This is a genomic window from Enterobacter cloacae complex sp. P24RS (assembly GCF_014982165.1).
Classification (GTDB): Bacteria; Pseudomonadota; Gammaproteobacteria; order Enterobacterales; family Enterobacteriaceae; genus Enterobacter; species Enterobacter quasihormaechei.
The window spans coordinates 1-40,564 of the sequence record NZ_JADCKU010000025.1 but is presented as its reverse complement, the minus strand read 5'-3'; the positions used below and the strand labels follow the sequence as shown (position 1 = coordinate 40,564).

46 protein-coding genes, 3 tRNA genes and 1 pseudogene are annotated in these 40,564 nt (G+C 55.2%); 29 read left to right on the top strand and 21 right to left on the bottom strand.

Annotated features, from left to right (window positions below):
• Positions 1-101: 101 nt before the first annotated feature.
• On the bottom strand, positions 102-740 hold the full coding sequence (locus tag INF58_RS20010) for an RpiB/LacA/LacB family sugar-phosphate isomerase (RefSeq protein ID WP_003859680.1): 639 nt from the start codon (positions 738-740) through the stop codon (positions 102-104).
• 245 nt (positions 741-985) lie between these two features.
• Between INF58_RS20010 and yecR the strand changes: the two genes are divergently transcribed.
• A complete protein-coding gene (gene yecR, locus INF58_RS20005; protein ID WP_193528365.1) occupies positions 986-1,324 on the top strand; it encodes a YecR family lipoprotein in 339 nt (112 codons plus the stop codon).
• A gap of 200 nt (positions 1,325-1,524) precedes the next feature.
• Positions 1,525-2,022 (top strand): non-heme ferritin, encoded by a 498-nt coding sequence (gene ftnA, locus INF58_RS20000; RefSeq protein WP_044596268.1) that lies wholly within the window; start codon positions 1,525-1,527, stop codon positions 2,020-2,022.
• 37 nt (positions 2,023-2,059) lie between these two features.
• On the opposite strand, the gene INF58_RS19995 is transcribed toward ftnA, so the two are convergent.
• On the bottom strand, positions 2,060-2,296 hold the full coding sequence (locus INF58_RS19995) for a YecH family metal-binding protein (RefSeq protein WP_193528364.1): 237 nt from the start codon (positions 2,294-2,296) through the stop codon (positions 2,060-2,062).
• Positions 2,297-2,487: 191 nt separating this feature from the next.
• Between INF58_RS19995 and tyrP the strand changes: the two genes are divergently transcribed.
• Positions 2,488-3,699 (top strand): tyrosine transporter TyrP, encoded by a 1,212-nt coding sequence (tyrP, locus tag INF58_RS19990; protein ID WP_193528363.1) that lies wholly within the window; start codon positions 2,488-2,490, stop codon positions 3,697-3,699.
• A gap of 29 nt (positions 3,700-3,728) precedes the next feature.
• On the opposite strand, the gene INF58_RS19985 is transcribed toward tyrP, so the two are convergent.
• Positions 3,729-4,397, bottom strand: coding sequence for a YecA family protein (locus tag INF58_RS19985; RefSeq protein WP_063868433.1), 669 nt, complete (start codon positions 4,395-4,397; stop codon positions 3,729-3,731).
• Positions 4,398-4,808: 411 nt separating this feature from the next.
• Here INF58_RS19985 and INF58_RS19980 point away from each other — a divergent pair, with 411 nt between their 5' ends.
• From INF58_RS19980 to INF58_RS19955, 6 genes are all read left to right on the top strand, one after another.
• Positions 4,809-5,930 (top strand): branched-chain amino acid ABC transporter substrate-binding protein, encoded by a 1,122-nt coding sequence (locus tag INF58_RS19980; protein WP_063868432.1) that lies wholly within the window; start codon positions 4,809-4,811, stop codon positions 5,928-5,930.
• Between the two features lie 68 nt (positions 5,931-5,998).
• A complete protein-coding gene (locus INF58_RS19975) occupies positions 5,999-6,913 on the top strand; it encodes a branched-chain amino acid ABC transporter permease LivH (RefSeq protein WP_193528362.1) in 915 nt (304 codons plus the stop codon).
• An 11-nt stretch (positions 6,914-6,924) separates the two neighbouring features.
• Positions 6,925-8,199 carry a high-affinity branched-chain amino acid ABC transporter permease LivM gene (livM, locus tag INF58_RS19970; protein ID WP_193528361.1) on the top strand — a complete coding sequence of 425 codons (1,275 nt, stop codon included), beginning with the start codon at positions 6,925-6,927 and terminating at the stop codon, positions 8,197-8,199.
• Entirely contained in the window at positions 8,196-9,071 is an 876-nt protein-coding gene (locus INF58_RS19965; protein WP_063868429.1) for an ATP-binding cassette domain-containing protein, read from the top strand. Before livM ends, INF58_RS19965 begins: the two co-directional genes overlap by 4 nt.
• Positions 9,068-9,784 (top strand): ABC transporter ATP-binding protein, encoded by a 717-nt coding sequence (locus INF58_RS19960; RefSeq protein ID WP_063450159.1) that lies wholly within the window; start codon positions 9,068-9,070, stop codon positions 9,782-9,784. The genes INF58_RS19965 and INF58_RS19960 overlap by 4 nt, the downstream gene beginning before the upstream one ends.
• Before the next feature lie 161 nt (positions 9,785-9,945).
• Positions 9,946-10,416, top strand: a complete 471-nt coding sequence (locus INF58_RS19955) for a hypothetical protein (protein WP_112793134.1) — start codon at positions 9,946-9,948, stop codon at positions 10,414-10,416.
• A gap of 5 nt (positions 10,417-10,421) precedes the next feature.
• Here the strand turns inward: INF58_RS19955 and INF58_RS19950 are convergent, their stop codons facing one another.
• From INF58_RS19950 to uvrY, 7 genes are all read right to left on the bottom strand, one after another.
• Complete coding sequence (locus tag INF58_RS19950; protein WP_112793135.1) at positions 10,422-11,348, bottom strand: LysR substrate-binding domain-containing protein; 927 nt, start codon at positions 11,346-11,348, stop codon at positions 10,422-10,424.
• Positions 11,349-11,597: 249 nt separating this feature from the next.
• Positions 11,598-11,684, bottom strand: a tRNA-Leu gene (locus INF58_RS19945).
• Between the two features lie 11 nt (positions 11,685-11,695).
• A tRNA-Cys gene (locus INF58_RS19940) sits at positions 11,696-11,769 on the bottom strand.
• A gap of 51 nt (positions 11,770-11,820) precedes the next feature.
• Positions 11,821-11,896: transfer RNA gene (locus tag INF58_RS19935), tRNA-Gly, on the bottom strand.
• Between the two features lie 152 nt (positions 11,897-12,048).
• Complete coding sequence (pgsA, locus tag INF58_RS19930; protein WP_003859652.1) at positions 12,049-12,597, bottom strand: CDP-diacylglycerol--glycerol-3-phosphate 3-phosphatidyltransferase; 549 nt, start codon at positions 12,595-12,597, stop codon at positions 12,049-12,051.
• Between the two features lie 56 nt (positions 12,598-12,653).
• Positions 12,654-14,486, bottom strand: a complete 1,833-nt coding sequence (uvrC, locus tag INF58_RS19925; RefSeq protein ID WP_107533295.1) for an excinuclease ABC subunit UvrC — start codon at positions 14,484-14,486, stop codon at positions 12,654-12,656.
• Positions 14,483-15,139, bottom strand: coding sequence for a UvrY/SirA/GacA family response regulator transcription factor (gene uvrY / locus INF58_RS19920; protein WP_102751015.1), 657 nt, complete (start codon positions 15,137-15,139; stop codon positions 14,483-14,485). The genes uvrC and uvrY overlap by 4 nt, the downstream gene beginning before the upstream one ends.
• A 464-nt stretch (positions 15,140-15,603) precedes the next feature.
• Here uvrY and INF58_RS19915 point away from each other — a divergent pair, with 464 nt between their 5' ends.
• Complete coding sequence (locus INF58_RS19915) at positions 15,604-15,828, top strand: DUF2594 family protein (protein WP_003859644.1); 225 nt, start codon at positions 15,604-15,606, stop codon at positions 15,826-15,828.
• A gap of 64 nt (positions 15,829-15,892) precedes the next feature.
• Here INF58_RS19915 and sdiA read toward each other — a convergent pair whose 3' ends face one another.
• From sdiA to INF58_RS19875, 8 genes are all read right to left on the bottom strand, one after another.
• Positions 15,893-16,615 (bottom strand): transcriptional regulator SdiA, encoded by a 723-nt coding sequence (sdiA, locus tag INF58_RS19910; protein ID WP_131636866.1) that lies wholly within the window; start codon positions 16,613-16,615, stop codon positions 15,893-15,895.
• Between the two features lie 223 nt (positions 16,616-16,838).
• Positions 16,839-17,591, bottom strand: a complete 753-nt coding sequence (gene tcyN / locus INF58_RS19905) for an L-cystine ABC transporter ATP-binding protein TcyN (RefSeq protein WP_112793139.1) — start codon at positions 17,589-17,591, stop codon at positions 16,839-16,841.
• Positions 17,588-18,256 (bottom strand): cystine ABC transporter permease, encoded by a 669-nt coding sequence (tcyL, locus tag INF58_RS19900; RefSeq protein WP_107533297.1) that lies wholly within the window; start codon positions 18,254-18,256, stop codon positions 17,588-17,590. The genes tcyN and tcyL overlap by 4 nt, the downstream gene beginning before the upstream one ends.
• 21 nt (positions 18,257-18,277) lie before the next feature.
• Positions 18,278-19,264 carry a D-cysteine desulfhydrase gene (gene dcyD, locus INF58_RS19895; RefSeq protein ID WP_193528360.1) on the bottom strand — a complete coding sequence of 329 codons (987 nt, stop codon included), beginning with the start codon at positions 19,262-19,264 and terminating at the stop codon, positions 18,278-18,280.
• 103 nt (positions 19,265-19,367) lie between these two features.
• Entirely contained in the window at positions 19,368-20,168 is an 801-nt protein-coding gene (gene tcyJ / locus INF58_RS19890) for a cystine ABC transporter substrate-binding protein (protein WP_063450167.1), read from the bottom strand.
• An 86-nt stretch (positions 20,169-20,254) separates the two neighbouring features.
• The gene (gene fliZ / locus INF58_RS19885; RefSeq protein ID WP_063450168.1) at positions 20,255-20,806 is read right to left on the bottom strand and encodes a flagella biosynthesis regulatory protein FliZ; all 552 of its coding nucleotides are present in this window, start codon (positions 20,804-20,806) and stop codon (positions 20,255-20,257) included.
• Positions 20,807-20,860: 54 nt separating this feature from the next.
• Positions 20,861-21,580 carry an RNA polymerase sigma factor FliA gene (locus INF58_RS19880; RefSeq protein ID WP_003859623.1) on the bottom strand — a complete coding sequence of 240 codons (720 nt, stop codon included), beginning with the start codon at positions 21,578-21,580 and terminating at the stop codon, positions 20,861-20,863.
• Positions 21,581-21,743: 163 nt separating this feature from the next.
• Entirely contained in the window at positions 21,744-23,009 is a 1,266-nt protein-coding gene (locus tag INF58_RS19875; RefSeq protein ID WP_045308590.1) for a FliC/FljB family flagellin, read from the bottom strand.
• Between the two features lie 269 nt (positions 23,010-23,278).
• Here INF58_RS19875 and fliD point away from each other — a divergent pair, with 269 nt between their 5' ends.
• The 4 genes from fliD to amyA all read left to right on the top strand — a co-directional run bounded on the left by fliD (position 23,279) and on the right by amyA (position 27,089).
• The gene (gene fliD / locus INF58_RS19870; protein WP_112793143.1) at positions 23,279-24,691 is read left to right on the top strand and encodes a flagellar filament capping protein FliD; all 1,413 of its coding nucleotides are present in this window, start codon (positions 23,279-23,281) and stop codon (positions 24,689-24,691) included.
• Positions 24,692-24,721: 30 nt separating this feature from the next.
• A complete protein-coding gene (fliS, locus tag INF58_RS19865; RefSeq protein WP_063868419.1) occupies positions 24,722-25,132 on the top strand; it encodes a flagellar export chaperone FliS in 411 nt (136 codons plus the stop codon).
• Positions 25,132-25,503: a flagella biosynthesis regulatory protein FliT gene (gene fliT, locus INF58_RS19860; protein WP_006811148.1), complete on the top strand. Its 372-nt coding sequence runs from the start codon at positions 25,132-25,134 to the stop codon at positions 25,501-25,503. Before fliS ends, fliT begins: the two co-directional genes overlap by 1 nt.
• Positions 25,504-25,601: 98 nt before the next feature.
• Positions 25,602-27,089 (top strand): alpha-amylase, encoded by a 1,488-nt coding sequence (gene amyA, locus INF58_RS19855; RefSeq protein ID WP_063868417.1) that lies wholly within the window; start codon positions 25,602-25,604, stop codon positions 27,087-27,089.
• A 108-nt stretch (positions 27,090-27,197) separates the two neighbouring features.
• Here amyA and yedD read toward each other — a convergent pair whose 3' ends face one another.
• Positions 27,198-27,611 (bottom strand): lipoprotein YedD, encoded by a 414-nt coding sequence (gene yedD / locus INF58_RS19850; RefSeq protein ID WP_107533302.1) that lies wholly within the window; start codon positions 27,609-27,611, stop codon positions 27,198-27,200.
• Positions 27,612-27,686: 75 nt separating this feature from the next.
• Positions 27,687-28,001 (bottom strand): flagellar hook-basal body complex protein FliE, encoded by a 315-nt coding sequence (fliE, locus tag INF58_RS19845; protein WP_064910407.1) that lies wholly within the window; start codon positions 27,999-28,001, stop codon positions 27,687-27,689.
• A 228-nt stretch (positions 28,002-28,229) separates the two neighbouring features.
• On the opposite strand from fliE, the gene fliF reads away from it, so the two are divergent.
• The 14 genes and pseudogenes from fliF to rcsA all read left to right on the top strand — a co-directional run bounded on the left by fliF (position 28,230) and on the right by rcsA (position 39,752).
• Positions 28,230-29,912 carry a flagellar basal-body MS-ring/collar protein FliF gene (gene fliF, locus INF58_RS19840; protein ID WP_063868414.1) on the top strand — a complete coding sequence of 561 codons (1,683 nt, stop codon included), beginning with the start codon at positions 28,230-28,232 and terminating at the stop codon, positions 29,910-29,912.
• A complete protein-coding gene (fliG, locus tag INF58_RS19835) occupies positions 29,905-30,903 on the top strand; it encodes a flagellar motor switch protein FliG (RefSeq protein ID WP_003859608.1) in 999 nt (332 codons plus the stop codon). The genes fliF and fliG overlap by 8 nt, the downstream gene beginning before the upstream one ends.
• A complete protein-coding gene (fliH, locus tag INF58_RS19830; RefSeq protein ID WP_193528359.1) occupies positions 30,896-31,603 on the top strand; it encodes a flagellar assembly protein FliH in 708 nt (235 codons plus the stop codon). Before fliG ends, fliH begins: the two co-directional genes overlap by 8 nt.
• Entirely contained in the window at positions 31,603-32,973 is a 1,371-nt protein-coding gene (gene fliI, locus INF58_RS19825) for a flagellar protein export ATPase FliI (protein WP_063450177.1), read from the top strand. Before fliH ends, fliI begins: the two co-directional genes overlap by 1 nt.
• Positions 32,974-32,994: 21 nt before the next feature.
• Complete coding sequence (gene fliJ / locus INF58_RS19820) at positions 32,995-33,438, top strand: flagellar export protein FliJ (RefSeq protein WP_006811155.1); 444 nt, start codon at positions 32,995-32,997, stop codon at positions 33,436-33,438.
• A complete protein-coding gene (gene fliK, locus INF58_RS19815) occupies positions 33,435-34,649 on the top strand; it encodes a flagellar hook length control protein FliK (protein ID WP_193528358.1) in 1,215 nt (404 codons plus the stop codon). The genes fliJ and fliK overlap by 4 nt, the downstream gene beginning before the upstream one ends.
• A gap of 106 nt (positions 34,650-34,755) precedes the next feature.
• Positions 34,756-35,226, top strand: coding sequence for a flagellar basal body-associated protein FliL (gene fliL, locus INF58_RS19810; protein ID WP_032103821.1), 471 nt, complete (start codon positions 34,756-34,758; stop codon positions 35,224-35,226).
• Positions 35,227-35,230: 4 nt separating this feature from the next.
• Entirely contained in the window at positions 35,231-36,235 is a 1,005-nt protein-coding gene (fliM, locus tag INF58_RS19805) for a flagellar motor switch protein FliM (protein ID WP_063450179.1), read from the top strand.
• A complete protein-coding gene (gene fliN, locus INF58_RS19800) occupies positions 36,232-36,645 on the top strand; it encodes a flagellar motor switch protein FliN (RefSeq protein WP_003859592.1) in 414 nt (137 codons plus the stop codon). The genes fliM and fliN overlap by 4 nt, the downstream gene beginning before the upstream one ends.
• A gap of 2 nt (positions 36,646-36,647) precedes the next feature.
• Positions 36,648-37,022: a flagellar biosynthetic protein FliO gene (fliO, locus tag INF58_RS19795; protein WP_193528357.1), complete on the top strand. Its 375-nt coding sequence runs from the start codon at positions 36,648-36,650 to the stop codon at positions 37,020-37,022.
• On the top strand, positions 37,022-37,759 hold the full coding sequence (gene fliP, locus INF58_RS19790; protein ID WP_003859589.1) for a flagellar type III secretion system pore protein FliP: 738 nt from the start codon (positions 37,022-37,024) through the stop codon (positions 37,757-37,759). The genes fliO and fliP overlap by 1 nt, the downstream gene beginning before the upstream one ends.
• 10 nt (positions 37,760-37,769) lie before the next feature.
• Positions 37,770-38,039 carry a flagellar biosynthesis protein FliQ gene (fliQ, locus tag INF58_RS19785; RefSeq protein WP_003859587.1) on the top strand — a complete coding sequence of 90 codons (270 nt, stop codon included), beginning with the start codon at positions 37,770-37,772 and terminating at the stop codon, positions 38,037-38,039.
• Positions 38,040-38,045: 6 nt separating this feature from the next.
• Positions 38,046-38,841 (top strand): annotated as a pseudogene (fliR, locus tag INF58_RS19780) (flagellar biosynthetic protein FliR).
• Between the two features lie 287 nt (positions 38,842-39,128).
• A complete protein-coding gene (gene rcsA, locus INF58_RS19775; protein ID WP_006811161.1) occupies positions 39,129-39,752 on the top strand; it encodes a transcriptional regulator RcsA in 624 nt (207 codons plus the stop codon).
• Between the two features lie 99 nt (positions 39,753-39,851).
• Here the strand turns inward: rcsA and dsrB are convergent, their stop codons facing one another.
• Complete coding sequence (gene dsrB / locus INF58_RS19770) at positions 39,852-40,040, bottom strand: protein DsrB (RefSeq protein WP_003859583.1); 189 nt, start codon at positions 40,038-40,040, stop codon at positions 39,852-39,854.
• 128 nt (positions 40,041-40,168) lie between these two features.
• On the opposite strand from dsrB, the gene yodD reads away from it, so the two are divergent.
• Positions 40,169-40,396 (top strand): YodD family peroxide/acid resistance protein, encoded by a 228-nt coding sequence (yodD, locus tag INF58_RS19765; RefSeq protein ID WP_193528356.1) that lies wholly within the window; start codon positions 40,169-40,171, stop codon positions 40,394-40,396.
• The last annotated feature ends 168 nt before the right edge of the window (positions 40,397-40,564 follow it).

Sequence of the window (40,564 nt, the reverse complement as noted above, 5' to 3'; positions counted from 1 at the left end):
CAGAGTGTGCTCCGGATAGACTAAAAGTGTTACCTATGTTCCCGGTCTGATCTGTCACCTATGTATCCGGTCATACAAGCGCGCCGCCCGGCAAAACGGAATTAGCCAACAATACCGCGCACAAAGGCTTCGATCTCTTTGTCCTGGCAGTTTTCGAAGAAGCACTGCTGGAAGCGCTGGCCCGAGACGGCGGTTTTAACCAGCTCAGGATCGATTGCACGCAGGGTATCCAGATAGTTTTCTTTCACCACGGCGGCTTTCACCTGATTGAGGATCCCCGCGTTCCGCACCTGCGGCTCTTTACGCTCTGGCGGGTAGCCTTCGCCATTGCGTCCGGTAAAGGCTTTCTCAAAGATAAAGCGGACGTTCAGTTCTGCCCCCCAGCCAAAGCCCTTCGCAAATGGCAGAGAAAGCGCGTTACCGTTGTTGATTTGTGCAAACAGGAAAGCATCCGCAGGATCGATGCAGTAGCCGCAAATGACGCCCGGATGAATGTTCAAGGACATCAATGCGCCCTGCCCGGTACCGCAGCCGGTAACAACAAAATCGACGGCTTTCGCGTTCAGCAGAATGCTCGCCATGATGCCCAGGTGAATATAGGTGAGATGATGATCGTTCTCATCACTCATACCGACGTTATAGACCGGGAAACCTTTTTCATCAGCAACGGCTTTCAGCTCATTAAGGATGATGGGATTTTTAGCGGCCTGGCTGTTTTCCATCATCAGTGCAATTTTCATCTCGTCTCTCCTGAATGCATGGCGGGCGATCCCGCTGTGGATACCTTTTCCACTTAACCTTACTATCAAACAAACGCACTTTCAAATTAAGTGAAAGCTTGTTTTAAAAAACAAAGGGGCGCTCACAATTTCGCAGGCGGGGCCGGCTCGTTGCACGGTGAAGGGTCAGATCCTCCGGCTATTCCAGCCATTGCGCCCCTTCGCGTTGGTTACAATGGCATATTTCCCGACACGCAGAGTGAACCATGAAAAGTGTAATCATCGCCGGAACGATCCTGCTGGTCGCCGGGTGCAGCATCAACCGTGAGGCAGAAATAAGCAGTACCGATGCCCCTAACGGGATTGTGCGCCTCGACTATGGCCAGGCCATACTGCAAAACGCCTGGTCTGACGACTATGTCAATAACGGTACGGCAACAAAAGCCTGTCAAAACATGGGCTATGCCACCGCGTCAGCCTACGGCCAGCCCATTAAAACCTGTACGCTTATCAGCGGCTCGCTGTGTCTGAATGAAAGCGTGACCATTCAGTATAAATGTCAGGGTTATGCCGTAACCGCCGGCAGCCAGAATCCGTGGTATTAACCCGTACTGCCAGTCACGCTGGCAGTTTATTTAATAAGAACAAAAACAATTCTCATTAATAAAAATAAATAGCGGCAATGCGTTTTATTCCCATTCGTATTTTTAATAAAGAGATATTTATTTTACTTTTTGCAAATAATTAAATAACAAATTATAGTGTCGCTCATCGTGAACCAGAAATAATAAACCGGAGCTGCACCATGCTAAAAACTGAAATGATCGACAAGCTCAATGCGCAAATGAATCTTGAGCTTTTTTCTTCCCTGCTTTATCAGCAGATGAGCGCCTGGTGCAGCTATCACAGCTTTGAAGGGGCCGCCGCCTTCCTGCGTCGTCATGCTCAGGAAGAGATGACGCACATGCAGCGTCTGTTTGATTATCTGACGGATACCGGCAGCCTGCCGCGCATTGATAACGTGACGTCGCCTTTCGCCGAGTACGGCTCTCTGGATGAATTGTTCCGCGCCACGTACGAGCATGAACAGCTGATCACCCAGAAAATAAATGAACTGGCTCATGCCGCCATGACCAGCCAGGATTATCCAACCTTTAATTTCCTTCAGTGGTATGTGGCTGAACAGCACGAAGAAGAGAAGCTGTTTAAATCCGTGCTCGATAAATTATCGCTGGCGGGGAAATCCGGGGAAGGCCTGTACTTCATCGATAAAGAGCTGTCGACTCTCGATACTCAGAATTAATATCAAAACGGTGCTGACTTTTCAGCACCGTTTTATTTTAATGACGGCAAATTTTACTTTCGTGCGTAGAAAAGCCGTCTTCTGCCGGAATGAATTTTCCGCGCGCCGCCAGAAACGCCACCAGCTCTGCGGCGGACATCTCCGAAGCCGAACAGGTATGGAATTGCGCCGCTTCGCCAAAGCGGGCATGAATTGCCTCAACCAGACTCTGCTCCGTATAGCGCTCACCTGACTCAATCATCATATTAAGCACGTCGTGACCGTGAATTGACATGGTTACCTCTCGCAAATAAAAAGCAGACTAACCGCTCCCTCCACGACACGCTTTGCGCTGGCGCAGGTTCCCCTTTTCTTTTTGTAAATTAATCATTACACCCTATGTAACGGTGATTTGACGAGATGGGGCTTTTCCCTTACTCTGCGCCGCAGAATGAGTCGCGATATGGAAGGGTTGTAGAGGAAAGCGTGAAAAACAGAACTCTGGGAAGTATTTTTATCGTCGCCGGAACGACAATTGGCGCAGGAATGTTGGCTATGCCGCTGGCGGCTGCCGGCGTCGGATTTGGCGTGACGGTACTGTTACTGGGCGGGTTGTGGGTCCTGATGTGTTACACCGCGCTCCTGTTGCTGGAGGTTTATCAGCACGTCCCTGCCGATACTGGCTTAGGCTCCCTGGCGGCACGCTATCTTGGACGCTACGGGCAGTGGATCACCGGTTTTAGCATGATGTTTCTGATGTACGCGCTGACTGCCGCTTACATCAGCGGCGCCGGGGAACTGATAGCGTCAAGTATCAATGACGGCTTCGGGGCGTCGGTTTCACCGGAAGCAGGCGCCATTGTCTTTGCGCTGATCGGTGGCGGCGTGGTTTGCGCGGGCACGTCGCTGGTCGATCTGTTTAACCGCTTTTTATTCAGCGCCAAAATTCTCTTCCTTGTTGTGATGCTGCTGCTGCTGGCCCCGCACGTTCATAAGATCAACCTGCTGACGATGCCGCTGGAAAAAGGCCTGGCGCTTTCGGCCATCCCGGTGATTTTTACCTCGTTCGGTTTTCACGGCAGCGTGCCGAGCATCGTGAGCTATATGAACGGCGACACCCGCAAGCTGCGCCGCGTCTTTGTCATCGGCAGCGCCATTCCGCTGATTGCCTATCTGTTCTGGCAGCTGGTGACGCTGGGCAGCATCGATTCCACCACTTTTATTGGCCTGATGGCCGAGCATTCTGGTCTGAATGGTTTCCTGGTTGCCCTGCGTAACGTGGTGGCCTCTTCACACGTAGAGCTGGCAGTACATCTGTTTGCGGACCTGGCGCTGGCAACCTCGTTCCTCGGCGTGGCGCTTGGCCTGTTTGACTATATGGCGGATCTGCTCCAGCGCCGCAATACCGTTGCCGGACGCTTACAGACGGGGGCGATGACCTTCCTGCCGCCGCTGGCCTTCGCGCTCTTTTACCCGCGCGGGTTTGTGATGGCGCTGGGGTATGCCGGCGTGGCGTTATCGGTTCTGGCCCTGCTGTTGCCTTCCCTGCTGGCGTGGAAGAGCCGCCAGCAGCATCCGCAGCAGGGGTATCGCGTGGCGGGCGGTACGCCAATGCTGTGCGCGGTGTTTGGTTGTGGGGTGGTGATTATTCTGGTGCAGGTGCTGATTGCAGCGGGAATGCTGCCGGAAGTGGGGTAAAAAAAGGGGGCTATAAATAGCCCCTTTTTTCAGTGCAGGCAGCAGCTTTTAAACTTCTTCCCGCTGCCGCACGGGCACGGGTCGTTACGCCCCACTTTCGCCCCGTTGATTATCGGCTTTTTCGCTTCCGGCTGCTGCGGGTTAGCGACCCAGTAGTTATACAAACGCAGCGCCGCAGGCTGAATGCTCTCGATGCTGGCCATATACTCCTCTTCGGTCAGTGCATCCAGCTTCTCGCTGTTCTCTTCCGTGCCGTGCAGGGCAATCACCGCCAGATCCGCTTCCAGCGCTTCCGGCAGGGATGACCAGTCTGTCAGCGCCACGCCGCGCATGTAGCCATAGCACCACTCTTCCACCACGGTGTAGCTCTGACCGTCAACGTCGTTATAGCCAAACAGCGGTTCAAACTGATCCGGGTATTCGCTCAGACGCTCGGCAATATCGTTCATGTGCTTAAAGCAAAGATCGATAAACCGGTTCATCTCACGATCGTTTTTCCAGCGCGGAATATACTTCTCACCACCCCAGACCGCCACCAGCCAGGTGTCGGGCTCCACCACAACGGGACCGGAAAGTACTGCGGTAAGCATGCCGTCCAGTTCGGACACGTCAATCACGGATGCATCGTCGTGACCGTAAGACATTAACGTCTCTTCCAGCCACGCCATCTCGCTTTCATTTAATGGGCCTTCAGCCATTGCGGATACTCCTGATAAAAAAAACGATCCTGACATATATCGCCGCCCGTGCCTATCTGAAGTTGAGGTCTTTGCTGCTGCAAAAACGTGCAAATCGTGACCATTGCACAACTTATGGGCTTTGTTGTTAAGGAGATGTGATCTCCGCTGAAAATTCATCTTATCCCGCAAAGGGGCGTAAAACGGCACTCTATACTCAACATGTTGTGCCCCGGTCAAGGGATTAACCATTCTGGCAACCTTTTTGCTTAATGTTCTGCGCGCTTCACGGTGCGTGGGATCCTCGCCGTATTAAGCAGAAGATTGCTTCTAAAGTGCATTTTGTTCTCGCTCTTGTTTTTGGATTAACAATGCCATCAGGCGTTCGGGTTTATACCTGGTGCAAAAACCTCTTTGCTAAGGAACATAATAATGTCGCTGAAATTTACCAAAACTCCCCTCTCCCTGGTGCTGGCCGGCTGTCTGGTAACGGCCTTTTCCGCGCAGGCCGATATCGTCATCGGCGTGGCCGGGCCGTTCACCGGCCCGAACGCAACCTACGGCGATCAGTACTGGCATGGCGCTACGCAGGCGGCGGAAGATATCAACGCCGCAGGCGGGATCAACGGTGAGAAAATCAAACTGGTTCAGGGCGATGACGCCTGCGAACCCAAACAGGCCGTTGCCGTCGCCAACCGCTTAGTCGATCAGGATAAGGTGAAAGCGGTCGTCGGCCACTTCTGCTCCTCGTCGACCATGCCCGCCTCCGAGGTGTATAGCGATGCCGGGATCCTCTCCATCACTCCCGGCTCAACGAACCCGCTGATTACCGAGCGCGGCATGAGCGATGTGTTCCGCATGTGCGGTCGTGACGACCAGCAGGGCCAGGTCGCCAGCGATTTTATTCTTGATAAGCTGAAGGCCAAACGGGTGGTCATCATCCACGATAAGGACACTTACGGTCAGGGGCTGGCGGACGCCACTAAGGCGGCACTGGCAAAACGCGGCGTTAAGGATGTGATGTACGAAGGATTATCGCGCGGGGAAAAAGACTTTAACGCGCTGGTGACCAAAATTGGCGCACAAAAACCGGACGTGGTGTTCTTCGGGGGCTGCCATCCGGAAGCGGGCCCGCTGGTTCGCCAGATGCGTGAGCAGGGCGTGCAGGCGAAGTTCTTCTCGGGGGACTGCATCGTCAATGAAGAGATGGTCACCGCTGCCGGCGGAGCGCAATACACCAACGGTATTTACATGACGTTCGGTAAAGATCCGCGCATGATCCCCGACGGAAAAGCCGTTATTGATAAATTCCGCGCCGGTAAATTTGAACCAGAAGGCTATACCCTCTACGCCTACGCTTCCGTGCAGGCTATCGCGGCGGCTTTCAAGGCCACAAAAGGCACGGATTCAGCGAAAGCCAGCGAGTGGCTGAAGGCCAACCCTGTCGACACGGTCATGGGTCAAAAAGCCTGGGACAGCAAAGGTGACCTCAAGGTGTCTGACTACGTGGTCTACCAGTGGGACGACAAAGGCAAATATAAAGAAGTGCCATAACGGGACGGAATCTGCTCTGCGCCGGCAGGTCTGCCTGTCGGCGTAACCCTTTATTCAGGTGCGCGACAATGAGTACATTCTTCCTACAGCAGTTAATTAATGGCTTAACGCTGGGTTCGGTCTACGGCCTTATCGCCATCGGCTATACCATGGTGTACGGCATCATCGGTATGATTAATTTCGCCCACGGCGAAGTGTATATGATTTCCGCCTATCTCTCGGCCATTGGCCTGGCCCTGCTGGCGTTTTTTGGACTTCAGTCCTTTCCGCTGCTGATCCTGGGGACGCTGGTTTTCACCATCGTGGTCACCGGGGTTTACGGCTGGACGATCGAGCGCATCGCCTATAAGCCGCTACGCAATTCGACGCGTCTGGCGCCGCTGATTTCGGCTATCGGGATGTCGCTGATACTGCAAAACTACGCCCAGCTCAGTCAGGGTCCGCGTCAGCAGGGCGTGCCCACCCTGCTGGATGGCGTGCTGCGTTTCCACCTGGGCGAAGGGTTTGTCCAGATAACCTATACCAAAGTCTTTATTCTCATCGCCTCGTTCGCGGGCATGCTGGTGCTGACCTGGATCATCAACCGTACTCGCCTGGGGCGGATGTGTCGTGCGGTGCAGCAGGATCGCAAAATGGCCTCTATTCTGGGGATCGATACCGACAGAATTATTTCGCTGGTGTTTGTTATCGGCGCAGCCATGGCCGGGCTGGCGGGCGTGCTGATCACCATGAATTACGGCACCTTTGATTTCTACGTCGGGTTCGTTATCGGCATTAAGGCCTTTACGGCGGCGGTGCTGGGCGGCATCGGCTCTCTGCCCGGGGCGATGCTCGGCGGGCTGATTCTGGGCGTCGCAGAAGCGCAATTCTCCGGGATGGTGAACTCAGATTATAAAGACGTGTTCTCGTTTGGTTTGCTGGTCTTAATTCTGATCTTCCGTCCCCAGGGGCTGTTAGGCCGCCCTGTCGTGGCTAAAGTGTAAGGAACAACGCGATGACCTCTGACGGCTTTTCCCTGAAGCGCTGCATTCTGGACGCAATTTTTTCCGGTATGATCGCCCTGATTATTTTCGGCCCGATTGCGGGCGTCATACTGGATGGTTACAGCTTTAACTTTGACGGCCAGCGTCTGGCGTGGATTGTTGGCACCGTGATGCTGGGACGCTTTTTGCTGAGCGCCTTCACGGGCACGGCGGCCGGAAAGCGTTTACAGGCGCGGTTTGAATCCGACAATGCCGGGGTGTATGTCCGGCCACCGGAATATAAAAGCCGCCTGCGCTGGATCCTTCCGCTGATTATCGCGCTGGCGATCTGCTTCCCGTTTGTTGCCACCAAATACGTGCTGACGGTCGCTATTCTCGGGCTGATCTACGTTCTGCTCGGCCTTGGGCTGAACATTGTCGTCGGGCTCGCGGGTTTGCTGGATCTGGGTTACGTCGCCTTTTACGCCATTGGCGCCTATGGCCTGGCGCTCGGGTATCAGTATCTGGGCCTCGGGTTCTGGAGCATGCTGCCGCTGGCGGCGCTGATGGCCGCAGGCGCGGGTGCCCTGCTCGGCTTTCCGGTGCTGCGCATGCACGGGGATTATCTCGCCATCGTCACGCTCGGGTTTGGCGAGATCATCCGCCTGGTGCTGAACAACTGGCTCGCCTTCACCGGCGGGCCAAACGGCGTTTCGGCCCCTGCTCCGACCTTTTTTGGCCTGGAGTTTGGCCGACGCGCCAAAGAAGGCGGCGTACCCTTCCACGAGTTTTTCGGCCTGACCTATAACCCCAACATGAAGTTTATCTTCATCTATGCGGTGCTTTTTCTGGTGGTCATGCTGGTCCTGTACATTAAACACCGGCTGACCCGAATGCCCATTGGCCGGGCGTGGGAAGCGCTCCGTGAGGATGAGATTGCCTGCCGTTCCATGGGGCTTAACCACGTTCTGGTCAAACTTTCTGCCTTCACCCTGGGCGCATCAACGGCAGGTATTGCCGGGGTGTTTTTTGCCACCTATCAGGGATTTGTTAACCCCACCTCTTTCACCTTTTTTGAATCGGCCCTGATCCTCGCGATCGTGGTTCTGGGCGGGATGGGTTCTACCGTGGGCGTTGTGCTGGCCGCCTTTGTGCTGACCGTCACGCCTGAGCTGCTGCGCAGCTTTGCGGAATACCGCGTGTTGCTCTTTGGCATGCTGATGGTGGTGATGATGATCTGGCGTCCTCGCGGTCTGATCCGCATTAACCGCAGCGGATTTGCCGTACGGAAAGGAGTGGCGCCATGAACGCAACGATTTTGCGCGTAGAACATCTGATGATGCATTTCGGCGGGATCAAGGCCCTGAATGACGTCAATCTTGAGGTGCAGCGCGGGTCAATTACCGCCCTGATTGGCCCTAACGGCGCGGGGAAAACGACCGTCTTTAACTGCCTGACCGGCTTCTACCGGGCCTCCGGCGGCAACATTCTGTTCAATGCCCGGCATAAAACCACCAACGTCATTCAGGTGCTCGGGCAGAAATTCCAGCCCGGCGACTGGCTCAACCCGGCGCAGCTTGGTCAACGCCTGTTCTATAAGATGTTTGGCGGCACGCATCTGGTGAACCGCGCGGGTCTTGCGCGCACGTTTCAGAACATCCGCCTGTTCCGCGAGATGTCAGTGGTGGAAAACCTGCTGGTGGCACAGCATATGCGCGTCAACCGTAACCTGCTGGCGGGGGTACTCAACACACCTGCGTATCGTCGGGCAGAGAACGATGCGCTGGACCGGGCGTTTTACTGGCTGGAGGTGGTGGATCTGGTGGATTGCGCCAACCGTCTGGCCGGTGAAATGTCCTATGGCCAGCAGCGACGCCTCGAAATCGCCCGCGCCATGTGTACCGGCCCGGAGATGATTTGTCTTGATGAACCCGCTGCCGGCCTGAACCCGGTGGAGACGCACAAGCTGAGCGATATCATTCGGTTCCTGCGCGACCACCACGACATCACGGTATTGCTGATTGAGCATGATATGGGGATGGTGATGGACATTTCGGACGACATTATTGTGCTCGATCACGGCGACGTTATTGCCAGAGGTAAACCCGCCGAGATCCAGCACAACGAAAAGGTGATTGCCGCGTACCTGGGCACCGACGAAAGCGAGGTAAATCTGTGAGCGAACCGATGCTTCAGTTTCATGATGTGGACGTGTTCTACGGGGCGATCCAGGCGTTGAAGCAGGTTTCGCTGGAGGTGAATAAAGGGGAAACCGTGGCCCTGATTGGCGCTAACGGCGCGGGGAAATCCACATTACTGATGTCTGTTTTTGGCCAGCCCCGGATCCGCAATGGGCAGATCCTCTTCTGCGGGGAGGATATCAGCCAAAAATCCACCCACTACGTGGCCACCGGCGGCATCGCGCAGGCACCTGAGGGGCGGCGCATTTTCCCGGATATGTCTGTAGAAGAGAACCTGCTGATGGGGACAATCCCCATCGGCAATCACCATGCGGCGGCAGATCTGCAAAGCATGTTTGACCTGTTTCCCCGCCTCAGGGAGCGACGCAACCAGCGGGCGATGACGCTCTCCGGCGGTGAGCAGCAGATGCTGGCTATCGCCCGGGCGTTGATGAGCCGCCCCAAACTTCTGCTGCTGGATGAACCCAGTCTCGGCCTTGCGCCCATCGTGGTTAAACAGATCTTCCAGACGCTGCGCGAGCTGGCCCGTAACGGGATGACGATTTTTCTGGTAGAGCAGAACGCGCACCATGCCCTGAAGTTGTCCGATCGCGGCTATGTGATGGTTAACGGGCAGATTCGGTTAAGCGGCAGCGGCGAGGCGCTGCTGAGGGATCCGGAGGTGAGGAAGGCGTATCTGGGTGGCGTGTGAAGCCAGGGCTATAGTGAGAAAAACTCACAATGATTTCCATTATTAATCGTTTTTCTGATGCGACCGCATTCAAATATCATCCTCACGACCCGCCTTCGCGCGGGCCGATAAAACGTTCAGCGGCAAACTGAATAATAATGATAAGAGGATCCGGGGCAAACATGACACTTGATGCGTTATATCAGTTAATGAAAACTGTATTACCACCTGACACCGATTCAGCCAATGATTTACAGGATTTTATGGCCATGCTTATGGCGACGAAACATCACTCAGAGGCTCTGTCACCGTTTTCGCAGCGCGTGTACATGCTGTCCGTAGCCCATCGCGACCCTAAGCAAGCGGCTGCGCTGATTTCAGCCTGTCATCCTGAAGCAGGAAAGCCCCTTCCGCTGCTCGACTTCTCCGGCTGGCCGCACGTGCGTTACGCCACGTCGGGTGAATTTCAGACGCCCGAGTCCGAGGCATATTTTCACAAGATTACGTCTGCGGCCACGATATTACGCGACGCAATCATCGAGGCCGAGCAGCAAAAAAATACCCCTGCTTTTTATATTCTGGATAAGGTGCTCAGCCTGAACAGCGCTTTGCCAGAACGCTATAAAAAGATGGCAAACATCTCTTACTCATAAGGGTATTAATAAACCCGGCTTTCATCGTATTCCAGAAAAAGAATATCCAGAGCCGGAACGACCGGGGTATGGCTTTGCAGCCAGGCCAGAAGGTGCTGGATGCTCTCTCTTTTGAGCGAATTTTTTGGCCAGACGAGGTAGTAGCCATCTCCCGTCGCGATAGCTTCCCTGAACGGCAGGCCCAGCAGGCCGCTTTTCAGGGCATCAAGCGTGAGATGCAGGTCGGCGATGGCGATGCCATGCCCGTTCATCGCGGCGATACTTCCCTGTTCAAGGGTGTCAAACACCATGCCGCTGCTCATATCGAGCCCCGGGAACAAGCCCGTCCTTCGCAGCCAGCGCCGCCAGTCCCGTCTGTCCGGTGAAGGATGGATCAGATCGCATTGCGAAAGCTGCTGCCGGGCCGGTTCGAGAAGCGATGGGGTGCAAACCGGAATAAGCCATTCATGAAAAAGCAGCTGGCTTTCCGTTGTCTCACCAAAACGGCCATTGCCGAGAAGAATGGCGCAGTCGTATGGCTCAAGATTGAAATCAACGGTGTCAATGTCCATCCAGACGCTGGCAATCTCCACCTGTGGTTTTGCATGGTTGTTGCGAAAAGATCGCAGCACGTCGAGAAGCCATCTCATGGTCAGGGTGCTGGGTGCTTTTAACCGCAGCAGATGGTTTTCACTGCGAAATGCCCGGCAGGCCCATTCAATGCTCGTGAAGCTTTCGTTCAGCTGTCCGGCAAGCACCCGCCCGGCTTCAGTGACCTCCACGCGAGGACCTTGCCTTTTGAAAAGCTCGCAGTCGAACCATTGTTCAAGGGTACGGACATGTCTGCTGACCGCGCCCGGCGTAATATTCAGCGTTTCAGCGGCTTTACTAAAGGAGTTCAGCCGCGCAGCAACCTCAAACGCACGCAGTGCATACAATGGCGGTAAAGACATAGCGTCCCTTACATAACGTGATGAGATGGAGAATCGGGGTCGCAAACGTGCACATGTTCAAACCGCATATCGCGCCCGCTACACGATAGCATAATGCGTATCTGTTTAATTCCGTTACGAAAGGAACGCTGTGTATTAACTGAAGATCAGGGATGAAAGAGAATGGTTAGCGGAAGGCCAGGCACAAAAAAACCACCTTTCGGTGGTTTCACGACACTGCTTATTGCTTTGATTATTCTTTGTTTCCCATGGTAGCCGGAGTGGGACTTGAACCCACACAGCGCGAACGCCGAGGGATTTTAAATCCCTTGTGTCTACCGATTCCACCATCCGGCCAGGGAAGAAAGTGGAGGCGCGTTCCGGAGTCGAACCGGACTAGACGGATTTGCAATCCGCTACATAACCGCTTTGCTAACGCGCCTTAAATCTTTTGTCTTTCGACACGCACCCGCAAACTGCCGATGCTTTAATCTGGAGCGGGAAACGAGACTCGAACTCGCGACCCCGACCTTGGCAAGGTCGTGCTCTACCAACTGAGCTATTCCCGCATGTTATCAAGTTAACTGCTAACCACTTGATTTCATTATCGTCCGGCTAACTGTGCCGCCGTTCGATGCGTTGCATTCTACTGATATGACGTTTTGAGTCAACGTTATTTTTTGCATCTCAGGATCGTTTGCTGAAAATTAAGCCGAAACGATCACTGTTCAAGCAAATCACCGCGCGCAGCGTTCAAATATTGCAGCATTGACCACAGCGTCAGCACTGCCGCAACCCACAGCAGGCCAATGCCGGCCCACTCGACCCAGGCATTCGGACGCCACAGCATCCACACCAGCGCCGCCATTTGTGCGGTGGTTTTGACTTTACCGATCCAGGATACCGCCACGCTGCTGCGTTTCCCCAGCTCCGCCATCCATTCGCGCAGGGCAGAAATAATAATTTCACGGCCAATCATGGTCGCGGCGGGCAGCGTGACCCACCAGGTATGATAATGCTCCGCCACAAGCACCATCGCGATCGCCACCATCACCTTATCCGCGACCGGATCGAGGAACGCGCCAAAGCGGGTACTCTGATTCCAGCGGCGTGCCAGATACCCGTCAAACCAGTCCGTCACGGCGGCAATCAGGAAAATCAGCGCACAGGCAAAAGGCGCCCAGACGACCGGCAGGTAAAATGCCAGTACAAAGAACGGAATGAGCACAACGCGAAAAAGGGTGAGCAACGTAGGGATATTAAATCGCATGATGACGGTAACTGTCTGTTGTCAGTAAAATTTAGCTCTATGTTGCTACAGAGCCCTCAATGTTTCAACGAGTAGTAGATCTTTTCTGCCAGCCCTTGCGAAATACCCGGCACTTTTGCAATTTCCTCCATGCTGGCATTGAGTAATCCTTGCAATCCGCCCATATACTTCAACAGCATCTGGCGACGTTTTGGCCCAACGCCTTCGATAGTCTCGAGGGTACTGGTATTTTTCACCTTCGCCCGTTTTTTGCGGTGCCCGCTGATGGCGTGATCGTGCGACTCATCGCGGATGTGCTGGATCACGTGCAGCGCCGGGGAATCTGGCGGCAGGCTAAAGCCCTCGCCCTCCGGCTCGAAGAACAGCGTTTCCAGGCCCGCTTTACGATCCGCCCCTTTCGCCACCCCTAACAGCAGCGGATGGTTTTTGTCCCACTCCACGTCGAGCGATTCAAACACCGCCTTCGCCTGGCCCAGCTGCCCTTTCCCGCCGTCGATAAGGATAACGTCAGGAATTTTGCTCTCTTCAATCGCTTTACCATAGCGACGACGCAGCACCTGGTTCATGGCGGCATAATCGTCACCGGGCGTAATGCCGGTGATGTTATAGCGTCGATACTCTGCCCGCAGCGGACCGTTGGCATCAAAGACCACGCACGACGCCACGGTCTGCTCACCCATCGTATGGCTGATGTCGAAACATTCCATGCGTTTCACTTCCGGCAGCTTAAGCAGCGTCGCAAGCGCGGTTAAACGCTGGCTGACGGTCGACTGCTGGGAGAGTTTGGTGGTCAGCGCCGTGGCGGCATTGGTTCGCGCCAGCTTCAGATAGCGCGCGCGATCGCCGCGCGGTTTCGTCTGGACATTCACCCGACGGCCTGCCAGCTCTGAAAGCGAATCCGCCAGCAGGGTTTTATCGTCGAGCGTAAAGTCGAGCAGGATCTCCGAAGGCAGCGTACGCATCTGGCTGCCCTGCAAATAAAACTGGCCGACAAAAGTCTCCACCACTTCACCCAGCTCGGTACCACCCGGCACCTTCGGGAAGTAGCTGCGGCTGCCGAGCACTTTACCCTGACGAATAAACAGCACGTGAACGCAGGCGAGACCGGCGTCAAAAGCGACGCCGATTACATCGAGGTCGTCGCCGGTATTGGAAACAAACTGCTTCTCGGTCACCCTGCGCACCGCCTGGATCTGATCGCGGATGCGGGCGGCTTCCTCAAACTCCAGCCCCGCGCTGGCTTTTTCCATGCGGGCAATCAGCTGCGTGAGCACCTGATCGTCTTTCCCGGCTAAAAACAGGCGTACATATTCCACCTGCTGCGCGTACTCTTCTTCGCTCACCAGCCCTTCAACGCACGGCCCCAGACAGCGGCCAATTTGATATTGCAGGCACGGTCGGGATCGGTTGCGGTAGACGCTGTTTTCGCACTGGCGAACGGGGAAGATTTTTTGCAATAGCGCCAGCGTTTCCCGTACGGCATAACCGTTCGGGAAGGGGCCGAAATATTCCCCTTTCGCATGCTTAGCGCCACGATGCATCGCCAGCCGCGGGTGCGTATCACCACTCAGGAAGATAAACGGGTAGGACTTATCATCGCGCAGCAGAACGTTGTAGCGCGGCTGATACAACTTAATGTAGTTGTGCTCAAGGAGCAGCGCTTCCGTTTCCGTGTGCGTCACGGTGACATCAATGTTATGTATGAGGGCAACCAGCGCTTCGGTTTTACGGGAAGCAAGGTTGCTGCGGAAGTAGCTGGAAAGGCGTTTTTTGAGATCTTTCGCCTTACCGACATAGATAACCGTGCCGCCAGCGTCGTACATACGGTAGACGCCCGGCTGGCTGGTAACGGTTTTCAGAAATGCTTTTGAATCGAACGCTTCACTCACTGACTTAATAACGACTCCGCATTGCACAAACCATGGCGAATGGCCAGGTGAGTCAGTTCGACATCACCGTGAATGTTCAGTTTACTGAACATCCGATAGCGATAGCTGTTGACCGTTTTCGGGCTGAGATTCAGCTGCTCTGAAATCTCATTCACCTTCTGACCTTTTGTAATCATCAGCATAATCTGCAATTCGCGCTCAGACAAACTGGCAAACGGCGATTCCGTTTTTTCCGGTTCAATCTGACTCAACGCCATCTGTTGAGCAATATCAGAAGCAATGTAGCGCTGCCCTGCGTGTACGGAACGGATCGCATTGACGACTTCCTGCGGCGCGGCGCCTTTACTCAGGTATCCTGCGGCACCTGCCTGCATAACTCTGGCGGGCAGCGGATTTTCAGTGTGTACGGTCAGCATGATGACTTTGGTATCAACAAACATGCGGGCGATTTTACGCGTGGCTTCAAGCCCGCCGATGCCGGGCATGTTCATATCCATCAGCACCACGTCTGCTGAGTGAGTACGACACCATTTGACGGCATCTTCACCACAGCACGCCTCGCCGGCAACTTTAATACCCTTTATATCTTCAAGAATGCGTCGTATCCCTGCGCGCACCAGTTCGTGGTCATCAACAAGAAGGACGTTGATCAAAGGAAATGTCTCCAGAATAGGGATAACGCTACTGACTGCTAATTGTGTTTATATTAACGGTTTTCCATGCAAGATTAAAACGCTAAAAAATCGGCTATACGATTCGGGTCTCGTTTTTGGAAATTAGGCTGTACAGTAAGTGGAAAGAAAACCCATGTACGCTGGGCTTTACCGCTATTTTTTGGCACCAGCATTCAAAAAGCTACCAAAACATTTGTTAACGTAAACTAAAAAATGCTCTCATTTTTTTGTAACAACAATTAACGGATGACGTACCGGCGATAAACATTTAATTGTCGCTAACATATTGGACAGATTACCTTCATAATCCGCATCAGCCAATAATCATTACGCGGAAAAGTATAAAAAACAACCACTGCATTTTTTGCCGCAGCTTGTGGTATACTCCGCCGCCTTAACTTTCATCGTCGCGCTCATGCGCTGTTTTATAATGAGGAAAATAAATGAGCACACCTGAATTTGCCACTGCCGAGAATAACCAGGAACTGGCACAGGAAGTTAACTGCCTGAAGTCGCTGCTGACGCTTATGCTACAAGCGATGGGCCAGGCTGATGCTGGACGTGTGATCATTAAAATGGAAAAACAGATCGCGCAGATGGAAGACCAGGCGGAATCCGCTGTTTTTGCCAATACGGTTAAGCAAATTAAACAAGCCTACCGCCAGTAACAAAAAAGGCTGGATGCAGTGCATTCAGCCTTTTCCTCGTCTGACACGCAGAACGTGAGAGCAGTCAGATAAGTCCCGTCGCGGCGGCATAACACGCTATCTGGATCTTATTCGGCGCGTTGAATTTCTTCTGCATATTCTTCTGATGGAAGTTCACGGTATTTTCCGAGATGGAGAGAATGATGGCAATTTCCGCCGACGTCTTCCCTTCTGCGGTCCACTTCAGTATTTCCCGTTCACGCTTGCTGAATTTCATTTCCGGCGGCATCACCGTCTCATGTTCAAAACGCAACAGCGTTGTGAGCGCCATCTGGACCAGCATTTGCAAACGCAGCTCAACTTCTTCATTGGTGATAGCGTTTGCTTCTACGCTGGTCCGTGACACGGAGAGGAAGCCGAGCGCATGATTTGGCAGCATCAGACACTGCGTTATTCCCTTGCGTAAACCGTGGTCGCGGGCGCCGTCCCATAATTGCTGGGCATCCGCGAATAATTCATCCGTCCAGGGCAAATGTCCCTGTATGAAATTCTCCGGCTTCAGTACCGGATCGATGGTGAAATAATTCTCGGACTGATATTGTGCCATCCATTGTTGCGGATAACTGGAATGGACGGAGGTTCGCGGGCGGGTAAATGGCACAGGGTGTCGAACACAAAGCGCATAATAATCGAATTCAAGCGCCTGCGTTTGTCGCTGAAGCTCCTGATATACCTCGTCAGCACAAGTCATTTCCTGGAACCGAAGGAAGCATTCCCGTCGCCAGGTGAAAAAGTCTATATCCCTCATATGTAGTGAATGAAGCCTCTGAAATAGATAATCATTATTATGGTGAATATAACCTATCACATAAAGCATGATTATTTATATAAAATATCGGCCACGGGCAGATTATCTTTAATTTGAGGAAGGCTTAACCACATTAGCCGGAATAAAAAAGCAACAGAACCGAATTTAAGGGAGGATAATTTGCCCCAGAAGCGGCATCCGGAGCAAATTGAGTGCGAAAATGCTACTGCATTAAGAATTTTTCAAGGAACTGACGGGTGCGGGGCTGCTGCGGATTGGCAAACAGCGCTTTAGCCGGCCCCTGCTCTACAATTCGCCCCTGGTCCATGAAAATGGCCCGATCGGCCACATCGCGGGCGAAGCTCATTTCATGCGTCACAATCACCATCGTGCGTTTTTCCTGCGCCAGCTGGCGGATGGTGTTCAGCACTTCCCCGACCAGCTCCGGATCGAGCGCGGAGGTGGGTTCGTCGAACAGGATCACGTCCGGGCGCATCGCCAGCGCGCGCGCAATGGCGACACGCTGCTGCTGCCCGCCCGATAAGCGACGCGGATAGCTCGTCTCCTTCCCTGCCAGGCCAACCTTCGCCAGCAGCTCGCGGGCGCGGGCCGTCGCGTCTTCCTTTGATTCACCCTTGACGATGACCGGGCCTTCAATAATGTTTTCCAGCACCGTACGGTGTGGAAAGAGGTTAAAGCTCTGGAATACGAAGCCGACATGCTGGCGCAGGCGGCGAATCAACCCTTTTTGCTGGCTGATGGATTTCCCGGTATCAATGGTGATATCGCCCACGCGGATCGTCCCGCCTTCGGGCTGCTCCAGCAAATTGATGCTGCGCAACAGCGTGGTTTTCCCTGACCCACTCGGGCCAATAATGGCCACCACTTCGCCCTGCTCAACCTCAAGGTCGATGCCGTGCAGCACCGTTTGCCCGTGGAATTTTTTCACCAGGTTTTTGACGTCAATTGCACTCATTTTGGATCTCGCTCCTGGCGGTTAAGCTGGTTTTCAAAATAGTTTTGCAGGGCCGACAGCACCGTCGCCATCACCCAGTAAATCAGCGAGGCCGCCAGATACATGGTAAACACTTCCAGCGTGCGCGAAGTGATCAGCTGCGCCTGACGGAACAGCTCCGGCACCTGAATGGTCGCCGCAAGCGAGGTGTCTTTTACGAGGCTGATAAAGCTGTTGCTCAGCGGAGGCAGCGCCACGCGCGCCGCCTGCGGCAGGATCGCCCGGCGCAGCGTCTGCCACGGGGTCATCCCGATACTGGCCGCCGCTTCCCACTGCCCTTTATCGATGGACGAGATCGCCGCACGCAGCGTTTCCGAGGTGTACGCCGCCGTATTCAGCGACAGACCAATCATCGCCGCCGGGATCGGATCCAGCTCGATACCGAACTGGGGCAGCCCGTAGTAGATCATGAACAGCTGGGCGATAAGCGGCGTTCCGCGGAACACGGAGATGTAAAACCGCGCCAGCCACCGCACCGGCAAGATGTTTGACATGCGCATCAGTGCCAGCACAAACCCGAGCACCAGCCCGAAGAACATCCCGCCGATACTGAGCTGTAACGTAAACACCGCGCCCTTAAGTAAGAACGGCAGCGAATCAATAACCAGTTGAATACTTTCTTGCATTATTATTTTTCGACCTGATTTTTAGACATGAGGATGATAGGCAAACAGCGCAGGCGCCCCGCCAGTATGAACAAACAAAATAGGTCCTTCATCCTTAAAGCGCTTCCGGGCAATGCCGTCGATAAGGCCCGCCATTGCCTTGCCGGTATAGACCGGGTCAAGCAGAATGCCTTCGAGACGCGCCAGCAGCTTAACGGCCTCCATCCCTTCATCATTGGGGGTGCCATAGCCGGGTGCAAAGTAGTCATCCCACAGCATAATTTCCGCCTTCGCCTCAAGCTCAAGCTGTTCAGCTACCGCCTGTTGCAGCGTGACGACTTTCGGTTTTTGGTCCGCAACGCTTCTGGAAACCGTTACGCCAATCAGCTCAACGTCCGGCATCAGCTGCTCAAGCCCGACCGCTAAACCGGCATGGGTACCCGCGCTGCCGGACGCCACCACCACAGAGGTCAGACTTACCGCGCCTTCGCACTGCTGCGCGATTTCCAGCGCGCTCTCAACATAGCCGAGGGCACCCAGCGCATTCGAGCCGCCAACCGGAATGACGTACGGACGAAAGCCCTGCGCTTCCAGGCGCGTCGCCAGCTCATCAAGCTGGGCAGCCGGGTCGGTCAACGCGTCAACCATTTCAACCTGCACGTTGAACAGATCCAGCAGCAGGCGGTTACCGTTAGTCAGGTAATTCTCAGCCTGCGTGCCAATCGGGTTTTCCAGCAGGGCTACGCAATGAAGGCCCAGCTTTGCCGCCACGGCCGCCGTCTGGCGAACGTGGTTAGACTGAATGGCCCCGGCGGTGACCAGCGTATCCGCGCCCTCGCGCAGGGCATCGGCGGCGAGAAATTCGAGCTTGCGCAGCTTATTTCCGCCCATCGCCATGGGCGTCACATCGTCACGCTTAATGAATATATCGCGCCCCAGATAGTCAGAAAATCGCGGCAGGTACTCCAGCGGCGTGGGTGCGCCGATAAACTCCAGACGGGGAAAGCGCGTTAAATTCTGTAGTGACATGGTTCCTCCGGTCACGCAAACAATTGTTATTTCATTATGCACGCAGACGCGCGAGAAATAAAAAAGGCGCTTTTGAAAGCGCCTTTTTTTGTCGGTCAGAGACTTATTTCGTCACGTCTGCGCCGAACCACTTCTCAGAAAGCGCCTTCAGGCTGCCGTCTTTCTGCATTTCAGCAATGGCGCCATCAATGGCTTTCAGCAGATCTTCGTTACCTTTACGCACCGCCACGCCAGATTCCTGACGGGAGAACGCATCGCCTGCAACAGCCAGGGTATTGTTGGTTTTCTTCACCAGATCCAGCGCTGCCAGGCGGTCAACCAGAATGGCGTCGATACGGCCTACGCGCAGATCCTGGTATTTCGTCGGATCATCATCGTAGGTACGGATGTCCACGCCCTGCACGTTCTGGCGCAGCCACTCTTCATAGTTGGTGCCCAGACCGACGCCGACTTTCTTACCTTTCAGATCCGCGGCGGATTTGATGCTGCCTTCGTTACCTTTCTTCACCAGCGCCTGGATACCGGACACGGTGTACGGCGTGGAGAAGTCATACTTCTTCTTACGCTCGTCAGAAATGGTCACCTGGTTAATCACCACGTCAATACGTTTGGAGTCCAGTGACGCCAGCATACCGTCCCATTTGGTCGGTTTCAGAGAGGCTTTTACGCCGAGGTGTTTTGCCAGCTCTTGCGCAAACTCCACTTCAAAACCGGTCAGCTTACCGTCGTCGCCCTGGAAGCTGAACGGAGGATAGGTACCTTCCAGCCCAACCAGCAGCGTGCCGCGCTCTTTGACTTTATTGAGCAGATTATCTGCCGCGAACGTTTTTACGCTCATCCCCGCGACCAGCGCAACGGCCATCATCCCCATCAGCGCCTGACGACCCAGAAGTGCTAATTTCATAAGTACTCCGATACAGTGGAATTTTTGAGTAGTGTAGAGAAATCGCCTGCAACGTCAAAGGCGGCAGCGCTACATCTTATTCTTTTTTAATATATATCAGAAGTTGTTCCGGCGTGGACTTTCTGCTTTAGGGCGCCCGGCATCTGGACTTTATATTGCGCGTACTTACGCAGCGCGATGCGGTAATTGTTGGTACTGGTGGCGGGCAGCCAGGGCTCAAGATTTTCATCCAGATAGCCGGTCGTCAGCAGATCGCGGGAGATATTTTGCACGGTCAGATGCTGACCCAGGCGGCGCAGGCGAACCACGTATTCACGCACGGTGCCGTGGCTCATCTCAGTTTGTTCAAACAGGAACTGCTTGAAGCCGATAATATCGAAGAAGTCGCTTTGCTCTTTGCAGTGGAGATCGCCACAGAAACGGCAAAGCGCTACCCACTCTTTTTGCTCTTCAAGCCAGGCGGCTTCATCCATCAGCGTGTCGAGGCGGGAAATCGCAATCTTATTCACGATTTCACCGCGACGAACCAGCGTGATTCGGTCGAGTAATTTTTTACAGTGGGCGCAATGCGTCTGACTGTGTTTAAAGTCTTTCAGGTAGCGGCTTAAAGGCCGTCTTTTAGATTGCTGCACCGTCATGATAACTCCTGGTTGTCAATACGTTGTGCGGCATTACCAAGGCGAATCACTCACCTATAACTTACCCAGTTTGGTGCGCAGGCGTTTTATGGCCTGGCTGTGCAGCTGGCTCACCCGTGACTCGCCCACCTCCAGTACGGCGCCAATCTCTTTGAGATTGAGCTCTTCCTGGTAATAGAGGGTTAACACCAGTTGCTCACGTTCCGGTAAAGCTTCAATCGCTTCCATCACGCGCTGGCGTAAATTCCCTTCCAGTAAGTGGTGTAACGGGTTTTCTTGCTGATGCTCATCCGTCACCAGCTCGATACTATCGCCATGCTCTTCGCGCCACTCATCATAAGAGAAGAGTTGGCTGTTATTGGTATCGAGCAACATCTGACGATACTCTTCAACAGGAATGCCCAGACGTTCCGCCACTTCGGTTTCCGTCGCGTTGCGCCCCAGCTCCTGTTCCAGCTGCCCCATCGCATGCGCCACTTCGCGCGCGTTGCGGCGAACGCTGCGCGGCACCCAGTCGCGGCTGCGCAGCTCGTCCAGCATCGCACCACGAATACGCTGCACTGCGTAAGTCGTAAATGCCGTTCCTTGCAGAGCGTCGTACCGGTCAACTGCATTCAATAACCCGATACCGCCCGCCTGTAGCAGATCGTCCAGTTCCACGCTCGCCGGCAAACGCACCTGGAGGCGCAATGCTTCGTGACGCACCAGCGGAACATAACGCTGCCACAGCGAGTGTTTATCCATTACACCTTCAGCGGTATAGAGTGAATTCACGATAAACAGCCCTGCGTTAGTTGAGTTATCGGCATGATTATCCGATTCTGGAGGGGTTTTAATCGGGTGAATAGTGGGTGAAATGAGGGGTTATTTGGGGGGTTACGCGTGTGCGTGGATAGAAAAAACCCCGCCGAAGCGGGGTTTGAGCGTAATCAGGCGATTAGCCTTGCAGCAGAGACAGAACCTGCTGAGGAACCTGGTTAGCTTTGGACAGCACGGAGTTACCGGCCTGCTGGATAATCTGCGCTTTGGACATATTTGACACTTCGGTCGCATAGTCGGCGTCCTGGATACGGGACTGCGCTTCAGACAGGTTGGTAGTGGTGTTGTTCAGGTTGGTTACCGCAGAGCTCAGACGGTTCTGTACCGCACCCAGTGAAGAACGGAATTTGTCTACGGACGCGATAGCTTTGTCCAGCAGAGCCAGTGGATCAGCAGTAGACACGCCTTTGAATTCGCCAGCTGCGTTCAGGGTAACAGTCTGTGCGTTGTTCAGCGTACCGCCCGCGCCGCCGTCAGCGATAGCGCCAGCAGTCAGGGAGTAGTTTTTACCCTGCACTTCAGCGTAACCCGCAGCAGCGCCAGCAGCGTCTGCGCCAACTTTAACAGCAACACCGGTCAGCGTACCTGTACCACCGTTTGCATCGGTATAGGTGATGTCAGCGGTGTTCACTTTCACGCTGCCAGTTGCATCGTCAACAGATACAGCGTAGTTGTCAGAACCGGAAGAAACCACGTAGGTCGCAGTAGATGCGCCAGCTGGAGTCTGCACGTTGTGCAGAGTCAGGCTCTTCGCGTCAACACCCAGAGTGGTAGCCACTGCGCTCAGGTCAACATCTTTCAGTGCACCGCTCGCGCCAACCTGAGTGATAGAGTCGCTCAGTTTCAGTGCGTTGTTAGAAACGGAGAAGCCGTTCAGACCCAGCGTTGAAGAGTCGATCTGTTGCAGGTCGATGGAGATGGTCTGGCCGTCGTTTGCGCCAACCTGAATCTTCATGGAACCGTCTTTAGCCAGCACGTTCACGCCGTTGAACTGAGTCTGACCAGATACGCGGTCGATTTCAGACAGACGGGATTTGATTTCGTCCTGGATTGAAGACAGGTCAGAATCAGAGTTAGTACCGGTCGTTGCCTGAACGGTCAGTTCACGAACACGCTGAAGGTTGTTGTTGATTTCAGACAGTGCGCCTTCAGTGGTCTGCGCCAGAGAGATACCGTCGTTAGCGTTACGTGCAGCCTGAGTCAGACCTTTGATGTTAGAGGTGAAGCGGTTAGCGATAGCCTGGCCCGCAGCGTCATCTTTCGCGCTGTTGATACGCAGACCAGAAGACAGACGCTCGATAGAAGAAGACAGAGCGGACTGGTTCTTGTTGATGTTGTTCTGAGTGATCAGCGAGAGGCTGTTGGTATTAATGACTTGTGCCATGATTTCGATTCCTGTTGTTCATCAAATCTGTTTGGTTAGATTTGGGTTTCCACCCTTCGGCTTCATCGCCGTCAAAGGTGTTATCGTCTGGTCCAAACCAACCTTTAGATATTTTTTCAGGATCGCGTTAATTTTTTTAGCCACGGAAAAGCTCTTCTCTATTACCGTTATTCCCGCCATTAAAAAAAAGAAATTAACCGTAAACTTTCCCCCATTAAGGCCGATAACCCCACTATTCGTTCTACGTGTCGATAGATTAAGGAATAAATATGGCAAGTATTTCATCATTGGGGATTGGATCGGGTCTTAAGTTAGCAGACATTCTGGATAGTCTGACCAAGGCCGAAAAAGAACAGCTGACGCCGATTTCCAAACAACAGTCATCTTATACCGCCAAGCTGAGCGCTTACGGCACGTTGAAGAGTTCACTGGAAGCGTTTCAGACCGCCAACACCGCACTGAATAAAGCCGATCTGTTTACGGCGACCAGCACAGCGAGCAGCACCACGGCATTCAGCGCCACCACCACCGGCAGCGCGATTGCCGGGAAATACACCATCAGCGTGTCGCAGCTGGCGCAGGCGCAAACCCTGACGACCAAAAATACGCAGGCAGATGCAAAAACGGCCATTGCCACGGCTGACAGCAAGATCACGTTTACCGCCGGTAACGGTAAAGATCCGGTGACCGTCGATATCAGCGCGGCAAACTCTTCGCTGAACGGCATTCGTGATGCCATTAACAAAGCAGACGCCGGCGTGACCGCCAGTATTATTAACGTCGGTAACGGTCAGTATCGTCTGTCCATCACCTCCACCGAAACCGGGGCGGACAACGCGGTCAGCATCAGCGTCAGCGGCGACAGCGCCCTGCAATCCTTCATGGGTTACAACGGCACCAGCACCGACGCCAGCAACGGCATGACGGAAAGCGTCACCGCGCAGAACGCAAAGCTGAAGGTGAATAACGTTGATATCGAAAACAGCAGCAACACCATCAGCGATGCGCTGGAAGATATCACCCTGAACCTGAACGACGTCACCACCGGTAACCAGACGCTGACGATAACGAAAGATACGTCAAAAGCGGAAACGGCGATGAAGGCCTGGGTGGATGCCTACAACACCCTTCAGGACAGCTTTGCATCGTTAACCAAATATACGGCGGTTGATGCAGGCACAGATGCGCAGGATTCCAGCAACGGCGCCCTGCTCGGGGACAGCACGCTGCGTACTATCCAGACGCAGCTGAAAACCATGCTGAGCAACACCGTCGGCGGAACCGCCTATAAAACGCTGTCTCAGGTGGGCATTACCTCCGATCCAAGCACGGGCAAGCTGGAGCTGGACAGCGACAAGCTGAAAAAAACGCTGACGGAGAACCCGTCTGCGGTGAAAGATTTGGTTGTAGGTGACGGTAAAACCACCGGGATCACCACCACCATGGCCACCCATCTGACTGACTGGCTTTCCAGTAAAGGCATTATCCAGGCGGCCAAAGATGGCGTCAGCAAAACGCTGAACAAGTTAACGGATCAATACAACGCCGTGAGCGAACGTATTGACGCGAGAGTGGCACAGTACAAAGCCCAGTTTACCCAGCTGGACGTACTGATGACCTCGCTGAACAACACCAGCAGCTACCTGACGCAGCAGTTCGAGAACACGTCCAGCAACAAGTAGTAAACGCTAATCAGACCCGAGGGGGATAACATGTACGGCGCAAAAGGCACGCAAGCCTACGCAAAGATAGAAGTTGAAAGCGCGGTGATGAGCGCCAGCCAGCAGCAGCTGGTTATCATGCTATTTGATGGAGCCCTCAGCGCGCTGGTACGCGCGCGTCTGTTCCTGGCAGACGGTAATATCCCGGCAAAAGGGCTGGCGCTCTCCAAAGCCATCAACATTATCGAAAACGGGCTGAAAGTTGGCCTGGTAGAAGATAACGGTGATGAGCTTACGCAAAACCTGATTGCCCTTTATGCCTATATGGTACGTCGCCTCCTGCACGCCAACGTGAATAACGACGCCAGCGCCATCGAAGAGGTGGAAAACCTGCTGCGCAATATCGCTGACGGGTGGAAGGAGGTTGCCGGTACGCCACAACTGATGCAGGACGCCGTCTAATGAGTAACGCACCGCAACTTTATGCCCTTTATCAGCAACTCCTTGAGCAGAGCCAGTTGATGTTGCGACTGGCCCGGCAGGGACTATGGGATGATCTGATCATCTGTGAAACCGACTATGTTAATGCGGTGCACTCACTGGCTCGTCTCACTCAGGAAAGTGAACCTTCGATGCAGATTCAGGAACAGCTTCGCCCGACGCTACGGGTGATCCTGGACAACGAAGGCCAGGTAAAAACATTGCTGCAAGCCAGAATGGATGAGCTGGCGAAACTGGTTGGGCAATCCTCCATCCAGAAAACCGTGCTCTCCACCTACGGTAATCAGGGCGGCCATGTCCTGGTTCCGCAAAGTAATAGCGATATTAATTAGCCATTTAACTGGCGGGCAAGCGTTAACCGTTTCGTTCGCCAGGCATTTCTGCCAAACCTGCTCCATACTTGAGTTTCGCGACCTCATGGAGATGGTGCATGCGCAACCCAACACTTTTACAATGTTTTCACTGGTACTACCCCACCGGCGGTGAATTGTGGCAAGAAGTCACGGCATTAGCCCCCAACCTGAACGAAATCGGCATCAATATGGTCTGGTTACCGCCGGCGTACAAAGGCGCATCCGGAGGCTATTCCGTCGGGTATGACTCCTACGATCTTTTCGACCTCGGTGAGTTTGACCAGAAAGGCAGCGTTGCCACCAAATACGGCGATAAAGCCCAGCTGCTGGAGGCCATCAACGCCTTAAAAAGCAACCAGATTGCGGTGCTTCTGGACGTGGTGGTCAACCACAAAATGGGTGCAGATGAAAAGGAACCCGTCCGCGTACAGCGCGTGGATGCGCAGGATCGCACCCAAATCAGCGATGAGATCATCGAATGTGAAGCCTGGACGCGCTACACCTTCCCCGTTCGTGCAGGCCAGTATTCGCAGTTTGTCTGGGATTACAAATGCTTCAGCGGTATCGACCACATTGAAAACCCCAATGAGGACGGTATCTTCAAAATCGTGAACGACTACACCGGCGAAGGCTGGAACGATCAGGTCGACGACGAGATGGGCAATTTTGATTACCTGATGGGCGAAAATATTGATTTTCGCAACCATGCGGTGACGGAAGAGATCAAATACTGGGCGCGCTGGGTAATGGAGCAAACCCACTGCGACGGCTTCCGCCTGGACGCGGTAAAGCACATCCCGGCCTGGTTCTATAAAGAGTGGATTGAGCACGTCCAGGAGGTGGCCCCGCAGCCGCTGTTTATCGTGGCGGAATACTGGTCTCACGAAGTGGATAAATTGCAGCACTACATCGATCAGGTAGACGGCAAGACCATGCTGTTTGATGCACCGCTGCAAATGAAATTTCACGAGGCGTCACGCCAGGGCCGCGACTACGATATGAGCCAGATTTTCACCGGTACGCTGGTGGAAGCCGATCCGTTCCATGCCGTGACGCTGGTGGCCAACCATGACACCCAACCCTTGCAGGCGCTGGAAGCCCCGGTTGAAGCCTGGTTTAAACCGCTGGCCTACGCGCTCATCCTGCTGCGTGAAAACGGCGTGCCGAGCGTGTTCTACCCGGATCTTTTTGGCGCCAGCTATGACGACACCGGGGGTGACGGCGAGACGTATCACATTGATATGCCGGTGATTGAACAGCTCCACGAGCTGATACTCGCCCGTCAGCGTTTTGCCCACGGCGTGCAGACGCTCTTTTTCGATCATCCAAACTGCATTGCGTTTAGCCGCAGCGGGACTGAGGATCACCCGGGCTGCGTGGTGGTGCTGTCGAATGGTGATGACGGAGAGAAGACGATCTGCCTCGGCGAGAATTACGGCAATAAGACCTGGCGTGATTTTTTAGGCAATCGCGAGGAAACCGTAACCACGGCGGCGGACGGCGAAGGGACGTTCTTCTGTAACGGGGGAAGCGTCAGCGTCTGGGTGATTGAAGACGCGCTCTAGTACGGGAAAGGGAGCAAACCCTAAAAACGGCAATACGATTGCCGTTTTGCTTTTACCGTTAGTTTTTGTAGGCCGGGTAAGGCGAAGCCGCCACCCGGCTAAAAACGGTTACGGAAGCTTACTCTCCAGCGGATTCTTGCTCAGATAATCTGCGCACTCCACCGTTGGACGGTCAACCTTTTGCAGCTCCATGCCGTCATACTCAAGCGTGGTTCCATCGCGATCCAGCGGATAGACGTCTCGTTTTTCGGTCACGTTATAATAATCATCTGAACGCAGCATGATCTTACCCGGCACCGCGATAACGCGCTGCCACTGACGACAGTCCAGGGTATCACCCTCTTGCGTCACCACCAGCGTGGCAATCGCCTCCGGGCTCACCATCGCGCTCTGCGGCCCTTTCGACTGCCAGTAACCTGCCAGTTGCGAAGGTGCCGGATGCTTAACCACTTCCTGATAGTTTTCGACCTGAACGCATCCCGCTAACGTCAGCATCGCAGCCACAATTGCTACTTTTTTCATCATCTTTCCTGCATGCGAAGAAAAAAATATTGTGGCATTAAAGCCATCAGGCTGCCAGCGTAAGATAGGTAATGTTTAAACCTGCATCCCCATGACTTCTTGATACGCCGACACCAGCTTGTTCCGCACCTGCAACCCCATCTGCAACGACACCGACGCTTTTTGCAGATCGGCCATCACATCGTTGAGCGCCACGCCGGGTTCACCGAGGGTAAATTTCTCAGCCTGGGTACGGGCCGCGTTTTGCTTGTCGCTGATCCGGTCCAGCGCCGCATGCAGCTGACCGGCGAAGCTAATGCCCGGTGGCTGGTCAGCCACGCTCTGGCTGCGGGCCGTCATCGCCGTTGCCTGTAACTGACTGAGTACCCCTTCAATGCCCTGTATAGCCATGACTCTCCCCTGGATGGTTTTTTACGGGGTCAAGACTAACAGCTTGTCAATAAGATAAAGGCGGTAAATAGCGTTAAAAAACCAGGTTATTTGACGCATAGAAAATCCCGAATCATCAAATAATGGCTGGGCCATCAGTATGGAACTTTTGTCGTGTTTGCCGACCCGGGAGTCAGTTTTGTTTCTCTACACGAATAACGTAAACCACCAGGATTTAAGAGGTGCGCAATGAGTGCGACAGCAGCATCGACAGCGCCGCAGAATAAATCACTTGAGTGGATGAACCGCCTTCGCGCTAACCCTAAGATCCCGTTGATTGTGGCAGGCGCTGCCGCCATTGCGATTATTGTCGCGATGATCTTATGGGCAAAAAGCCCGGATTACCGCACGCTCTACAGCAACCTTTCCGACCAGGATGGCGGTGCCATCGTCACCCAGCTGACCCAGATGAACATCCCGTATCGCTTTGCCGATAACGGCGGTGCGCTTGAAGTACCGGCAGATAAAGTGCACGAGCTTCGCCTGCGTCTCGCCCAGCAGGGGCTGCCGAAAGGCGGCGCGGTTGGGTTTGAGCTGCTGGATCAGGAAAAATTCGGCATCAGCCAGTTCAGCGAGCAGGTTAACTACCAGCGCGCGCTGGAAGGTGAGCTGGCCCGTACGATTGAAACCTTAGGCCCGGTGAAGAGTGCCCGCGTGCACCTGGCGATGCCTAAGCCGTCCCTGTTTGTTCGCGAACAAAAGTCCCCTTCCGCCTCTGTGACCGTTAACCTCGAACCTGGCCGCGCGCTGGATGAGGGGCAGATCAGCGCCGTGACGCACCTGGTCTCCAGTGCGGTAGCCGGTCTGCCGCCGGGTAACGTCACGCTGGTGGATCAAAGCGGTCACCTGCTGACGCAGTCCAACACCGCCGGGCGCGATCTCAACGACGCCCAGCTGAAATATGCCGCTGATGTGGAAGGCCGTCTCCAGCGTCGCATCGAAGCGATTCTGGGCCCGGTGGTTGGCAACAGCAACGTGCACGCGCAGGTCACCGCGCAGATTGATTTCTCGAATAAAGAACAGACCGAAGAGCAGTACGCTCCGAACGGGGATGCCTCCCGCGCCGTGTTACGCTCGCGTCAGATCAATGAGACGGAACAGGTCGGCGGCCAGTATCCTGGCGGGGTGCCGGGTGCACTCTCTAACCAGCCTGCGCCTGCCAACGCCGCGCCAATCTCCACGCCGCCGGCAAACCAGCAGAACGGTCAGCAAACGAATCAGCAGACGACCTCGACGGCGAACAGTGCCGGCCCGCGCAACAGCAGCCGTAACGAAACGACCAACTACGAAGTCGACCGGACCATCCGCCATACCAAACTGAACACGGGCGATATCGAGCGCCTTTCTGTAGCCGTTGTCGTGAACTACAAAACGCTGCCGGACGGTAAACCGCTGCCGCTCACGGCGGAGCAGATGAAGCAGATCGAAAACCTGACCCGCGAAGCGATGGGCTTCTCTGAAAAACGTGGCGATACCCTCAACGTTGTGAACTCACCGTTCAACCCGGTGGATGAAACCGGTGGCGAACTGCCGTTCTGGCAACAGCAGGCGTTCTTCGATCAGCTGATGTCCGCTGGCCGCTGGCTGCTGGTGCTGATTGTCGCGTGGCTGCTGTGGCGTAAAGGCGTCCGTCCTCAGCTTCAGCGTCGTGCTGAAGCCGAGAAAGCCGCGCTGGAACAGAAGAGCACGCGTCAGGACGAGGAAGAAGCGGTCGAGGTTCGTCTCAGCAAAGATGAACAGATGCAGCAGCGCCGTGCTAACCAGCGCATGGGCGCAGAGGTGATGAGCCAGCGCATTCGCGAAATGTCAGATAACGATCCGCGCGTCGTCGCGCTGGTCATCCGCGGTTGGATGGGTAACGAACATGAGTAATACGCTTACAGGCACCGATAAGAGCGTCATCCTGCTGATGACCATTGGCGAAGACCGCGCGGCGGAGGTGTTTAAACACCTCTCCCAGAGAGAAGTGCAGATCCTCAGTGCGGCGATGGCCAACGTGCGCCAGATCTCCAACAAGCAGCTGACCGAAGTGCTGGCGGAGTTTGAGCAGGAAGCAGAACAGTTTGCTGCGCTCAACGTCAACGCCAACGAATACCTGCGCTCCGTGCTGGTTAAGGCGCTGGGCGAAGAGCGCGCCGCCAGCCTGCTGGAAGACATTCTCGAAACGCGCGATACCGCCAGCGGGATCGAAACGCTCAACTTTATGGAGCCGCAAAGCGCCGCCGATCTTATTCGCGACGAGCACCCGCAGATTATTGCCACCATTCTGGTCCACCTCAAACGGGGCCAGGCGGCCGATATTCTGGCGCTGTTCGACGAGCGCCTGCGCCACGACGTGATGCTGCGTATTGCCACCTTCGGCGGCGTCCAGCCTGCCGCGCTGGCAGAGCTGACCGAAGTACTGAACAACCTGCTCGACGGCCAGAACCTCAAGCGCAGCAAAATGGGCGGCGTGAGAACGGCAGCGGAAATCATCAACCTGATGAAAACCCAGCAGGAAGAGGCGGTTATTACGGCGGTACGCGAGTTCGACGGCGAACTGGCACAGAAAATTATCGACGAGATGTTCCTGTTCGAAAACCTGGTCGAAGTGGACGATCGCAGCATTCAGCGACTGCTCCAGGAAGTGGATTCGGAATCTCTGCTTATCGCCCTCAAGGGCGCCGAGCAGCCGCTGCGCGAGAAATTCCTGCGCAATATGTCCCAACGTGCGGCAGATATCCTGCGCGACGACCTTGCCAACCGCGGCCCGGTGCGTTTGTCTCAGGTGGAGAACGAACAGAAAGCCATCCTGCTTATCGTTCGTCGTCTGGCGGAAACCGGCGAGATGGTGATTGGCAGCGGAGACGACACCTATGTCTGATGAACTGCCGTGGAAGCGCTGGACGCCTGACGACCTCTCCCCTCCTGCCGCAGAGTTCACCCCTGCCATGCAGTCGTCCGACGAGGGCGATACCGATGCGGGCGTGCCGGAACAGAGTGAAGAGGAACAGCGCGCCCAGCTGCTGGCCCAGATGCAAATGCAGGCGCACGAGCAGGGCTTCAACGCCGGGATGAACGAAGGCCGTCAGACCGGGCACGCGCAGGGCTATCAGGAAGGGCTGGCGAAAGGTTTAGAGCAGGGCATCGAGCAGGCGCGCCAGCAGCAGGCGCCGCTACATGCCCGCATGCAGCAGCTGGTGAGCGAATTTCAGCATACCCTGGATGCGCTGGACAGCGTGATTGCCTCGCGCCTGATGCAGATGGCGCTGGAGGCGGCCCGTCAGGTGATCGGCCAGACGCCGGTGGTGGATAACGCCGCGCTGATTAAGCAGATCCAGGCCCTGCTCCAGCAGGAGCCGCTGTTCAGCGGCAAACCGCAGCTGCGCGTTCATCCTGATGACTTGCAGCGCGTGGAGGAGAGCCTCGGCGCGACGCTGAGCCTGCACGGGTGGCGGCTGCGCGGCGATCCGTCACTTCATCACGGGGGCTGTAAGGTCTCGGCGGATGAGGGCGATCTGGATGCCAGCGTCGCGACCCGCTGGCAGGAACTGTGCCGTCTGGCGGCACCGGGAGTCGTCTGATGACCGCTCGCCTGACGCGCTGGCTTAATACGCTCGACAATTTTGAAACGAAGATGGCGCAGCTGCCGTCCGTTCGTCGTTATGGTCGCCTGACGCGCGCCACCGGACTGGTGCTGGAAGCCACGGGGCTGCAACTTCCGCTCGGCGCCACCTGCGTGATTGAGCGTCAGGACGGGGGCGACACGCGCGAGGTGGAAAGCGAAGTGGTCGGGTTTAACGGTCATCGCCTGTTCCTGATGCCCCTTGAAGAGGTGGAAGGGATTTTGCCCGGCGCCCGCGTCTATGCGAAAAACATCAGCGGCGACGGCCTGCAAAGCGGCAAACAGCTGCCGCTCGGTCCGGCGCTGCTGGGCCGCGTGCTGGACGGAAGCGGCAAACCGCTCGATGGCCTGCCCTCCCCCGATACCACCGAAACCGGCGCGCTCATCACGCAACCCTTCAACCCGCTGCAACGTACCCCGATAGAGCACGTGCTGGATACCGGCGTGCGGCCAATTAACGCCCTGCTCACCGTGGGACGCGGCCAGCGTATGGGGCTGTTTGCCGGCTCCGGCGTGGGTAAATCCGTCCTGCTCGGCATGATGGCGCGTTATACCCAGGCGGACGTGATCGTTGTCGGCCTGATCGGTGAACGTGGACGCGAAGTTAAAGATTTTATCGAAAACATTCTGGGTGCGGAGGGACGCGCCCGCTCGGTGGTGATCGCCGCACCGGCCGACGTGTCGCCGCTGCTGCGTATGCAGGGTGCCGCCTACGCCACGCGGATCGCGGAAGATTTCCGCGACCGGGGCCAGCACGTGCTGCTGATCATGGACTCCCTGACCCGTTACGCGATGGCGCAGCGTGAGATTGCGCTCGCCATCGGCGAACCGCCGGCCACCAAAGGTTACCCGCCGTCGGTCTTTGCCAAACTGCCCGCGCTGGTGGAACGCGCGGGGAACGGCATCAGCGGCGGGGGCTCCATCACCGCATTCTATACGGTACTGACCGAAGGCGATGACCAGCAGGATCCGATTGCCGACTCCGCGCGAGCGATCCTTGACGGCCATATCGTGCTGTCGCGCCGTCTGGCCGAAGCCGGGCACTATCCGGCCATTGATATTGAAGCCTCGATCAGCCGTGCGATGACGGCGCTGATTACCGAGAAGCACTACGCCCGCGTGCGTAACTTCAAACAACTGCTCTCCAGCTTCCAGCGCAACCGCGATCTGGTGAGCGTCGGGGCGTACGCCAAAGGCAGCGATCCGATGCTCGATAAAGCGATCGCCCTGTGGCCGCAGCTGGAGGCGTTTCTGCAACAAGGTATTTTTGAACGCGCCGACTGGGAAGACTCCCTCCAGGCACTGGAGCTGATTTTCCCGCAGGTGTAACACAGGTGGAGGGCGAAGGTCATGGCGCAAAACAGCGCGCTATCAACGCTGAAAGATCTGGCTGAAAAAGAAGTTGATGATGCCGCATTGCAGCTTGGCGCAATGCGGCGCGGGTGCCAGCAGGCTGAAGAACAGTTGAAGATGTTAATCGACTATCAGCATGAATACCGCACCAACCTTAACACCGACATGACGCAGGGCATTGGGAGCCAGCGCTGGATCAACTATCAGCAGTTTATCCAGACGCTGGAAAAGGCGATTGAGCAGCATCGCCAGCAGCTTAACCAGTGGACGCAAAAAGTCGATACCGCGCTGAACTTCTGGCGCGAGAAAAAACAGCGGTTGCAGGCCTGGCAAACCTTACAGGACCGGCAAATTGCAGCCTCGACCCTGGCGGAAAACCGTCTGGATCAGAAAAAAATGGATGAGTTTGCCCAGCGCGCATCAATGAGGAAACCAGAATGATCACACTGCAACAACTGCTGATGACCGACAGCGACCCGTCCGGCGGCACGCTGGCCGGAAAAGGCGATGAGGGCGCGCAGGATTTTCTCTCTCTGCTGGCTGGCGCGCTGACGGAGGCCACCGGCAAAGGTAAAGATGCCCCGCTGACGCTGGCCGATCTGAAAGCAGCGGGCAGCAAGCTGTCGACAGCGGCACGGGAAAAAAGCGGTGATACCACGCTCCAGGCCAAAATCGCCGAGCTGCTCTCCCGCCAGGAGACACTGACCGGAGAGGATACCGCCCTCTCCCTGCAAACCCTTGTCTCCGGCCTGAAACCCACAGCGAATACGGACGCGCTGAAGGTGCTGACCCAGACGGACGCGAAGACAAGCAGCGACACCGCAACCGAAGAGGAAGAGCTGGCCGGGTTAAGCGCGCTGATGGCAATGTTACCGCACCAGCAGATCGCCACCCCGGTGGCGACGGCGCCTGCAAGTACGACGGGGATCGCGCCCCGCGCCGCCCTCGCCTCTGCGCTAGCCCAGACGGATAACGGCCAGCAACAGCCGCTTAGCCACGCGTTACCGGGCCAGGATAAAACGCCGGTTCAGGATAGCGATACGTCGCTGCCCGCCACGGCATCCGTTACGCCAGCTGTCGCCGCCGTCGCGGAAAAGCAGGACGTAGCGAGCACGGCGTCGCCAGCCTCCAGCCCAACCGCGACGCTGGCCCCGGTCGTCAGTCATCTGCCTGCACCCCAACCTGCCGCTACCGTTGCGACAGCACCGGTGTTAAGCCAGCCGCTGGGCACGCACGAATGGCAGCAGAATCTGAGCCAGCACATCACCCTGTTCACAAAGCAGGGACAGCAGACCGCGGAGCTGCGTCTGCACCCGGAGGATCTGGGTCAGGTGCAAATTTCGCTTAAGCTGGATGACAACCAGGCGCAGTTGCAGATGGTTTCGCCCCACAGCCACGTTCGCGCGGCGCTGGAAGCGGCCCTGCCGATCCTGCGCACGCAGCTTGCGGAAAATGGTATTCAGCTTGCACAAAGCAGCGTCAGCAGCGAGGGCTTTGCCGGGCAGCAGCAGTCTTCATCCGGGCAGCAACAGCACGCTTCGCGCTCCGGTCAGCCTGGCGGGTTTAACGATGAGAGCGACGAGTTATTGCCAACCCCAGCCGCCCTGCAATCCGCCGCGCGCGGCAGCCGTGCCGTAGACATCTTTGCCTAAACGCCAGAGGTAACGTGATTATCTCCGTCTTTTCCACGCTTTGACCTAAGCCGGACACGGGATAATCACCGTATTAAGCTGTACCGAAACAGGAAGCTCGTATCAGATGACAGACTCCGCTATCACCAAAAAAAGCAAGCGTTCCATCTGGATCCCGCTGCTGGTGTTGATTACCCTCGCGGCCTGCGCCACCGCAGGCTACAGTTACTGGCGTATGCAGCAGGAGCCCTCCGGCGCGGCCGCCAAGGCTGACGTGCCGCCTCCGCCGGCACCGGTCTTCTTTCCGCTGGATACGTTCACCGTTAACCTGGGCGATGCGGATCGCGTGCTGTACGTGGGCATTACGCTGCGCCTGAAAGATGAAGCGACCCGGGCACGTCTGAACGACTACCTGCCTGAAGTGCGTAGCCGTCTGCTGCTGCTGTTTTCTCGTCAGGACGCCTCCGCGCTCGCCACCGATGTAGGCAAGCAAAAGCTGGTCGATGCCATCAAACAGACGCTGGCGACCCCGCTGGTCAACGGCCAACCTAAGCAGGAAGTCACTGACGTTCTGTATACAGCCTTCATTCTGCGGTAACGACATGGGCGACAGTATTCTTTCTCAGGCAGAAATCGATGCGCTGCTCAACGGCGACAGCGATAAGAGTGACGATCCGAAGCCGAGTTTAACCGGCGACGATAATGTTCGTCCCTACGATCCTAATACCCAGCGTCGCGTGGTGCGCGAGCGATTACAGGCGCTGGAGATCATCAACGAACGTTTTGCACGTCAGTTCCGTATGGGGCTGTTTAACCTGCTGCGTCGTAGCCCGGATATCACCGTCGGGGCGATCCGCATTCAGCCGTACCATGAGTTTGCCCGCAACCTGCCGGTGCCAACCAACCTTAACCTGATCCATCTCAAGCCGCTGCGCGGTACCGGCCTGGTCGTGTTCTCGCCAAGCCTGGTGTTCATCGCGGTGGATAACCTGTTCGGTGGCGACGGTCGTTTCCCGACCAAAGTGGAAGGCCGCGAGTTTACTCATACCGAACAGCGCGTGATTAACCGCATGCTGAAGCTGGCGCTGGAATCCTACAGCGACGCGTGGAAAGCGATTAACCCGCTGGAAGTGGAGTACGTGCGTTCCGAGATGCAGGTGAAGTTTACCAACATCACCACCTCCCCGAACGACATCGTCGTGAACACCCCGTTCCACGTGGAGATCGGCAACCTGACGGGCGAGTTCAACATCTGCCTGCCGTTCAGCATGATTGAACCGCTGCGCGAACTGCTGGTGAACCCGCCGCTGGAGAACTCACGCCATGAAGATCAGAACTGGCGTGAGAACCTGGTGCGTCAGGTGCAGCATTCGCAGCTGGAGCTGGTGGCCAACTTCGCCGATATCTCCATGCGGTTATCGCAGATCCTGAAATTACAACCCGGCGACGTTTTGCCGATAGACAAACCCGACCGCATTATTGCCCATGTGGATGGCGTACCCGTGCTGACAAGCCAGTACGGCACGATTAACGGCCAGTATGCGTTACGCGTAGAGCACTTGATCAACCCGATTTTGAATTCGCTGAATGAGGAACAGCCCAAATGAGTGACATGAACAATCCGTCCGATGAAAACAGCGGAGCACTGGACGATCTGTGGGCTGACGCGTTAAACGAGCAAAAAACGACGCCGACGAAAAGCGCGGCAGACGCGGTATTCCAGCAGTTAGGCGGCGGTGACGTCAGCGGCACGTTGCAGGACATCGACCTGATTATGGACATTCCGGTCAAGCTGACCGTTGAGCTGGGCCGCACCCGCATGACCATTAAAGAGCTGTTGCGCCTGACGCAGGGGTCCGTGGTGGCGTTGGACGGTTTAGCCGGTGAGCCGCTGGATATTCTGATCAACGGCTACCTGATTGCCCAGGGCGAAGTGGTGGTGGTAGCCGATAAATACGGCGTACGTATCACCGATATCATTACTCCTTCCGAACGTATGCGTCGTCTGAGCCGTTAAGCATGAAAACCCAGGCAACAATGTCCGCGCCCTCCGCCGTACCCGGCTCACCGCTGCTTCAGGTGAGCGGCGCGCTGTTTGGTATTATTGCCTTTATCCTTCTCGCCGCCTGGCTGGCGAAGCGTTTCGGTCTGGCGGGGAAAACGGCCGGCACGCGCGGGCTGAAGGTCAGCGCCAGCACCACGCTCGGGCCACGCGAACGCGTGGTTATTGTGGAAGTGGAAGATGCGCGACTGGTGCTGGGCGTGACCGCCTCCAGCATCAACGTCCTGCACACGCTGCCCCCTGCGCCTGCCGCGGTAGAGGCAAACGCCCCGGCCACTGCGGATTTCCAGTCCGTTATGAAGAGTTTGCTCAAGCGTTCCGGGAGATCCTGATGCGTCGTCTGTTATTCCTTACGCTGGCAGGCCTGGGCCTGTTCGCGCCCTCCGTGTATGCGCAACTGCCGGGACTGGTTTCCACACCGCTGGCGAACGGGGGTCAAAGCTGGTCCCTGTCCGTGCAGACGCTGGTGTTCATCACCTCGCTGACCTTTATCCCGGCGATCCTTCTGATGATGACCAGCTTTACCCGCATCATCATCGTGTTTGGCCTGCTGCGCAACGCGCTCGGCACGCCGTCCGCGCCGCCCAATCAGGTGCTGCTGGGCTTAGCCCTTTTCCTGACCTTTTTCATTATGTCGCCGGTGATCGACAAGATTTATACCGAGGCGTACCAGCCGTTCAGCGAAGATAAAATTTCCATGCAGGTCGCTCTGGAAAAGGGGGCTCAGCCATTACGTGAATTTATGCTTCGCCAGACGCGCGAAGCGGATTTAGCCCTGTTTGCCCGTCTCGCGAACACGGGGGAGCTACAGGGGCCGGAAGCGGTGCCGATGCGCATCCTGCTGCCAGCGTATGTCACGAGCGAGCTGAAAACCGCGTTCCAGATTGGCTTCACCATTTTTATTCCGTTCCTGATCATCGACCTGGTGATCGCCAGCGTCCTGATGGCGCTCGGGATGATGATGGTTCCGCCCGCGACCATTGCCCTGCCCTTTAAAATCATGCTGTTTGTGCTGGTCGACGGTTGGCAGCTGCTGGTCAGCTCGCTGGCGCAGAGTTTCTATAGTTGAGGAGCGCGCAATGACGCCTGAATCGGTCATGATGATGGGCACGGAGGCGATGAAAGTCGCGATTGCCGTGGCCGCGCCCCTGCTGCTGGTTGCGCTGGTAACCGGTCTGATTATCAGTATTCTCCAGGCCGCCACGCAGATTAACGAAATGACCCTGTCGTTCATCCCTAAGATCATTGCCGTCTTCGTGGCGATTATCGTCGCCGGGCCATGGATGCTGAATTTGCTGCTGGACTATATGCGCAACCTGTTCACCAACCTGCCTTACATCATCGGCTGACGGACGATGCTGCATTTCACCAGCGATCAGTTTGTTCAGTGGCTCGGGATCTATTTCTGGCCGATGCTGCGCATCATGGCGCTGATCTCCACCGCCCCCATTCTCAGTGAAAAGTCGGTGCCTAAACGCGTCAAAATTGGGCTGGGCATCGTTATCACCGTTATCGTTGCCCCTTCCCTGCCAGCGGTGGATATTCCCATTTTTTCCCCGAATGCGATCTGGATTGCCCTGCAACAGGTGATGATTGGCGTGGCGGTCGGGTTTACGATGCAGCTCGCCTTTGCCGCGGTACGAACGGCGGGGGAACTGATCGGCTTGCAAATGGGGCTCTCCTTCGCAACGTTCGTTGATCCCGGCAGCCATCTGAATATGCCCGTGCTCGCGCGCATTATCGACCTGCTGGCAATGCTGTTGTTTCTCTCGTTCAACGGCCACCTGTGGCTGATCTCCATGCTGGTGGATACCTTCCATACGCTGCCGATTGGCGACAATCCGGTAAACAGCAACGCCTTTCTGGCGCTGGTGCGGGCTGCCGGACTGATTTTCCTCAACGGGCTGATGCTGGCGCTGCCGATCATTACCCTGCTGCTCACGGTTAACCTCGCACTGGGTTTACTCAACCGAATGGCCCCGCAGCTGTCGGTTTTCGTCATCGGTTTTCCAGTGACATTGACGGTTGGCCTTTTATTAATGTCATTATTGATGCCCCTTATCGCCCCCTTCTGCGAACATTTATTCAGCGAGATATTCAATCTGTTAGCGGATATTGTCAGCGAACTTCCACGCAAATAATAACCCGTAGCGTTTGCAATGTCTTTCTGAGGATATTCCTAAAAATAATCTCGAAAAACATCTACCAGGATATATCTGACGCGGTTTAAATGTTTCTAACCACCTCACAATACTTAATATTTACTTTACTTTAAGATGATTCCTGGCAAATTATACGTAACTTTACGGGATAGTGAGTTCGCCTGAAAGTCTTTGTCATGCTCACAGGTTTTATTAGCTTTTTTCCATCCCGTATGGCTGTTTATGAGCTCTCAGGCAGATGGTGAATTATCGTTACGCATTGAGTGAGGGTATGCCATGTCAACGATCATTATGGATTTATGCAGCTACACCCGGCTAGGGTTAACCGGGTACTTAGCAAGCAGAGGGGTAAGAAAGAGAGACATCAACGATGCGCACACCGTTGAAGAACTCGCAGCCGCTTGTGACGTCCACAAGCCAGGCGTGGTGTTTATTAATGAGGACTGTTTCATTCACGACCCCGCTAACAGTCAGCACATTAAGCAGATCATTAATCAGCATCCTAAGACCTTGTTTATTGTTTTTATGGCAATCGCCAATATTCATTTCGATGAGTATTTGCTGGTGCGTAAAAACTTATTAATCAGTTCGAAATCGATTAAACCAGAGTCGCTTGACGACATTCTGGGCGATTATTTGAATAAAGAAGTAAAGAATGTAGGTGCGATTAACTTACCCACCCTATCATTAAGCAGAACTGAATCAAGTATGTTAAGAATGTGGATGGCAGGACAAGGGACAATTCAGATCTCAGACCAGATGAATATTAAGGCAAAAACAGTATCGTCACACAAAGGAAATATTAAAAGGAAAATTAAAACGCATAATAAGCAAGTGATTTACCATGTCGTACGCCTGACAGATAATGTGACGAATGGGATTTTCGTTAATATGCGCTAAGTTGCACGGCCATGTTGTACCCTACCTTGATCTCTGGCCTGGCCAGAGATTTTGCTTTTCAGCAGCCGGAGCCGGGGAGACAACGCCCCCGACGCCGCCCTATTCCGCCGTTTCCACAAAGATCCCATCCGGGTGGCCCAGTTCGTTAAAGAACCAGATGCCGAGCGGGTAATCTTCCAGCGACACCAGATACATCGTGCCTTCATTAAACTCTTCTATCGCCAGCACCACACCCGGGCGGCGCGGCCCACCGTCCGTTTTGACGGTTACCCGATCGTTGACCTTCATACATTTCTCCTGTGGTTTTGAGCCAGTGTAGAACAAATTACCTTCCCTGGCATCGCCGCCCGGCGCGAATGGCGTTTTTGTGTGCGGTCTATACTTAGCTGTGGAGACGGTTAAATGAGGAGCCCGAAATGAAGACCGACAAAGAGTACAGCGACACCATTAAGCGTGAGGTTGAGGTGGACGTCGATGCCCTGCTTGCCGCCATCAATGAAATCAGTGAGTCCGAAGTTCATCGTGCGGAGGATAATTCAGACCGCATCGTGGTCAACGGTCGGGATTACCATACCTACCGCGAGCTGGCCGAAGCGTTCGAGCTGGATATCCATGACTTTAGCGTCTCGGAGACGAACCGCTAAGGCGAAAAAAATCCCGGTCATGGGGATGACCGGGATCAAACTTGCTTATGCAAGAAGCACTTGTAAATTCGTTACACCAGGAAATCTGATGCAGGTAAGACATTATCCCCAACGGAATTTTCTTACAAGCATATATTCTCTGAGCGAATATAATATTTTATACATGTG

Excerpts from the sequence above, each read along its gene's own strand:
- INF58_RS20010 (WP_003859680.1), bottom strand. The coding sequence starts at position 740 with ATGAAAATTGCACTGATGATGGAAAACAGCCAGGCCGCTAAAAATCCC.
- yecR (WP_193528365.1), top strand. The coding sequence starts at position 986 with ATGAAAAGTGTAATCATCGCCGGAACGATCCTGCTGGTCGCCGGGTGC.
- ftnA (WP_044596268.1), top strand. The coding sequence starts at position 1,525 with ATGCTAAAAACTGAAATGATCGACAAGCTCAATGCGCAAATGAATCTT.
- INF58_RS19995 (WP_193528364.1), bottom strand. The coding sequence starts at position 2,296 with ATGTCAATTCACGGTCACGACGTGCTTAATATGATGATTGAGTCAGGT.
- INF58_RS19985 (WP_063868433.1), bottom strand. The coding sequence starts at position 4,397 with ATGGCTGAAGGCCCATTAAATGAAAGCGAGATGGCGTGGCTGGAAGAG.
- INF58_RS19980 (WP_063868432.1), top strand. The coding sequence starts at position 4,809 with ATGTCGCTGAAATTTACCAAAACTCCCCTCTCCCTGGTGCTGGCCGGC.
- INF58_RS19975 (WP_193528362.1), top strand. The coding sequence starts at position 5,999 with ATGAGTACATTCTTCCTACAGCAGTTAATTAATGGCTTAACGCTGGGT.
- livM (WP_193528361.1), top strand. The coding sequence starts at position 6,925 with ATGACCTCTGACGGCTTTTCCCTGAAGCGCTGCATTCTGGACGCAATT.
- INF58_RS19965 (WP_063868429.1), top strand. The coding sequence starts at position 8,196 with ATGAACGCAACGATTTTGCGCGTAGAACATCTGATGATGCATTTCGGC.
- INF58_RS19955 (WP_112793134.1), top strand. The coding sequence starts at position 9,946 with ATGACACTTGATGCGTTATATCAGTTAATGAAAACTGTATTACCACCT.
- INF58_RS19950 (WP_112793135.1), bottom strand. The coding sequence starts at position 11,348 with ATGTCTTTACCGCCATTGTATGCACTGCGTGCGTTTGAGGTTGCTGCG.
- pgsA (WP_003859652.1), bottom strand. The coding sequence starts at position 12,597 with ATGCGATTTAATATCCCTACGTTGCTCACCCTTTTTCGCGTTGTGCTC.
- INF58_RS19915 (WP_003859644.1), top strand. The coding sequence starts at position 15,604 with ATGAGCACACCTGAATTTGCCACTGCCGAGAATAACCAGGAACTGGCA.
- sdiA (WP_131636866.1), bottom strand. The coding sequence starts at position 16,615 with ATGAGGGATATAGACTTTTTCACCTGGCGACGGGAATGCTTCCTTCGG.
- tcyN (WP_112793139.1), bottom strand. The coding sequence starts at position 17,591 with ATGAGTGCAATTGACGTCAAAAACCTGGTGAAAAAATTCCACGGGCAA.
- tcyL (WP_107533297.1), bottom strand. The coding sequence starts at position 18,256 with ATGCAAGAAAGTATTCAACTGGTTATTGATTCGCTGCCGTTCTTACTT.
- dcyD (WP_193528360.1), bottom strand. The coding sequence starts at position 19,264 with ATGTCACTACAGAATTTAACGCGCTTTCCCCGTCTGGAGTTTATCGGC.
- tcyJ (WP_063450167.1), bottom strand. The coding sequence starts at position 20,168 with ATGAAATTAGCACTTCTGGGTCGTCAGGCGCTGATGGGGATGATGGCC.
- fliZ (WP_063450168.1), bottom strand. The coding sequence starts at position 20,806 with ATGACGGTGCAGCAATCTAAAAGACGGCCTTTAAGCCGCTACCTGAAA.
- INF58_RS19875 (WP_045308590.1), bottom strand. The coding sequence starts at position 23,009 with ATGGCACAAGTCATTAATACCAACAGCCTCTCGCTGATCACTCAGAAC.
- fliD (WP_112793143.1), top strand. The coding sequence starts at position 23,279 with ATGGCAAGTATTTCATCATTGGGGATTGGATCGGGTCTTAAGTTAGCA.
- fliS (WP_063868419.1), top strand. The coding sequence starts at position 24,722 with ATGTACGGCGCAAAAGGCACGCAAGCCTACGCAAAGATAGAAGTTGAA.
- fliT (WP_006811148.1), top strand. The coding sequence starts at position 25,132 with ATGAGTAACGCACCGCAACTTTATGCCCTTTATCAGCAACTCCTTGAG.
- amyA (WP_063868417.1), top strand. The coding sequence starts at position 25,602 with ATGCGCAACCCAACACTTTTACAATGTTTTCACTGGTACTACCCCACC.
- yedD (WP_107533302.1), bottom strand. The coding sequence starts at position 27,611 with ATGAAAAAAGTAGCAATTGTGGCTGCGATGCTGACGTTAGCGGGATGC.
- fliE (WP_064910407.1), bottom strand. The coding sequence starts at position 28,001 with ATGGCTATACAGGGCATTGAAGGGGTACTCAGTCAGTTACAGGCAACG.
- fliF (WP_063868414.1), top strand. The coding sequence starts at position 28,230 with ATGAGTGCGACAGCAGCATCGACAGCGCCGCAGAATAAATCACTTGAG.
- fliG (WP_003859608.1), top strand. The coding sequence starts at position 29,905 with ATGAGTAATACGCTTACAGGCACCGATAAGAGCGTCATCCTGCTGATG.
- fliH (WP_193528359.1), top strand. The coding sequence starts at position 30,896 with ATGTCTGATGAACTGCCGTGGAAGCGCTGGACGCCTGACGACCTCTCC.
- fliI (WP_063450177.1), top strand. The coding sequence starts at position 31,603 with ATGACCGCTCGCCTGACGCGCTGGCTTAATACGCTCGACAATTTTGAA.
- fliJ (WP_006811155.1), top strand. The coding sequence starts at position 32,995 with ATGGCGCAAAACAGCGCGCTATCAACGCTGAAAGATCTGGCTGAAAAA.
- fliK (WP_193528358.1), top strand. The coding sequence starts at position 33,435 with ATGATCACACTGCAACAACTGCTGATGACCGACAGCGACCCGTCCGGC.
- fliL (WP_032103821.1), top strand. The coding sequence starts at position 34,756 with ATGACAGACTCCGCTATCACCAAAAAAAGCAAGCGTTCCATCTGGATC.
- fliM (WP_063450179.1), top strand. The coding sequence starts at position 35,231 with ATGGGCGACAGTATTCTTTCTCAGGCAGAAATCGATGCGCTGCTCAAC.
- fliN (WP_003859592.1), top strand. The coding sequence starts at position 36,232 with ATGAGTGACATGAACAATCCGTCCGATGAAAACAGCGGAGCACTGGAC.
- fliO (WP_193528357.1), top strand. The coding sequence starts at position 36,648 with ATGAAAACCCAGGCAACAATGTCCGCGCCCTCCGCCGTACCCGGCTCA.
- fliP (WP_003859589.1), top strand. The coding sequence starts at position 37,022 with ATGCGTCGTCTGTTATTCCTTACGCTGGCAGGCCTGGGCCTGTTCGCG.
- fliQ (WP_003859587.1), top strand. The coding sequence starts at position 37,770 with ATGACGCCTGAATCGGTCATGATGATGGGCACGGAGGCGATGAAAGTC.
- rcsA (WP_006811161.1), top strand. The coding sequence starts at position 39,129 with ATGTCAACGATCATTATGGATTTATGCAGCTACACCCGGCTAGGGTTA.
- dsrB (WP_003859583.1), bottom strand. The coding sequence starts at position 40,040 with ATGAAGGTCAACGATCGGGTAACCGTCAAAACGGACGGTGGGCCGCGC.
- yodD (WP_193528356.1), top strand. The coding sequence starts at position 40,169 with ATGAAGACCGACAAAGAGTACAGCGACACCATTAAGCGTGAGGTTGAG.